Annotated in this window: 50 protein-coding genes, 2 tRNA genes and 1 riboswitch (2 of these 53 cut by a window edge); of the genes, 35 read left to right on the plus strand and 17 right to left on the minus strand. The window is 70.1% G+C overall.

The annotated features are described in order from the left end of the window. Positions 1–410 carry the final stretch of a 2-hydroxyacid dehydrogenase gene (locus BLV39_RS18770; RefSeq protein ID WP_090793923.1) on the plus strand. Its footprint begins 511 nt before the window's first position, so the window shows 410 of its 921 coding nt (coding positions 512–921); its start codon lies beyond the left edge, outside the window; it ends in the stop codon at positions 408–410. A gap of 16 nt (positions 411–426) precedes the next feature. Here BLV39_RS18770 and BLV39_RS18775 read toward each other — a convergent pair whose 3' ends face one another. Further along, positions 427–849, minus strand: a complete 423-nt coding sequence (locus tag BLV39_RS18775) for a PH domain-containing protein (RefSeq protein WP_239083849.1) — start codon at positions 847–849, stop codon at positions 427–429. A gap of 65 nt (positions 850–914) precedes the next feature. Here BLV39_RS18775 and BLV39_RS18780 point away from each other — a divergent pair, with 65 nt between their 5' ends. The 5 genes from BLV39_RS18780 (at position 915) to BLV39_RS18800 (ending at position 6582) form a co-directional block, all read left to right on the plus strand. Next, positions 915–1997 (plus strand): WD40/YVTN/BNR-like repeat-containing protein, encoded by a 1083-nt coding sequence (locus BLV39_RS18780; RefSeq protein ID WP_090793929.1) that lies wholly within the window; start codon positions 915–917, stop codon positions 1995–1997. Beyond that, on the plus strand, positions 1994–2278 hold the full coding sequence (locus BLV39_RS18785; protein ID WP_090793934.1) for a MoaD/ThiS family protein: 285 nt from the start codon (positions 1994–1996) through the stop codon (positions 2276–2278). Before BLV39_RS18780 ends, BLV39_RS18785 begins: the two co-directional genes overlap by 4 nt. A 1023-nt stretch (positions 2279–3301) precedes the next feature. Next, positions 3302–3694, plus strand: coding sequence for a VOC family protein (locus BLV39_RS18790; protein ID WP_090793937.1), 393 nt, complete (start codon positions 3302–3304; stop codon positions 3692–3694). A gap of 41 nt (positions 3695–3735) precedes the next feature. Then, entirely contained in the window at positions 3736–4965 is a 1230-nt protein-coding gene (locus BLV39_RS18795) for a PQQ-dependent sugar dehydrogenase (RefSeq protein ID WP_090793941.1), read from the plus strand. A 21-nt stretch (positions 4966–4986) separates the two neighbouring features. Beyond that, positions 4987–6582 carry a metallophosphoesterase family protein gene (locus BLV39_RS18800; RefSeq protein ID WP_373315393.1) on the plus strand — a complete coding sequence of 532 codons (1596 nt, stop codon included), beginning with the start codon at positions 4987–4989 and terminating at the stop codon, positions 6580–6582. Between the two features lie 149 nt (positions 6583–6731). On the opposite strand, the gene BLV39_RS18805 is transcribed toward BLV39_RS18800, so the two are convergent. After that, positions 6732–8000 carry a serine hydroxymethyltransferase gene (locus BLV39_RS18805; RefSeq protein ID WP_090793949.1) on the minus strand — a complete coding sequence of 423 codons (1269 nt, stop codon included), beginning with the start codon at positions 7998–8000 and terminating at the stop codon, positions 6732–6734. A 24-nt stretch (positions 8001–8024) separates the two neighbouring features. Further along, positions 8025–8113, minus strand: a riboswitch (ZMP/ZTP riboswitch). Positions 8114–8343: 230 nt separating this feature from the next. On the opposite strand from BLV39_RS18805, the gene BLV39_RS18810 reads away from it, so the two are divergent. The 5 genes from BLV39_RS18810 (at position 8344) to BLV39_RS18830 (ending at position 14566) form a co-directional block, all read left to right on the plus strand. Beyond that, positions 8344–10080: an ABC transporter substrate-binding protein gene (locus tag BLV39_RS18810; protein WP_090793953.1), complete on the plus strand. Its 1737-nt coding sequence runs from the start codon at positions 8344–8346 to the stop codon at positions 10078–10080. Continuing rightward, positions 10080–11072: an ABC transporter permease gene (locus BLV39_RS18815; protein ID WP_090793958.1), complete on the plus strand. Its 993-nt coding sequence runs from the start codon at positions 10080–10082 to the stop codon at positions 11070–11072. Before BLV39_RS18810 ends, BLV39_RS18815 begins: the two co-directional genes overlap by 1 nt. 399 nt (positions 11073–11471) lie before the next feature. Continuing rightward, positions 11472–12386: an ABC transporter permease gene (locus tag BLV39_RS18820; protein ID WP_090793961.1), complete on the plus strand. Its 915-nt coding sequence runs from the start codon at positions 11472–11474 to the stop codon at positions 12384–12386. Between the two features lie 2 nt (positions 12387–12388). Further along, entirely contained in the window at positions 12389–13342 is a 954-nt protein-coding gene (locus BLV39_RS18825) for an ABC transporter ATP-binding protein (protein WP_090797523.1), read from the plus strand. 429 nt (positions 13343–13771) lie between these two features. Beyond that, positions 13772–14566: an ABC transporter ATP-binding protein gene (locus BLV39_RS18830; RefSeq protein ID WP_090793964.1), complete on the plus strand. Its 795-nt coding sequence runs from the start codon at positions 13772–13774 to the stop codon at positions 14564–14566. Here the strand turns inward: BLV39_RS18830 and BLV39_RS18835 are convergent. Further along, positions 14559–15581 (minus strand): LacI family DNA-binding transcriptional regulator, encoded by a 1023-nt coding sequence (locus BLV39_RS18835; RefSeq protein ID WP_090793968.1) that lies wholly within the window; start codon positions 15579–15581, stop codon positions 14559–14561. The genes BLV39_RS18830 and BLV39_RS18835 overlap by 8 nt on opposite strands. 133 nt (positions 15582–15714) lie before the next feature. On the opposite strand from BLV39_RS18835, the gene BLV39_RS18840 reads away from it, so the two are divergent. Continuing rightward, a complete protein-coding gene (locus BLV39_RS18840; RefSeq protein ID WP_239083842.1) occupies positions 15715–18285 on the plus strand; it encodes a glycoside hydrolase family 2 protein in 2571 nt (856 codons plus the stop codon). Here BLV39_RS18840 and ilvD read toward each other — a convergent pair whose 3' ends face one another. Then, complete coding sequence (gene ilvD, locus BLV39_RS18845) at positions 18286–20133, minus strand: dihydroxy-acid dehydratase (protein ID WP_090793971.1); 1848 nt, start codon at positions 20131–20133, stop codon at positions 18286–18288. A 204-nt stretch (positions 20134–20337) separates the two neighbouring features. On the opposite strand from ilvD, the gene BLV39_RS18850 reads away from it, so the two are divergent. The 5 genes from BLV39_RS18850 to serA all read left to right on the plus strand — a co-directional run bounded on the left by BLV39_RS18850 (position 20338) and on the right by serA (position 28120). Next, positions 20338–22722, plus strand: a complete 2385-nt coding sequence (locus BLV39_RS18850; protein ID WP_373315397.1) for a putative bifunctional diguanylate cyclase/phosphodiesterase — start codon at positions 20338–20340, stop codon at positions 22720–22722. 187 nt (positions 22723–22909) lie between these two features. Further along, positions 22910–24808, plus strand: a complete 1899-nt coding sequence (locus BLV39_RS18855) for an acetolactate synthase large subunit (protein ID WP_090793974.1) — start codon at positions 22910–22912, stop codon at positions 24806–24808. Further along, positions 24808–25323, plus strand: a complete 516-nt coding sequence (ilvN, locus tag BLV39_RS18860) for an acetolactate synthase small subunit (protein ID WP_090793977.1) — start codon at positions 24808–24810, stop codon at positions 25321–25323. Before BLV39_RS18855 ends, ilvN begins: the two co-directional genes overlap by 1 nt. A 22-nt stretch (positions 25324–25345) precedes the next feature. Further along, on the plus strand, positions 25346–26359 hold the full coding sequence (gene ilvC, locus BLV39_RS18865; RefSeq protein ID WP_090793981.1) for a ketol-acid reductoisomerase: 1014 nt from the start codon (positions 25346–25348) through the stop codon (positions 26357–26359). Positions 26360–26521: 162 nt separating this feature from the next. Next, a complete protein-coding gene (gene serA / locus BLV39_RS18870; protein ID WP_090793984.1) occupies positions 26522–28120 on the plus strand; it encodes a phosphoglycerate dehydrogenase in 1599 nt (532 codons plus the stop codon). Positions 28121–28182: 62 nt separating this feature from the next. Here serA and BLV39_RS18875 read toward each other — a convergent pair whose 3' ends face one another. Together BLV39_RS18875 and BLV39_RS18880 are read right to left on the minus strand one after the other, a co-directional pair. Then, positions 28183–28533, minus strand: a complete 351-nt coding sequence (locus tag BLV39_RS18875; RefSeq protein ID WP_176984972.1) for a hypothetical protein — start codon at positions 28531–28533, stop codon at positions 28183–28185. Positions 28534–29079: 546 nt separating this feature from the next. Further along, positions 29080–29889, minus strand: a complete 810-nt coding sequence (locus BLV39_RS18880; RefSeq protein ID WP_090793990.1) for an FAD:protein FMN transferase — start codon at positions 29887–29889, stop codon at positions 29080–29082. A gap of 185 nt (positions 29890–30074) precedes the next feature. Here BLV39_RS18880 and BLV39_RS18885 point away from each other — a divergent pair, with 185 nt between their 5' ends. The 4 genes from BLV39_RS18885 (at position 30075) to BLV39_RS18895 (ending at position 34139) form a co-directional block, all read left to right on the plus strand. Further along, on the plus strand, positions 30075–31106 hold the full coding sequence (locus tag BLV39_RS18885) for a 3-isopropylmalate dehydrogenase (RefSeq protein WP_090793992.1): 1032 nt from the start codon (positions 30075–30077) through the stop codon (positions 31104–31106). Positions 31107–31266: 160 nt separating this feature from the next. Next, positions 31267–32361, plus strand: coding sequence for a branched-chain amino acid aminotransferase (locus tag BLV39_RS18890; RefSeq protein ID WP_090793997.1), 1095 nt, complete (start codon positions 31267–31269; stop codon positions 32359–32361). Between the two features lie 430 nt (positions 32362–32791). After that, complete coding sequence (locus BLV39_RS42380) at positions 32792–33025, plus strand: hypothetical protein (protein ID WP_143049806.1); 234 nt, start codon at positions 32792–32794, stop codon at positions 33023–33025. 607 nt (positions 33026–33632) lie between these two features. Continuing rightward, positions 33633–34139, plus strand: a complete 507-nt coding sequence (locus BLV39_RS18895) for an LppU/SCO3897 family protein (protein ID WP_143049807.1) — start codon at positions 33633–33635, stop codon at positions 34137–34139. A gap of 21 nt (positions 34140–34160) precedes the next feature. Here BLV39_RS18895 and BLV39_RS18900 read toward each other — a convergent pair whose 3' ends face one another. Then, positions 34161–34907: a tyrosine-protein phosphatase gene (locus tag BLV39_RS18900; protein WP_090794003.1), complete on the minus strand. Its 747-nt coding sequence runs from the start codon at positions 34905–34907 to the stop codon at positions 34161–34163. 90 nt (positions 34908–34997) lie between these two features. After that, a complete protein-coding gene (locus BLV39_RS18905; RefSeq protein ID WP_176984973.1) occupies positions 34998–35420 on the minus strand; it encodes a PRC-barrel domain-containing protein in 423 nt (140 codons plus the stop codon). 280 nt (positions 35421–35700) lie between these two features. On the opposite strand from BLV39_RS18905, the gene cimA reads away from it, so the two are divergent. Further along, positions 35701–37287, plus strand: a complete 1587-nt coding sequence (gene cimA, locus BLV39_RS18910) for a citramalate synthase (protein ID WP_090794007.1) — start codon at positions 35701–35703, stop codon at positions 37285–37287. A 14-nt stretch (positions 37288–37301) separates the two neighbouring features. Here the strand turns inward: cimA and BLV39_RS18915 are convergent, their stop codons facing one another. Continuing rightward, positions 37302–38237 (minus strand): endonuclease/exonuclease/phosphatase family protein, encoded by a 936-nt coding sequence (locus BLV39_RS18915; RefSeq protein ID WP_090797532.1) that lies wholly within the window; start codon positions 38235–38237, stop codon positions 37302–37304. Positions 38238–38382: 145 nt separating this feature from the next. Between BLV39_RS18915 and BLV39_RS18920 the strand changes: the two genes are divergently transcribed. The 5 genes from BLV39_RS18920 (at position 38383) to BLV39_RS18940 (ending at position 43326) form a co-directional block, all read left to right on the plus strand. Continuing rightward, positions 38383–39303 carry a phosphotransferase gene (locus BLV39_RS18920; protein WP_090794010.1) on the plus strand — a complete coding sequence of 307 codons (921 nt, stop codon included), beginning with the start codon at positions 38383–38385 and terminating at the stop codon, positions 39301–39303. A 73-nt stretch (positions 39304–39376) separates the two neighbouring features. Next, positions 39377–40468, plus strand: a complete 1092-nt coding sequence (locus BLV39_RS18925; RefSeq protein ID WP_090794015.1) for an AAA family ATPase — start codon at positions 39377–39379, stop codon at positions 40466–40468. Then, positions 40465–41439, plus strand: a complete 975-nt coding sequence (locus tag BLV39_RS18930) for a DUF58 domain-containing protein (RefSeq protein ID WP_090794018.1) — start codon at positions 40465–40467, stop codon at positions 41437–41439. The genes BLV39_RS18925 and BLV39_RS18930 overlap by 4 nt, the downstream gene beginning before the upstream one ends. Next, on the plus strand, positions 41436–42416 hold the full coding sequence (locus tag BLV39_RS18935) for a VWA domain-containing protein (protein WP_239083840.1): 981 nt from the start codon (positions 41436–41438) through the stop codon (positions 42414–42416). Before BLV39_RS18930 ends, BLV39_RS18935 begins: the two co-directional genes overlap by 4 nt. Positions 42417–42429: 13 nt before the next feature. Further along, complete coding sequence (locus BLV39_RS18940; RefSeq protein ID WP_090794021.1) at positions 42430–43326, plus strand: S1C family serine protease; 897 nt, start codon at positions 42430–42432, stop codon at positions 43324–43326. Here BLV39_RS18940 and BLV39_RS18945 read toward each other — a convergent pair. Beyond that, positions 43323–44129, minus strand: a complete 807-nt coding sequence (locus tag BLV39_RS18945; protein ID WP_090794024.1) for an alpha/beta hydrolase family protein — start codon at positions 44127–44129, stop codon at positions 43323–43325. The genes BLV39_RS18940 and BLV39_RS18945 overlap by 4 nt on opposite strands. A gap of 56 nt (positions 44130–44185) precedes the next feature. Here BLV39_RS18945 and BLV39_RS18950 point away from each other — a divergent pair, with 56 nt between their 5' ends. Next, positions 44186–44806 (plus strand): CGNR zinc finger domain-containing protein, encoded by a 621-nt coding sequence (locus tag BLV39_RS18950; protein ID WP_090794027.1) that lies wholly within the window; start codon positions 44186–44188, stop codon positions 44804–44806. On the opposite strand, the gene BLV39_RS18955 is transcribed toward BLV39_RS18950, so the two are convergent. The 3 genes from BLV39_RS18955 to BLV39_RS18965 form a co-directional block, all read right to left on the minus strand. Beyond that, complete coding sequence (locus BLV39_RS18955) at positions 44803–45654, minus strand: 3-methyladenine DNA glycosylase (protein WP_090794030.1); 852 nt, start codon at positions 45652–45654, stop codon at positions 44803–44805. The two genes, BLV39_RS18950 and BLV39_RS18955, sit on opposite strands and share 4 nt — an antisense overlap. A 68-nt stretch (positions 45655–45722) precedes the next feature. Further along, entirely contained in the window at positions 45723–46133 is a 411-nt protein-coding gene (locus tag BLV39_RS18960; protein WP_143049808.1) for a hypothetical protein, read from the minus strand. A gap of 52 nt (positions 46134–46185) precedes the next feature. Further along, complete coding sequence (locus tag BLV39_RS18965; protein ID WP_143049809.1) at positions 46186–46947, minus strand: SAM-dependent methyltransferase; 762 nt, start codon at positions 46945–46947, stop codon at positions 46186–46188. Positions 46948–47032: 85 nt separating this feature from the next. Here BLV39_RS18965 and BLV39_RS18970 point away from each other — a divergent pair, with 85 nt between their 5' ends. The 3 genes from BLV39_RS18970 to BLV39_RS18980 all read left to right on the plus strand — a co-directional run bounded on the left by BLV39_RS18970 (position 47033) and on the right by BLV39_RS18980 (position 48135). Then, the gene (locus BLV39_RS18970; protein ID WP_090794041.1) at positions 47033–47836 is read left to right on the plus strand and encodes a fumarylacetoacetate hydrolase family protein; all 804 of its coding nucleotides are present in this window, start codon (positions 47033–47035) and stop codon (positions 47834–47836) included. Positions 47837–47914: 78 nt separating this feature from the next. Beyond that, a tRNA-Gln gene (locus BLV39_RS18975) sits at positions 47915–47986 on the plus strand. 76 nt (positions 47987–48062) lie between these two features. Beyond that, positions 48063–48135: transfer RNA gene (locus BLV39_RS18980), tRNA-Glu, on the plus strand. A gap of 210 nt (positions 48136–48345) precedes the next feature. On the opposite strand, the gene BLV39_RS18985 is transcribed toward BLV39_RS18980, so the two are convergent. Next, positions 48346–49032, minus strand: a complete 687-nt coding sequence (locus BLV39_RS18985) for an IclR family transcriptional regulator (protein WP_089254997.1) — start codon at positions 49030–49032, stop codon at positions 48346–48348. Positions 49033–49081: 49 nt separating this feature from the next. Here BLV39_RS18985 and leuC point away from each other — a divergent pair, with 49 nt between their 5' ends. From leuC to BLV39_RS19005, 4 genes are all read left to right on the plus strand, one after another. Further along, complete coding sequence (gene leuC, locus BLV39_RS18990; RefSeq protein ID WP_090794044.1) at positions 49082–50536, plus strand: 3-isopropylmalate dehydratase large subunit; 1455 nt, start codon at positions 49082–49084, stop codon at positions 50534–50536. 29 nt (positions 50537–50565) lie between these two features. After that, positions 50566–51153: a 3-isopropylmalate dehydratase small subunit gene (gene leuD / locus BLV39_RS18995; protein WP_090794048.1), complete on the plus strand. Its 588-nt coding sequence runs from the start codon at positions 50566–50568 to the stop codon at positions 51151–51153. Positions 51154–51338: 185 nt separating this feature from the next. Next, positions 51339–51932: an HU family DNA-binding protein gene (locus BLV39_RS19000; protein ID WP_090794051.1), complete on the plus strand. Its 594-nt coding sequence runs from the start codon at positions 51339–51341 to the stop codon at positions 51930–51932. Between the two features lie 119 nt (positions 51933–52051). Then, positions 52052–53947 (plus strand): endonuclease/exonuclease/phosphatase family protein, encoded by a 1896-nt coding sequence (locus BLV39_RS19005; RefSeq protein ID WP_090794054.1) that lies wholly within the window; start codon positions 52052–52054, stop codon positions 53945–53947. Positions 53948–54016: 69 nt separating this feature from the next. On the opposite strand, the gene BLV39_RS19010 is transcribed toward BLV39_RS19005, so the two are convergent. The 3 genes in view from BLV39_RS19010 to BLV39_RS19020 are tightly spaced (at most 13 nt apart) and all read right to left on the minus strand, a layout consistent with a single transcriptional unit that may run on beyond the window. Beyond that, a complete protein-coding gene (locus BLV39_RS19010; protein ID WP_090797535.1) occupies positions 54017–54901 on the minus strand; it encodes an NUDIX domain-containing protein in 885 nt (294 codons plus the stop codon). Beyond that, positions 54889–56418, minus strand: a complete 1530-nt coding sequence (locus BLV39_RS19015) for a CYTH and CHAD domain-containing protein (RefSeq protein ID WP_090794057.1) — start codon at positions 56416–56418, stop codon at positions 54889–54891. Before BLV39_RS19015 ends, BLV39_RS19010 begins: the two co-directional genes overlap by 13 nt. 13 nt (positions 56419–56431) lie before the next feature. Then, positions 56432–57105: the end of an RNA degradosome polyphosphate kinase gene (locus BLV39_RS19020; protein WP_090794060.1), read on the minus strand. Its footprint extends 1639 nt past the window's final position; 674 of the gene's 2313 nt are visible here — the last part of the coding sequence; the start codon falls outside the window, past its right edge; it ends in the stop codon at positions 56432–56434.

The following is a 57105-nucleotide window of genomic DNA, read 5'->3' on the forward strand; positions in this document are numbered from 1 at the left end:
ACGGCGTACACCCGGTGTCCTCGCTGCCTTCTCTGTTGCCCGCCGCTGACGTGGTCGTGGTGATCGTGCCGCTCACGCCGGAGACCCGCGGCCTGGTCTCGACCGACTTCCTGGCCGCGATGAAGGACGGCGCGCTGCTCGTCAACGCGGCCCGCGGCCCGGTCGCGGACACGGATGCCCTGGTCGACGCGGTCTCGACCGGCCGGATCGGCGCGGCCGTCGACGTGACGGAGCCCGAGCCGCTGCCGGCTGGTCATCCGCTCTGGGACCTGCCGAACGTGCTGATCACCCCGCACGTGGCCGGCTCGGTCCGGGGGCTGCACCCGCGGGCGTACCGGCTGATCGGCGAACAGCTCCGCCGGTTCGTGGCCGGTGAGCCGTTGGTGAACGAGGTTGTCGGCGGCTACTGAGCCGTCCGCGGCCTGGCTACTTGGTGTTCTTCTGCCAGACGATGCCCTGGCCGCTGGCTTCGACGAGCCGGCTGACGTCGTCGCGGCGCACCGAGGCGAGGGTGACGGCGTAGCCGTCCCGGAGCAGGACCACCGCGCGCCCGCGGTCGTCGGTTGCCAGCTCGCGCACCTCTGACCAGGGAATCCGCTTGGTGCCCAAGAGTCCGCGAACGCGCATGCCGGACGAGTCGGCGTCGGTGCCGGAGCGGAGCACCCAGACAAAAACGGCGATCGGAACGATTAACAGGGGTACGAACAGCCACCGCACCGGCGAGCCGTCGTCCGTCGAGACGATGTCAGAGGGCAGATTCGGCCCGAACGCGATCGGGAGTATGCCGACGAACGCGATGAACGCGGCGATCAAGATCGATTGGTGCGGGCGGAAACGTACCTTGTTCATGTCGGCCATCTTCCCACCCTCGCTTCGGCCCGTTTCTGTCGGTGGTCGCGCGCATACTCTTGCCCATGACCGTCCTCCTGACCATCGGCACGAGCAAGGGCCTGTTCCTGGCGACCACCGAAAACCGGGTCGACTGGCAGGTCAGCGGGCCGCACTTCGCGATGACATCGATCTACGCGGTCGGCATCGACCGCCGCCGTGCGACGCCGCGACTACTGGCCGGCGTCGACAGCTCCCATTTCGGCCCGAGCGTCGCGACCAGCGACGACCTGGGCAAGACCTGGTCCGAGCCCGACGAGGCCCCGGTCGCCTTCCCGGCCGACACCGACACCTCGCTGGTCCGCGTCTGGCAGCTAGCGCCCGGACCGGCGGGGGAGCCCGACGTGGTCTACGCGGGCACCCAGCCGTCGGCACTCTTCCGCTCCGAAGACGGCGGCCGCACGTTCACCCTGGTCAGAGCGCTGTGGGACCACCCGCACAGACCCGAGTGGGGTGCCGGCTTCGGCGGCCAGGCGATCCACACGATCCTGCCGCACCCCGAGGACCCGGCCCGGGTCCTGGTCGCCATGTCGACGGGCGGCGTCTACCGCACGAGTGACGGCGGATCGACCTGGTCGCCCGGCAACGCGGGCATCAAAGCCGGCTTCTTCCCGGACCCCTACCCGGAGTTCGGCCAGTGCGTGCACAAGGTGGCCCGCGACGCCGGCGACCCGACCCGCCTCTACGCGCAGAACCACGGCGGTGTCTACCGCTCCGACGACGAGGGCGCCACCTGGTCGTCGATCGCCGAAGGCCTGCCGAGCGACTTCGGCTTCCCGATCGTCACCCATCCGGGCCGCCCGGCCACCCTCTGGACCTTCCCGCTAGCGGCCGACAGCGAGCGCTTCCCACCCGACCACCGCTGCCGCGTCTTCCGCTCCACCGACGCCGGAACCTCCTGGGATGCCCTGTCGGCAGGCCTACCGACGGACCCCTTCTACCCGACGGTCCTGCGCGACGCGATGTGCGCCGACAACGCCACCCCCGCCGGCGTCTATTTCGGCACGCGCTCAGGCGAGGTCTGGTCCAGCCGCGACGAGGGCGAGTCGTGGGTCCAGGTAGCGGCCCACCTACCCGACGTGCTGTCGGTGAAAGCGGCGGAGCTATGACCGCAGCCGTCACGATCCTGCTGCCCGGCGTGCTCCGAGCGGAGGCCGCCGACCAAAGCCGCTTGACCGTCGACACCACCGGCTCCCTACGCACGGTCCTCGACGCCGTAGCGGAGGCCTGGCCACGCCTCGACCGCCGCCTCCGCGACGAACAAGGCGCCCTACGCCGCTACGTCAACATCTACGTCGACGGAAACGACTGCCGCCGCTCCGGCGGCCTCGACACCCCAGTCCCACCCGGCGCCGAGATCCAGGTCCTCCCATCGGTAGCCGGCGGCTAGAACGACCAAGGCCCGCCTGACCGGGCAGGCGGCTAGGGCGAGCGCGGCGCGGTTCGGGCAGGCGGTGGGTCACTGGCTAGGGCGAGCACGGCCCGCCGGCCCGTGCAGGCGGCTAGGGCGAGCGCGGCGCGGTTCGGCCAGGCGGCGGGCCGCTGGCTAGGGCGAGTGGGGCCTGCCGGTCGGCTAGGCAGCAGGCCACCGGCAGGTAGTGCGCGGTCCTGCCGGTCCGGGCGGGCGGCAAGCTGCCGCTGGAAGAGCGTGGCCCCTGGTCTTGGCACGCGGCAGGCCAAGGGCCGGGAGTGCGCGGTCTTGCCGGTCCGGGCGGGCGGCAAACTGCCGCTGGAAGAGCGTGGCCCCTGGTCTTGGCACGCGGCAGGCCAAGGGCCGGGAGTGCGCGGTCTTGCCGGTCCGGGCGGGCGGCAAACTGCCGCTGGAAGAGCGTGGCCCCTGGTCTTGGCACGCGGCAGGCCAAGGGCCGGGAGTGCGCGGTCTTGCCGGTCCGGGCGGGCGGCAAACTGCCGCTGGAAGAGCGTGGCCCCTGGTCCTGGCACGCAGTAGGCCACCGGCAGGGAGTGCGTGGCCCGCCGGTCATGGCAGGCCGCAGGCTAATGAGAGCGAAGCCTGTCGGCCCAGCCATGCGGCTGGACGCCGGCTCGCTGGCCGACGGCCAGCCCGCTCGAAGTCCCCCGGTCGCGGCGGGCTCTGCGCTCGCCGGGCGCAGGCCCGAGGAGCGGGGGACAACGACGCCGTCGGCCACCGTCGGCGTGGAGGTCAAGAAACGCGGCCAATCGCCACGTCTCGGCAGATCTAGGAATTTCGTTGCTGCTCCGGCAGCAATCCTTTAACTAGATCTCCATCGCGCGACCCACCGCGGACCTGGCAGCGCAGCGAAGCGGAGCGGTCCCCGGCGGGAGCGACGGTCGCGCCCCGCCGCGGACCCGGGAACACCGATTTGCCCGGCTTATCCGTCGGACCATGCGATTCGTCCCAGCCGTGACCGACAGACAGGGTGACGATGGGCAGATGGAACTCGTGACCGAAGTGATCCCACGCCTTGTCGTAGCGGACGGAGCCGGCGCCGTGGCGTTCTACCAGCGGGCGCTCGGCGCCGCCGAGGGCAAGCGCTATACCGACGACGACGGGCGGATCGTCCACACCGAACTCACCATCGGCAGCTCACGGCTCCACCTCAAGGACGAGGACGGCGGCGACCGGGCCCCGACCTCCCTCGGCGGCACCCCCGTGATCATGCATCTCGGCGTCACCGACGCCGACGCGGCCGCGAAGTCGCTGCTCGAGGCCGGTGCCACCACCGTCTTCCCGGTCGCAGACCACGGCTACGGCATGAAAGACGGACGGTTCGCCGACCCTTACGGCCACCTCTGGATCGTGTCCGAACCGCTCGTCGAGGCCTGACCTCGGGGAACCACGGACCCGCCGCACGGCTCCGTTGATGCATGCGCACCGACTTGTCAGACAGCCCCGCTAGGCTGTGCCGGGTGACCGGCCATCCCTCGTTCCGACGACGCCTACGCCGCGGGTTTGCCGGCGGGGTTGTGGCTGCGCTGCTGTTCGCAGCCGGCGGTTGTGCGTTCGGGCCGCCCGAGCCTGACGCCGCGGGCAAGCCGCCCAACCTCCCCAAGCCCTCGGCCGATCCGTCGAAGACCAGCGGCGGGCTCGACCAGTCGGTCGCGGTCTCGGTCGTCGCAAAGGGGCTCGAGGTGCCCTGGGGCATCGCGTTCCTGCCCGACGGTGGTGCGCTCGTCACCGAGCGCGACACCGCGCGGATTCGCAAGGTCGGTCCCGAGTCCGACACCAACGGGCTCAAGGTGACCACCGTCCAGACGCTCGACGGGGTCGACGCGCAGGGTGAGGGCGGGCTGCTCGGCATCGCGGTGTCCCCGAAGTACGCCAGCGACAAGACGATCTTCGTCTACTACTCGACCGCCCAGGACAACCGCGTCGCCAAGATGACGTTGGGTGGGCAGCCGCAGCCGATCGTCACCGGGATTCCGCTGTCCGGCATCCACAACGGCGGTCGGGTCGAGTTCGGGCCTGACGGCTTTCTCTACGTGACCACCGGCGACGCCTCGGAGCGCGGGCTCGCGCAGGACAAGGCCAGTCTCGGCGGCAAGATCCTGCGGATGACGCCCGACGGCAAGCCGGCGCCCGGCAACCCGTTCCCCAACTCGCTGGTCTGGTCGTTGGGGCACCGCAACGTGCAGGGCATCGCCTGGGACGCGGGCAAGCGGCTCTGGGCCACCGAGTTCGGGCAGAGCACCTGGGACGAGATCAACCAGATCCGGCCGGGCAAGAACTACGGCTGGCCGACGGTCGAGGGCAAGGCCGAGGGTGCCAACCAGGGCAAGTTCGTCGATCCGCTGGTCACCTGGCCGACCAGCGAGTCGTCCTGCTCGGGCGCGGCGATCATCGACCGGCTGCTGATCGCGGCCTGCCTGCGCGGCGAGCGGCTGTGGGCGATGGAGCTCACCGACTCCGGCACGATCCTGGGCGCTCCGCGGGCGCTGTTGCAGGGCGAATACGGCCGCCTGCGGGCCGCGGTGGCCGCACCCGACGGCTCGCTCTGGATCAGCACCTCCAACAAAGACGGCCGGGGCGACCCGGAGCCCGACGACGACCGCATCCTGCGTCTCGTGTTCTCCGACGGCGGCGCGGGAAAGAGTTGACCGCGCGCGCAGCGGGTAATGATGGATCACGTGACCCCTCAGGAGGATGAGCCGAAGCCGCAGCGGCGGCGCGCCCGGATGTGGTCGGCCGTGCGCCGCGCCGCGGTGTCCCGGTTCACCCGGCGCACCGGCGTGCTCTTCGCGATCCTCGGCGTCTCCCTCGTCGGCCTGGTCGTCGGCGTGCTCCTCGGCGCCCGCGCGCAGACGGACATCGGCCCTTTCCAGGCCGAGATGTCGGTACGCCCCGCGACCAGCGGCGAGACCGAGGTGGTCGTACCGCCGCTGGGCGCGCTGCACATCAACAGCCACGACGGCCCGCTGCGGCTGACGGTCCGGCTCGGCGCCCTCGACCAGGGCCGCACCCAGGCGCTGATCAGCGACCCGTCCGGGATCACCCGGGCCAGCCAGACGGTGGTCGACGACCTCCAGACGGGCATCCTGCGGCTCGGCTTCCGTACCGTCTCGGTCTCGGTCCTCGGCGCTGTCGTGATCGGCCTGCTGGTTTTCCGCAGCACCCGGCGCGCGGCCTGGTGCGGCGGCGTCGCCCTGCTGGTCACCACGAGCACCTTCGGGCTCGCGGTCGGCACGCTGCGGCCGAATTCGATCGAGCAGCCACGGTACGAGGGCCTGCTGGTCAACGCCCCCGCGATCGTCGGTGACGCACGGCGGATCGCGCAGGACTACGGCAAGTACGCCGAGCAGCTCAAGGCCATCGTCGCCAACGTCAGCCGGATCTACACGACCGTCAACAAGCTGCCGAACTACGAGCAGAGCGACGGTGGCATCCGCATCCTGCACGTCTCCGACCTGCACCTGAACCCGTCGGCCTGGCCCACGATCCGCACCGTGGTCGAGCAGTTCGACATCGACGCGGTGATCGACACCGGCGACATCACCGACTGGGGCTCCGAGCCGGAGGCCACCTACGTCGGCTCGATCTCCCTGCTCGGCGTCCCGTACGTCTACATCCGCGGCAATCACGACTCCGCCGTCACCGCGGCCGCGGTCGGCCGCCAGCGCGGCGCGATCGTCCTCGAGAACCAGGTCGTCGACGTGGCCGGTCTACGCATCGCCGGCATCGGTGACCCGCGCTTCACCCCCGACAAGGAGACGTCACCGACCGGCGCGGGGCGTTCACGACAGGTCATCGAGCAGGTGTACGACGCAGGCTCCCGCCTGGCCGCGACGATCAAGGCGAGCGGCAAGCCGGCCGACATCTGCCTGGTGCACGACCCGGAGTCGGCGCCGGCCCTCAACGGCGTCTGCCCGACCATCCTCGCCGGCCACCTGCACCACCGCGAGGTGCGCATGCTCCCGAAGCTGCCGAACGTCCCGAACCCGGCCCGCGTCCTGGTCGAGGGTTCGACGGGCGGTGCGGGCCTACGCGGCCTGGAGGGCGAGCAGCCGACGCCGCTGCAGATGTCGGTGCTCTACTTCGACGACGCCAAGACCTTGCAGGCATACGACGACATCCAACTCGGGGGTACGGGCCAGGCCCAGGTCACCCTCAACCGCACAGTGGTCGAACGCCCGCGCCCGGCCAACTCGGGCACGCCGACCCCGACCCCCACGGCGACCGCGACCCCGACCACTCCGGCAACGCCCGCGGGCGACTGACGATCAGGGGCGCTCGGCCGACGCGCTGGGTGCGGCGTCGGCCGACCGCTCGGTAACGCGGGCTTGGCTGCGGCTTGATGCTGCCCAGCCCACGGCTGCTCATGCGGCGGGCCGGCACGTCGGTGCCGGCCCGCCCACACGGTTGCTGATCAGGCGGCGCGGTACCCCGGCATCGGGAAGGCGGCGAGCAGGTCGCGGACCTCACCGGCGATGCGGTCGATGGTCGCCTCGTCGTCCTTGAGCGCGGCCGCGACCGTCTCGTCCATCCACGCGGCCACCTGCGGCATGTGCTCCTCGGTCAGGCCGCGGGTGGTCAGGGCCGCCGTACCGAGCCGGATGCCGGACGGGTCGAACGGCTTGCGGGTGTCGTAGGGCACTGTGTTGTAGTTGAGCTCGATGCCCGCCCGGTCGAGTGCCTGGGCGGCCGGCTTGCCGGCGATGTCCTTGCTGGTCAGGTCGGCCAGGATCAGGTGGTTGTCGGTGCCGCCGGAGCTGAGCGTGAAACCGTGCTCGGTCAGCGCGGTCGCGAGCGCCGCCGCGTTGGCGACGACATGGTGCGCGTACCGGCGGAAGTCCTGCGTCCCCGCCTCCCGCAACGCCACCGCGATGGCGGCGGTCGTGTGGTTGTGCGGGCCGCCCTGGAGGCCGGGGAAGACTGCCTTGTCGATCGCCGTCGCGTGCTCGGCGGTCGCCATGATCATGGCGCCGCGCGGGCCGCGGAGGGTCTTGTGCGTGGTCGTGGTGATCACGTCGGCGTGGCCGACCGGCGACGGGTGCGCGCCGCCCGCGATCAGGCCGGCGATGTGGGCGATGTCGGCCACCAGGACGGCGCCGACCTCGCGGGCGATCGCGGCGAAACCCGGGAAGTCGATGGTCCGGGGTACGGCGGTGCCGCCGCAGAAGATCACCTTGGGGCGCTCGGCGAGGGCAAGGTCGCGTACCTCGTCGAGGTCGATCCGGCCGGTTTCCCGGTTCACCGCGTAGCGGACCGGGTTGAACCACTTGCCCGTCGCGGAGACCGACCAGCCGTGCGTGAGGTGGCCGCCCATCGGCAGCGCCATGCCCATCACGGTGTCGCCCGGCTGCAGGAACGCCAGGTAGACGGCGAGGTTGGCGGGCGACCCCGAGTACGGCTGGACGTTGGCGTGATCGACACCGAACAGGCTCTTCGCCCGGTCGATCGCCAGCGTCTCGATCGGGTCGATGAGCTGCTGGCCCTCGTAGTAGCGCTTGCCGGCGTAGCCCTCGCTGTATTTGTTGGTCAGCACGGTGGAACTCGCCTCGAGCACCGCCTCGGAGACGTAGTTCTCGGACGCGATCATCCGCAGCTTGTCGTGCTGCCGGGTGGCCTCGGCTTCGATCAACGTGGCGAGCTGCGGGTCTTCGGCGGTCAGGTGGGGGATCGGTGGCACGTGCACGGCGTCTCCTGAGGCATCTGACGAACACCACACCCAGGCGCGCGGTGCGGCGTTGCCTGCGGTCGCTCCCCGGTGGTCAGTTCCACCTCGCTGCGCCAGTCGCGAGTACCCCGAAATGCTAGCCGAGTCGGCGGTACGCGACGGCGACGGCGCCAAGGCATCGAAGCCTGCTAAAGCAACCGGTTAAGTGGGTGCGCTCCCATCGGTGCCTCCGTCGATGGCCCAGAGAGGATGGGAGCGCTCTTGACGACAGGGGAAACGCATGTTTCAGTGTCTCTACTTACCCGGTTAAGTGATCTCCGTTACATCGCACGTCGGGAGCTCCCAGTTGAGGAGGACGGCAATGCGCAGGCGGTCAAGGTGGCTGGTGGCGGGCGCGCTCGCGCTCACCATGGGAATGGCCGGGTGCACCGGCGACGACGGCGCGGCCACGTCGGGTGCGGGCGGACTGCCCGGCCCCGCTGGAGGCGGCGGCGCTTATCCGCGCAACGAGACGCTCTACACGAGCGGCACCCAGTGGGGGCCGCCGAACAGTTGGAACCCGATCATCCCGGGCTACGCGATGGGCACCGTCGGGCTGGCGTACGAGACGCTGTTCCTCTTCGACCCGCAGAAGACGGAGATCACCCCGTGGCTGGCGGAGAAGGGCGAGTGGGCCGACAAGACCTACACGCTGACCCTGCGCGAGGGCATCACCTGGAGCGACGGCAAGCCGCTGACCGCGGACGACGTCAAGTACACGGCCGAGCTCGGGAAGATCAAAGCCGTCCCGTACAGCAATCTTTGGACCTGGTTGTCGGCGGTTGACGTGGTCGACCCGCGCACCGTGAAGTTCACCTTCTCCGACCCACGGATCCAGGAGTGGGAGAACTGGCTCTACGAGAACGCGATCGTGCCCAAGCACGTCTGGGAGTCGCGCTCCGAGGCCGACATCACGACGACCGCCAACGAGAAGCCGGTCGGCACCGGGCCGTACGAGTACCTGACCCACGACCAGGACCGCATGGTGTGGAAGAAGAAGGCCGGCTGGTGGGCAACTAAAGCGCTTAACCTCGACGTCAAGCCGAACTACATCGTCGACATCGTCAACTCCAGCAACGAGGTCGCGCTCGGGCTGTTGCTGCAGGGCAACATGGACCTGTCGAACAACTTCCTGCCGGGCATCGCCAACCTGGTCAAGGGCGAATTCAAGATCAAGACGTACTACGCCGAGCCGCCCTACATGCTGTCCGCCAACACCGCGATGCTGATCCCCAACACCACCAAGGCGCCGATGAACGACGTCGCGTTCCGGCGGGCGTTGGCCAGCTCGATCGAGACGAAGAAGATCGTCGAGGGGGTGTACGGCAACATCGTCCGCGCGGCCAACCCCACGGGGCTGCTGCCGGTCTGGGACCAGTTCGTCGACCAGAGTGTGGTGAGCCAGAACGGCTTCAGCTTCGACACCGCCAAGGCGAAGAAGACCCTCGCGGACGCGGGCTACAAGGACACCAACCGCGACGGCTTCATCGAGGGCAAGGACGGTAAACCGGTCAAGCTGTCGCTGATCGTGCCGGCCGGCTGGACCGACTGGATGGAAGCGGCCCGGGTGATCAGCGCCGGCGCGCAGGCCGCCGGGATCAACGTCGTGCCCGAGTTCCCCGACGCCGGTGCGCTCGACGACGCCCGCACCGCCGGCACGTTCGACCTGGTGCTCAACAACTGGGCCGGCCTGTCCAACACGCCGTGGAACTTCTACAACTACGTCTTCCAGTTGCCCGTCCAGAAGCAGCAGTTCGCTGCCAACTTCGCGCGCTACGAGAACAAGACGGCGTGGGACCTGGTGCAGAAGCTGGCGCGTACCGCGAAGGATGCTCCCGAGTTCAAGACCACCATGAGCGAGCTGGAGCGGATCCACCTCACCGAGCTACCGATGATCCCGCTCTGGTACAACGGTCTTTGGGCGCAGTTCAACACAGCACATTGGACCAACTGGCCGTCGTCGGCCGGTGACGCGCCCAAGGATCTGCCGACCACGTGGAACAACCTGTGGGAGATGGGCAGCATCAAGATGCTGACCCAGCTGAAGCCGGTTGCCTGATGAGGCGGTACTTCGGACGCAAGCTCGCGATCTATGCGCTGACCTTCGTCGTCGCGGTGACGATCAACTGGATCATCCCCCGGTTCATGCCGGGGGACCCGGTCCTGCGGATGCTGACCCGCACGTCGGTCTCGAACCCCGAGGCGGTCGCGCCGATGCGGGCGTACTACGAGAACGTGTTCGGGCTCGACGTTCCATTGTGGAACCAGTACGTCAACTACTGGGTAGAGCTGTTTCAGGGCAACCTGGGTGTCAGCGTCTGGCTGTTCCCCGCACCGGTGGCAGACGTCATCCTCAACGCGGTGCCGTACACGCTGGCGCTCCTGCTGCCCTCGATCCTCCTGAGTTGGTGGGCCGGCAACAAGGTGGGCGCGCTGGCGGCCCGCAGCACGTGGCTGGACAACACCGCGCTGCCGGTCTCGTACGCGCTGACCGCCACGCCGTACATGTGGCTCGGCATCCTGCTGGCCTGGGGCCTGGGCATCGTGGCGGGAGTGTTCCCGGTGGCCGGCGGCTACAGCTTCGAACTGCGCCCGGACTGGTCGTGGGTCTTCGTCGGAAGCCTTGCCCGGCACTGGTTCCTACCGTTCCTCTCGCTGTTCCTGGTGGCCTTCGGCGGCTGGGCGATCGGCATGCGCAACCTGATCATCTACGAGCTGGAGGCCGACTACGCGAACTATCTCGCGGCGCTCGGCGCACCACGCCGACTGATCCGCCGGTACGCCTTCCGCAACGCGCTCCTGCCGCAGATCACCGGGTTAGCCCTACAGCTCGGCGTCCTGGTGTCCGGCGCGTTGGTGACCGAGATCGTGTTCGCCTACCCGGGCCTCGGCCACCTGATCCTGCAAGCGATCCAGAACCAGGACTTCTTCCTACTGCAAGGCGCCTTCCTGTTCATCGTGATCGGCGTGCTGGCAGCCAACTTCGTGATCGACATCGTCTACGTCCTGGTGGACCCACGCACCCGATCAGGCATGCAGGGGGCGACGTGAGTGAGCGAGGTTGGCTCGGTCGTCGTGGGTCTTGCTCCGCGGACCGGAGGGAGGGGGCGGCGTGACTGAGCGAAGCGTGCGGGGTTGGAGCCGCGAGGTCCAGACCGCAGGGTCGGCCGGGTCGTGGGCGGCGGTGTCGTCGAGCACCCGCTCCGCCTCGGTCGTCGTGGGTCTTGCTCCTGCGCCAGCATCACCGCGGTCCACGCCTCGTCGGGCCGGCCGCCGGTGTGGACCGGAGGGAGGGTGTGGCGTGAGTGAGCGAATCCTGCGGGGTTGGGTCGGTCGTCGTGGGTCTTGCTCCCGTGGATCGGAGGGAGGGTGTGGCGTGAGTGAGCGAAGCGAGCGCGGTTGGCTCAGCCGACGTCGGTCTTGCTCCGCCTGCCGAAGGGAGGGGGCGGCATGACCGACACCGATCACTTGGCGGCGCCTGGCGTACCCGTGCTCGCTGAACCGGTTGTCCCACCGGCCGGCCGGAGCCGCGAGACGCTGCATTTCGCGCTGCGCAACAAGAAAGTCGTCGGCGCGGTGGTGGTGATCCTGGGCTTCCTCGTGCTCGGCCTGGTCGCACCGCTGTTCACGAACCACGGACCCAACGAGTACGTGGGCCCGCCGGCGGCGCCACCCTCGACCGAGTACTGGTTCGGCACGACCACGTTCGGGCAGGACGTGTTTCTTCAGTTCGCCAACGGCATCCGGTCGACGTTCGTGGTCGGCCTGCTCGGCGGCGGCCTGGCCGCGCTGATCGGGATGACGGTCGGCTTCGTCGCCGGCTACCGGGGCGGTCTGGTCGACGAGCTGCTCAACATGCTGACCAACATCGTCCTCGTGCTTCCGGCGCTGGCAGTCCTGATCATCCTGCACGCGTACGTAGGCGTCACCTCGGTGCCGATGCAGGCGCTGTTCATCGGCCTGTTCTCCTGGCCGTGGGTGGCCCGGGCGGTGCGGGCGCAGACGTTCTCGCTGAGGTCACGGGAGTTCGTCGACCTGGCCCGGTTAAGTGGTATGCGCCCGCTCGCGGTCATCCGCCGGGAGATCGCGCCGAACATGAGCTCCTACCTGTTCATGACGTTCATCCTGCTGTTCGGCGGCTCCGTGCTGATGGCCGCCACGCTCGACTTCATCGGCCTGGGCCCGACCGACGCGATCTCGCTCGGGTTGATGATGAACAGCGCGGTCCACTGGAGCGCCCTCCATCTAGGACTGTGGTGGTGGTTCGTACCACCCGGCGCGGCGATCACAGCGATCGTCGGCGCGCTCTACGTGATGAACGTCGGCCTCGACGAGGTCTTCAACCCCAAGCTGCGGGAGATGTGACCGTGAGCCTCCAGGTCGACGACCTCCGGGTCTACTACCGGACGCTCAGAGGCGACGTCCGGGCCCTCGACGGCGTCTCGTTCACGGTGGACGACGGCGAGATCATGGGCGTCGTCGGCGAGTCCGGTTGTGGCAAGTCCACATTGGGCAAGTCGCTGGTCCGCCTGGACAACCGAATGAGACACGTGGGCGGCACGGTGACCGTCGACGGCCAGCCCCTGCCGATCGGCGACGACCGCGCGATGAACCGGTTCCGCTTCAAGTCCGTGTCGATCATCCCGCAGTACGCGATGAGCGCCCTCAACCCGACCCGTCGTATCGGCCGCCTGGTTGCCGACCTGCTGGGCGCGCACGGAATGTCGTACGCCACCATGCGCCCGGAACTGATCCGTCGCCTGACCTTGGTCGGCCTACCGGAGACGGTCCTCGACAACTACCCGATCGAGCTGTCCGGAGGCATGAAGCAGCGCGTGGTGCTCGTCCTGTCCACCCTCTGTGACCCCGCCCTGCTCGTGGCCGACGAGGTCACGTCGGCGTTGGACGTGTCGACCCAGCGGGCGGTCGCCCAAACCCTGGTCGAGTTCCGGGACCGGGGCTACGTGCGCGGCATGCTGGTGGTCACCCACGACATCTCGCTGGTCTACCAGATCGCCGACACGATCATGGTGATGTACGCGGGGCGCCTGGCCGAGAAGGCGCCCTCCGATGTGGTCGTAACGGAACCGCTTCATCCCTACACGCAGCTACTGATCGGTGCCCTACCCGAAGTCGGCGCCCGATTCAGCGAACGGAAGTTAACCGGCATACCCGGCCGCCCGCCGGGCCTGCGCAACCCGCCGAAGGGCTGCCGGTTCCGCGCGCGCTGCCCGCTCGCCTTCGACAAGTGCGCGGAGCAGCCACCCTTCGTGGAAGTCGCCAAGAACCACCAGGTGGCCTGCTGGAAGGCAGGCTCATGACCACACCACCCACGCGGCCGCCGCGCGCCAGTGCCGGGCCGCACAGCCGAGAAGGCGAGGCTTGGGTCGAGCGTCACAGCGCGGCGGCCAGGCTGGGAAGCCGAGGCGGCGAGGTTCGGGTCGGGTGCGACCGCGCTGTGGTCCGGCGGGGGAGCCGAGGCGGCGAGGTTCGGGTCGGGCGCCACGGCGCTGTGGTCCGGTTGCGGAGCCAAAGCGGCCAGGCTTGGAGCGAGCGCGACCGTGCCGCGGTAAGGCCGCAGGGCCGAGGCGGCCAGGCTTGGGTCGGGCCCAACCGCGCCGGGGCCTGGCTGGAGAGCCGAAGCGACCAGGCTTGGGCCGCGCCACACCGCGCAGCGGCCCGGCCCGGGTGCCGAAGCAATCAGGCGACGGCCGAGCGCCATCCACGGCACGGCGGAGAGCGGGGTCAGCATGCTGCGGCTTGACCAGGTGTCGAAGACCTTTCGGCTCGGTGCGTTCGGCAGTCGCGAGCTGACGGCGGTCAAGGACGTGTCGTTGACGGTCGAGCCGGGCGAGGTGGTCTCGCTCATCGGGGAGAGCGGCAGCGGCAAGACCACGATCGGCCGCATGGTGCTTGGTCTCGCCTCGCCCAACAAGGGCCGGGTCACCTTCGACGGTGTCCAGGTTTCGGGGCTGCGCGGGCGGGCGCTGCACGGTTACCACCGCCAGGTGCAGGGCGTGTTTCAAGACCCGTTCAGCACGTTCAACCCCGTGTTCAAGGCGGACCGCGTCTTCGCACTGGTACGTGACGGCTTCTTCAGATCGGTGCCCGCGGCCCAATGGCGGCAGCGGGTCGAGACGGCTCTGCACGGGGTGCGGCTGGAGCCCGCGGACGTGCTGGACAAGTACCCCCACCAGCTCAGCGGCGGTCAGCTTCAGCGGATGCTGATCGCCCGGGCGCTGTTGCTCGACATCCGGCTACTGGTCGCCGACGAGATCATCAGCATGCTCGACGCCTCGACTCGGATCGACGTGCTGAATCTGCTCGGTGAGCTCAAGTCTTCCGGGCTCGGCGTTCTCTTCGTCACCCACGACCTGGCCCTGGGCACGTACATCAGCGATCGCACCGTCATTCTCCGCGCCGGGGAGGTGGTCGAGGCCGGCCCTACGGAAACGGTATTCACCAACCCAAGCCACGAATACACCCGCAATCTGCTCGCGGCTGTTCCGCATTTGCACCGGCGTTGGGATGAACCGGTTAAGTAGACGTTGTCGGGCGGGCGGTGCTGGCCCGGGGCACCAGCTTGGCCGTCGCGTCCTGTACCGAGCCGACGGGCTGGCCCGCGATGGCCGCCAGTAGGTGGCGTGCCGCCAGGGCACCGTACGCGGGGATGTCGCGCGTCAGTGCCGTCAGCGCCGGATGCACCAGCCGGCACAGCGGCGAGTCGTCGAAGGCCACTATGGACAGGTCGCCGGGGACCGTCAGGCCCATCTCCTGGGCTACGCCCAGGCCGGCGATCGCCATCACGTCGTTGTCGTAGATCACCGCAGTCGGTCGCGTCTCGCCGCTGAGTAGGCGTCTGGTCGCCCGCGCACCTTCCTCGCCCGAGTAGTCCGTCCCCACCGTCAGCGCGGCCGTGACGCCGAGGCGCTCGCACGCGCCCCTGAACGCGGACGCCCGGACGTGGGTGTGCCACAGGTCCGGCAGACCCGCCACCCGCGCGATCCGGCGGTGGCCGAGTGCCGCCAGGTACTCGACGGTCTCGATCAGCGCCATGGCGTCGTCGTTCCAGACGTTCGGCACGTCGCCGACGCCCTCCGGGCCGCCCACCACCACCGCGGGCAGGTGCAGGTCGGTCACCACCGGGATGCGGGGATCACCGACCCGCAGGTCGCAGACGAGCACTCCGTCGACGCGGCGTTCGCCCCACCACCGTCGGTATACGCCGATCTCGGCGTCGGCGTCGGCCACGATCTGCAGCATCAACGCCTGGCCGCGGGCCGACAGCTCCGCCTCGACGCCGCTGATCAGCTCCATGTAGAACGGTTCGAAGCCGAGCACCCGGGCGGGCCGGCGCAACGCCAGGCCGATGGTGTCGGCCGCCGCGCCGGACAGGGCGCGGGCCGCGCTGTGCGGGTTGAAGCCGATCTCCTCGGCGATGGCGAGGATCCGGCGTCGCGTCGTCTCCGAGACGCCGCGTTGGCCGTTGAGGGCGTAGGAGACCGCGCCCTTGGACACGCCCGCTCGGGCGGCGATGTCGGCAATCGTCGGCCGCTTCACCCAATGCCTCCCGCACCCGCAGGACCATGACAAGGGCAAGCTATCACCGCCGTTGACAGCATTCCCGCGCCCATCGTACCGTCAATTCTACTTATCCGGTTCAGCAGCTCGGATCGGCGAAGGGTCGACGCCCATGCGGAAACCGCTCAATTCCGGCTGGACCCTGATGCCCGCGTCGGGCGCTGAGGTGCCGCCCGAAGTCGTCGCCGTCGGTCCGATTCCCGCGACGGTGCCGGGCTGCGTGCACACCGACCTGCTCGCCGCCGGCCTGATCCCGGATCCGTTCCACGACCGCAACGAGACCGCGTTGCACTGGATCGGTGAGACGACCTGGCACTACGCCACGACCTTCGCCTGGCACGGGCCTGGCGGCCACGACCGGGTCGACCTGGTCTGCGCGGGCCTCGACACCGTCGCCGAGATCGAGCTCAACGGCGTCCCGCTGGGCAGCACCGCCAACATGCACCGGTCCTATCGCTTCGACGTGCGCGACGGTCTGCGTCCCGGAAGCAACGAGCTGAGGATCGTCTTTCGGCCGGCCCGCGAGTACGCCCGGCATTGGCAGCGGGAACTCGGCGACCGGCCGAACGCCTATCCTGAACCGTTCAACTTCATCCGCAAGATGGCCTGCAACTTCGGCTGGGACTGGGGTCCGACGCTGGTCACCGCCGGCATCTGGCAACCGATCGAGCTCGACCTGTGGCACACCGCCCGGCTGCAGCGGGTCCGTCCACTGGTGACCGTCGACGCCAACTCCGGCCGGGTGGACGTGCACGCCGACATCGAGCGCGCCGCAGACGGCCCGCTCACCCTCACCGCCACGATCGCCACCCACACACCCAGCCACGCCGCCGAAAACAACACAGCCACCCACACAGCCAGCCAAACAACCGCCAGCCACGCGACCAGCGACAGACCCGGCCACACAGCCAGCCAAACAACCGCCGGCCACGGAGCCAGCCACACGACCAGCGACAGAGCCAGCCACGCGACCAGCCACACCGCCAGCACCACCGTCGACAACAGCACCGCCACGGCCACCGTCCACGTGCCGAACCCGCGGCTCTGGTGGCCACGGGGCTACGGCGAGCAGCCCCGCTACGACCTCGAGGTCACCCTGACCGACAGCGCCGGCACAAAGCTCGACACCTGGCACCGGAAGATCGGCTTCCGCGACGTCCGCCTGGACACCGCACCGGACGAGCACGGCACCCCCTTCACGGTCACCGTCAACGACCAACCGATCTTCGTCCGCGGCGTCAACTGGATCCCGGACGACGTCTTCCCGACCCGGATCACCCGGGACCGACTCGAGCAAAGATTCCGCCAGGCACAGGACGCCAACGTCAACCTGCTCCGCGTCTGGGGCGGCGGCCGCTACGAGTCCGACGACTTCTACGACCTCGCCGACGAGTACGGCCTGATGGTCACCCAGGACTTCCTGTTCGCGTGCGCGGCGTACCCGGAGGAAGAGCCGTTCGCCTCCGAGGTCGCGGCCGAGGCCGCCGAGCAGGTGGTCCGCCTCGCCAGCCACCCGAGCCTGCTCTGGTGGTGCGGCAACAACGAGAACCTCTGGGGCCACGAAGACTGGGGCTGGCGCGCGGAGCTCGGGGAGCGCACGTGGGGCGCCGGCTACTACCACCGCGTGCTGCCCGAGATCGTCGAAAGACTCGACCCGACCCGCCCCTACTGGCCAGGCAGCCCGTGGTCAGGCACAAAAGACCGCCACCCGAACGACCCCGCCCACGGCACCATGCACATCTGGGACGTCTGGAACAGGCTCGACTACGCCCACTACCGCGATCACCGTCCACGCTTCGTCGCGGAGTTCGGCTACCAGGCACCCCCCGCCTGGGCCACCATCGAAGCGTCGATCACAGACGACCCACTGACCCCGACCTCCCCGGGGATGAGCCACCACCAGAGGGCGGCCGACGGTGACCAGAAGCTCCAACGTGGACTTGACGCCCACTTCAAAGAGCCCCGCGACACAGCCGACTGGCACTACCTGACCCAGGTCAACCAGGCCCGCGCCATCACCACCGCCGTCGAGCACTTCCGCGCGCTACGGCCGTACTGCATGGGCACGATCGTCTGGCAACTCAACGACTGCTGGCCGGTCACGTCCTGGAGCGCGGTGGACGGCCAAGGCAGGCGCAAGCCCATGTGGCACGCCCTGCGCCGCGCGTACGCGGACCGGCTCCTCACCCTCGACCAGACCAGGGCCGTGCTGGTCAACGAGACCGCGACGCCCTGGCATACCGAGCTCACCGTGCAAAGGTCCACCTTGGACGGCAAGAGCCAGGAAGAAAGGAAGCTAAAGGTCACCGTCGCGCCATACGGCAAGGAAGAGCTGGCACACGACGTGAGCCGACCGGACGACCTGCGCGCGGAAGTGCTCTGGGCCGAGGCAGACGGAGCCGACCGCGCCTGGCACTTCTACGCGGAAGACAAGGACATCGCGTACCCACAGGCCGCCTACGACGTCGCGCTGAAAGGACGGAACAAGCTGACCGTCACGGCCCGCACGTTCCTGCGGGACCTCACCGTCTATCCGGACCGGCTGGACCCGGCCGCGGAGGCCGACGACGCCCTGAGAAACCTGTTCCCGGGCGAGGCGGTCACCTTCACCATCGTGACCGCCGCCGCCCTGGACGAACGGAAGCTGACGAGCAAGCCCGTGCTCCGCTGCGTCAACGACTAGCTACTCCGGCACCTTCCGGTAAGCGCCGTCGCTGGCCGAGGTCGCCATCGACGCGTACGCCCGCAGTGCCGCCGACACGGCCCGTACCCGGTTGATCGGCGTGTAGGGCTTGTCGCGCTTCTCCTGTGCGATCCGCCGAGCTTCCAGAACGTCGTCCGACACGTTGAGTGTCAGCGCACGAGAAGGGATGTCGATGACGATCTCGTCGCCCTCTTCGATCAGGGCGATCAGACCGCCGCCGGCCGCCTCGGGCGAGACGTGCCCGATGGACAGGCCCGACGTACCCCCGGAGAACCGCCCGTCGGTGATCAGCGCGCATGCCTTGCCGAGCCCGCGTCCCTTGAGGAACGAGGTCGGGTAGAGCATCTCCTGCATGCCCGGCCCACCCCGCGGCCCCTCGTAGCGGATGACCACCACGTCGCCCGGCTGGATCTCCTTGGCCAGGATCGCGTCGACCGCGTCCTCCTGCGACTCGAACACCTTGGCCGGCCCGCGGAAATTCCACAGCTCCTCGTCGACACCGGCGGTCTTCACCACCGAGCCTTCCGGCGCCAGGTTCCCGTGCAGGATGGCCAGACCACCATCGGCCGTGTACGCGTGCGCGAAGTCCCGGATGCACCCGTCGGCGGCGTCGGTGTCCAACGTGGACCACCGGTTGGACGTCGAGAACGGCTCGGTGGTCCGCACCCCGCCCGGCGCCGCGTGGAACAGCTCGACCGCCTCAGGCGAAGTGGAACCGCTGCGGATGTCCCACTCGTCGAGCCAGGAGGACAGCGAGGACGAGTGCACCGAGTGCACCGAGGTGTCCAGCGCCCCGCCCCGGGCCAGCTCGCCCAGGATGGCCGGGATGCCGCCGGCGCGGTGCACGTCTTCCATGTGGTATTTCTGCGTGTTCGGCGCCACCTTGGCCAGGCACGGCACCCGGCGCGAGATCGCGTCGATGTCGGTGACACCGAAGTCGAGCTCGGCCTCGCGCGCCGCGGCCAGCAGGTGCAGCACGGTGTTGGTGGAACCGCCCATGGCCACGTCGAGCGCGACCGCGTTCTCGAACGCCGGCCGGGTCGCGATGTTGCGCGGCAGCACCGACTCGTCGTCGCCGTCGTAGTAGCGCTTGGCCAGGTCGACGACCGTGCGCCCCGCGTCGAGGAAGAGCCGGCGCCGGGCCGAGTGCGTGGCCAGCGTCGAGCCGTTGCCGGGCAGCGCCAGGCCGATCGCCTCGGTCAGGCAGTTCATCGAGTTGGCGGTGAACATGCCGGAGCAGGACCCGCAGGTGGGACAGGCGGACTTCTCGATCTCGCTCAACTCGGCGTCGGACACCGAGTCGTTGGAGGAGGCGATCATCGCGTCGATCAGGTCGAGCTTGTTGCCCACGACGCCGTCGACGGCGATCGTCTTGCCGGCCTCCATCGGCCCACCGGAGACGAACACGGTGGGGATGTTGAGCCGGAGCGCGGCGATCAGCATGCCCGGCGTGATCTTGTCGCAGTTCGAGATGCAGACCAGAGCGTCGGCGCAGTGCGCGTTCACCATGTACTCGACCGCGTCCGCGATCAGCTCGCGGCTCGGCAGCGAGTAGAGCATGCCGCCGTGGCCCATCGCGATGCCGTCGTCGACGGCGATCGTGTTGAACTCGCGGCCGACGCCGCCGGCCTCCGTCACCGCCTCGGACACCAGCGAGCCCATGTTGCGAAGGTGCACATGCCCGGGTACGAACTGCGTGAAGCTGTTGGCGATCGCCACGATCGGCTTACCGAAGTCGTCGTCGGTCATCCCGGTGGCCCGCCAGAGGGCCCGGGCTCCCGCCATCGTCCGCCCGTGGGTGGAAGTTCTGGAACGCAGTTCAGGCATGTTGTCAAGTCTCGCACCACGAAACCGGATGAGCGCTCGTGAGGTACGCCAAACGTCCACCAGGCGAGACAACAGCGGGCGTGATTTGCGCCATATGCCGGAATGTGCGCAACGAGCCAGTACCTCACACGTCGCACAGAGAGTCCCCCATGCACGGTTTCGATCCTGCACAGTTGATGCGTGCACTTCGGGACTGGTGCTGCGTTGGCGGCCGCCGCAGGCACCTTGGCGGCCGCGGTCGTCACGGTCCTGTTGGTCTCATCGGCGCGCGCCCGAGTGGGCGCCGCCCGGCAGGCCCACCTCATGCTCGCGATCGGCAGCGCCCTCGCCGCGCTGACCACCGCGATCGCCCTCGTCGGTGTCCTCACGTTCGCCGAGCAATGGGGCCACCACCAGGCGGCCCGCACCAACTTCGCGATCGGCATCGGCATCGGCACGGCGATCAGCTCCACGGTGATGTGCGCCGGTCTGCTCCGGCTGCCGTGGGCGGCCGGCACCCGGCGGATCGCCGGCCGGCACCTGCTCGACGCGTTGGTGATCGCGTTCGCGCTGTGGTTCGTCGGCTGGGTGCTGGTCTCCCCACCGGCCCAGATCTTCGGCTCGGCGACCCCGCGGCCGTGCGTCGGCATCTTCATCGCCGCCGGAGCCGCGGCGCTCGCGGTCGGCATCGTCGTGATCGTCACCATGCGCGGCGCCGGCTCCCGGTTGCGCCTGCTGCTGATGGGCTGCGGTGCGATCTCGGTGGCCGCCTGCGGCGTCGGGCTCACCGCCGGGCTCTGCCAGGGCGGCCCCGGTCTGGCCACGCTCAGCGGCGTGGTGATGCCGATCGCGCTGATGGTCGTCGCGTTCGCCGGTCGCGGCCAGGACACCGAGGCGATCGCCGAGCTCGACGTCATCCGGCGCGGTGCGTCCTACGCGTTCGTCCCGATGATGGCGATGGCGATCTCCGGCATGGTGCACGTGATGGCCGGCGGGCAGATCACCATGATGGGCATCGCGCTCGGCAGCCTGGAGGGTTTCGCCCTTGCCGTCCGGCAGTTCGTGGCGCTCCGCGACGTGCGCAACTACGCGATCCGGATGCAGGACCGCGAGGCACACTTCAAGGAGCTCGCGCACACCGACCCGCTCACCGGGCTGGCCAACCGGCGCGGTCTGCTCCGCGCGCTGGCCGAAGAGGTCGAGCCCGACAAGCCGTGCGTGCTGCTCGGCCTCGATCTCGACGGCTTCAAGAACGTCAACGACATGCGCGGCCACGACGTCGGCGACGACGTGCTGGTCGAGGTCGGCCAGCGGCTGCGGATGAACCTGCGCCCCGGCGACGTGGCGGCCCGGCTCGGCGGCGACGAGTTCGCGGTGCTGATGTGGGCCAAGCCGCACGAGGCGCTGGGTGCCGCCGAGCGCCTGCTCGGGGTGCTCAACAAGCCCTACGAGCAGCAGTCCGGCCGGGTCTTCCTGAGCGTCAGCATCGGCGTCGCCGGCGCCGAGACGGCGGCCGACGACACCACGCTGCTCCAGCACGCCGACCTCGCGCTGCGCTATGCCAAGCAGCGCGGCAAGAACCGGGTCGAGCGCTACCACGCCTCCTACGACCAGCTCCTGCGCCGGCGCACCACGATCGAGCACGAGCTGCGCGGCGCGATCGACCGGGGCGAGGTGCATCTCGCGTTCCAGCCCGTGGTGATCATGCCGTCGATCCGCCCGGTCGGTGCCGAGGCGCTGATCCGTTGGCACCACCCGGTTCTCGGCGCCGTGCGGCCCGACGAGTTCATCCCGATCGCCGAAGAGTGCGGCATGATCGCCAAGATCGGCGCCTGGGTCCTCCATCAGGCATGCCACCAGCTCTCACGGTGGTTGGCCGACGGGCACGACGTCTGGGTCAGCGTCAACGTCTCGCCGCGCGAGCTGCACGCGGCCGAATATGTCGACCAGGTCGCCGACGCCCTGCGCGCACACCGCGTCCCGCCGCAACGGCTGGTGCTGGAGGTGACCGAGCAGGCGGTCGCCATCGACCTCGACGAGCTGATCAAGCGGTTGCGGGCGCTGCGCGCGATCGGCGTACGCATCGCGCTCGACGATTTCGGCAGTGGGTTCTCCTCGCTCGGCCAGCTCCGCCGCCTGCCGATCGACATCCTCAAGATCGACCACAGCCTGGTCGCCGAGACCGAGCCGAGCGTCGACCACGGGCTCGCACCGCTGGTCACGCTGGCTGGCGGGATCGAGCCCTCCGGCAAGGGAAAAACCCAGGGCGGCCCGCTCGTGGACATCGTGGTCCGGCTAGGCCACCGGCTCGGCCTCGAAGTGATCGCCGAGGGTGTCACCAACCAGCGCGAACAGGCCGCGGTCCAGGGCGCCGGGTGCCGCTTCGGCCAGGGCCAGCTCTTCGGCTGGGGTGTGCCGGCGGAGCACTTCGAGGCGTTGCTCGACGCGTCCACATCCCCGGGCGCCCGACCCGAAAAGATCAAGACCGACAAGATCGCTGATCGCCCTGCGTGTGGGGAGCTCGCGCCGCCCGCCCAGCGGCTCGCCCCGACACCCCCCGTCCAAGATGTGGGATCAGTTGACTCATCCCGCGAGATACGTCAGAGTTAGCCCCATGTCGCCACGCTGGTCGTCTCGAGTACTTACCTGAGCGCACTCTCGTTCTTAGAGAGTGCGCCGGCCCCGTGCATCTGCACGAGGGCCATTTTTGTGCCCGGACACACGTGACCCCGATCACCGAAGGTCACCAAAGAACACCAACACCACACGAGCGCAGAACCGAGCGAAGGCACCCGCCATGACGAGACCCACTCCCGAGACCATCGCCCATCGGATCCACGCCACTCCCGCGACGGTCGCCGCCCAGGCGGCGCACGGCAACCACGCCGAGCGCCAGCAGCCGACGGAGCGGCACCAGGCCGAGCGCCCGGTGCCGGCCGCCCCGCCCGCCCCGGCCAAGATCACCGGCGCGCAGTCGCTCGTCAAGTCGCTCGAGTCGCTCGGCGTCGAGGTCGCGTTCGGGATCCCGGGTGGAGCGATCCTCCCCTTGTACGACCCGATCTACGACTCGTCGGTCCGCCACATCCTCGTCCGCCACGAGCAGGGCGCGGGTCACGCGGCCACCGGCTACGCCCAGGCCACCGGCAAGGTCGGCGTCTGCATCGCCACCTCCGGGCCGGGCGCGACCAACCTGGTCACGCCGATCGCCGACGCGTACATGGACTCGGTCCCGATCGTCGCGATCACCGGTCAGGTGCCGCGCCCGTCGATCGGCACGGATGCCTTCCAGGAAGCCGACATCCAGGGCATCACACTGCCCATCACGAAGCACAACTTCCTCGTGCAGAACGCCGAGGAGATCCCGCAGATCCTGGCCGAGGCGTTCCACCTGGCCAGCACCGGCCGGCCCGGCCCGGTCCTGGTCGACGTGCCCAAGGATGTGCTGACGGCGCAGACCACGTTCTCCTGGCCGCCGACGCTCGACCTGCCCGGCTACCGGCCGACGCTGCACCCGCACGGCAAGCAGATCCGCGAGGCCGCGCGGCTGATGAGCAGTGCCAAGCGCCCCGTCCTGTACGTCGGCGGCGGCGTGCTCAAGGCCGGCGCCACCGAGGGGCTGCGCAAGCTCGCCGAGCTGACCGGCATCCCGGTGGTCACCACGCTGATGGCCCGCGGCGCCTTCCCCGACTCGCACCAGCAGCACCTCGGCATGCCCGGCATGCACGGCACGGTCGCCGCTGTCTACGCGTTGCAGAAGTCCGACGTGCTGGTCTGCCTCGGCGCGCGCTTCGACGACCGGGTGACCGGCAAGCTCGACTCGTTCGCGCCGGACGCGGCGATCGTCCACGCCGACATCGACCCCGCCGAGATCGGCAAGAACCGCGCTGCGGACGTCCCGATCGTGGGTGACGCCCGCTTCGTGATCGACGAGCTGATCGGCGCTATCACCGCCGAGCAGGCCGCCGGTCGCACCGGCGACCGCACCGCGTGGTGGGGCCAGCTCGACGACCTGCGTCAGCGCTACCCCCTCGGCTACGACGAGCCCTCCGACGGCACGCTCGCGCCGCAGTACGTGATCGAGCGGATCGGCAAGATCGCCGGACCGGACGCGATCTACTGCGCCGGCGTCGGCCAGCACCAGATGTGGGCCTCGCAGTTCATCAGCTACGAGAAGCCGCACTCCTGGCTCAACTCCGGCGGCGCCGGCACGATGGGCTACGCGGTGCCAGCGGCGATGGGTGCGAAGGTCGGCATGCCGGGCACGACGGTGTGGGCGATCGACGGCGACGGCTGCTTCCAGATGACCAACCAGGAGCTGGCGACCTGCGCGCTGGAGGGCATCCCGATCAAGGTCGCTGTGATCAACAACGGCAACCTCGGCATGGTCCGGCAGTGGCAGACGCTGTTCTACGGCGAGCGCTACTCGAACACCGACCTGGGCACGCACAAGCACCGCATCCCCGACTTCGTGAAGCTGGCCGAGGCGCTCGGCTGCATCGGGCTGCGCTGCGAGACGAAGGAAGACGTCGACAAGACGATCGAGGCCGCGATGGCGATCAACGACGCCCCGGTGGTCATCGACTTCGTGGTCGGCAAAGACGCCATGGTGTGGCCGATGGTGGCCGCCGGCACCAGCAACGACGAGATCATGTTCGCCCGCGGCGTCCGCCCGGCCTTCGACGAGGATGAGCTGTAATGACCAAGCACACGCTGTCGGTGCTCGTGGAAAACAAGCCCGGTGTCCTGGCCCGGGTGTCGGGGCTGTTCTCCCGGCGGAGCTTCAACATCGACTCGCTGGCGGTCGGTGAGACCGAGCACGCCGAGATCTCCCGCATCACGATCGTCGTCAACGCCGACGAGTCGCCGCTGGAGCAGGTCACCAAGCAGCTCAACAAACTGGTCAACGTTCTCAAGATCGTCGAGCTCGACCCGGTGCAGTCCGTGCAGCGCGAGCTCGTCCTGGTCAAGGTCCGCGCCGACCGCGCGATCCGCTCTCAGGTGCTCGAGACGGTTGACCTGTTCCGCGCCCGCGTCATCGACGTGGCCGCTGACACGTTGACTATCGAAGCGACCGGCACCTCGGACAAGCTGGACGCGCTGCTGCGCGACCTCGAACCGTACGGGATCAAAGAGATGGTCCAGTCGGGGATGGTCGCGATCGGGCGTGGCTCCCGTTCCATCACGACCGGGCCGGCGCTTCGCGCCGCCTAACGAAACACGCGAGAGGGAAGCAATGACCGCAGAGGTTTTCTACGACGACAACGCCGATCTGTCGATCATCCAGGGCAAGAAGGTCGCCGTCCTGGGCTACGGCAGCCAGGGGCACGCGCACGCGCTGTCGCTGCGTGACTCCGGCGTCGACGTCGTGATCGGCCTGCCGGAGGGCTCGAAGAGCCGGGAGAAGGCACAGGAGCAGGGGCTGCGCGTGGAGACGCCGGCCGCCGCCTCCGCCTGGGCCGACGTCATCATGGTGCTCGCGCCGGACACCGCCCAGCGCAAGCTCTACGCCGAGGCGATCGAGCCGAACCTGACCGCGGGCAAGGCGCTGTTCTTCGGCCACGGCCTGAACATCCGCTACGGCTTCATCACCCCACCGGCCAACGTGGACGTCGCGATGGTGGCTCCCAAGGGCCCGGGTCACCTGGTCCGCCGCCAGTACGTCGACGGCAAGGGCGTGCCGGTGCTCGTCGCCGTCGACCAGGACGCGACGGGCAGCGCGTTCGCGCTCACCCTCTCGTACGCGAAGGCGATCGGCGGCCTCCGGGCCGGCGGCATCAAGACCACCTTCAAGGAGGAGACCGAGACCGACCTGTTCGGTGAGCAGGCCGTCCTCTGTGGAGGCGCGTCGGCGTTGGTGCAGACCGGTTTCGAGGTGCTCACCGAGGCGGGCTACGCCCCGGAGATCGCCTACTTCGAGTGCCTGCACGAGCTCAAGCTCATCGTCGACCTGATGTACGAGGGCGGCATCGCCCGGATGCGTTACAGCGTCTCGGACACCGCCGAGTACGGCGACTACTCTCGTGGCCCGCGCGTCATCGACGCCCGCGTCAAGGAAGAGATGAAGCGCATTCTCTCCGAGGTGCAGTCCGGTGAGTTCGCTCGTGAGTGGATCGCCGAGGACGACAACGGCCGTCCGAACTTCACCAAGTGGCGTCAGGAAGGCGCGGCTCACCCGATTGAGGAGACCGGTCGCAAGCTGCGCGGCATGATGAGCTGGGTGGACCGTCCGATCACCGAGACCGCGTGACGACCAACACGTTCGGGCTCTGAGTGCAGGTCCCGACGGGGCGAAAGCTCCCGTTGTGAGGGCAAACACGCCACAGGGAGAACATGGGGCGCCGGCCGGCCGCCTACCATTTCAGTGGTAGGCAGCCGCTGCCGGCGCCCTTTCCCTAATTTACGAGGACCTATGACTCCCGTAGTTCTTATCGCCGAAGAATTGGCCCCCGCCGCCATCGATGTGCTCGCGCACGACTTCGACGTCCGCCACGTCGACGGCTCCGACCGCGAGGCATTGCTGCCGGCGCTGGCCGAAGCCGACGCGGTGATCGTCCGCAGCGCCACCCAGATCGACGCCGCCGCGATCGCGGCCGCGCCGCGACTCAAGGTCGTGGCCCGCGCGGGTGTCGGGCTCGACAACGTCGAGGTGCCCGCCGCCACCGCGCGTGGCGTCATGGTGGTCAACGCGCCGACGTCCAACATCGTGTCCGCTGCGGAGCAGGCGGTCGCGCTGCTGCTCGCCGTCGCGCGCAACACGGCGAGCGCGAGCTCCGCGCTCAAGGCAGGGGAGTGGAAGCGGTCCAAGTACACCGGTGTCGAGGTCCAGGGGAAGACCGTCGGCGTGGTGGGTCTTGGTCGCATCGGCGTGCTGTTCGCCCAGCGGATCGCGGCGTTCGGCACCCGGCTGATCGCCTACGACCCCTACGTGCAGCCGGCCCGGGCCGCGCAGCTCGGCGTGCGCCTGGTGGGTCTGGAGGAGTTGCTGCGGGAGAGCGACTTCATCTCCATCCACCTGCCGAAGACGCCGGAGACCGTCGGCCTGATCGGTGAGAAGGAACTGGCGCTGGTCAAGCCCGGCGTCCGGATCGTCAACGCCGCACGCGGTGGGCTGATCGACGAGCAGGCGCTCGCCGACGCGATCGCCGAGGGCCGGGTCGGCGGTGCCGGCATCGACGTGTACTCCAAGGAGCCGTGCACCTCGTCGCCGCTGTTCGCATTCGACAACGTGGTCGCCACGCCGCACCTGGGCGCGTCCACCGCCGAGGCGCAGGACAAGGCCGGCCTCGCCGTGGCCCGCTCGGTCAAGCTGGCGCTCCAGGGTGAGTTCGTGCCCGACGCGGTCAACGTCCAGGCCGGCGGCGTCGTCGCCGAAGACGTCCGCCCGCTGCTGCCGCTCGCCGAGAAGCTCGGCCGCGCGTTCACCGCGGTCGCCGGCGGGGTCGCCGCCAGCGTGACCGTCGAGGTCAGCGGCGAGATCCTGGCCAACGAGGTGTCGGTGCTCAAGCTCGCCGCCACCAAGGGCCTGTTCGCGTCCGTCGTCGAGGAGCAGGTCACCTACGTCAACGCCCCGCACATCGCGGCGGACCGTGGCGTCGAGGTCGACCTGGTCACCCTGACCGACACCAGCGAGCAGCCGACGCTGGTCACGGTCCGCGGCGCGCTGCCGGACGGCCGTTCGGTGAGCGTCTCGGGCACCGTCACCATCTCGGGCAGCCGCGAGGTCGCCAAGCTGACCGAAGTGGACGGTTTCGCGCTCGAGCTGGCCGCCGACGGCATCCTGCTCTTCTTCCGCTACGCCGACCGGCCCGGTGTGGTCGGTGCGATCGGTTCGATCCTCGGTGAGGCGGGCGTCAACATCGCCGCCATGCAGGTGGCCCGGCGCGAGGCCGGCGGTGAGGCGCTGATGACGCTGACCGTCGACAACTCGGTCGACGCGGAACTGCTCGCGGCCGCCCAGGCCAAGATCGGCGCCGGTTCGGCCAGCGCGGTGGACCTGCGTACCGAATAGGGTTTCGAAAGCACGAAAACGGGACGGGTGGCCATTTGCCGCCCGTCCCGTTATTCATGTTGTCAGGAGGTCATCGCCCCTGGCGGGTAGACCGTGCCGTCCTGCGGATCGAACAACAGCAACCCGTGCTTGCCGGCGAGCTCCTCGACGGCCAACAGCACCTCGTCGGGGCAGTCCTCGTCGAGCTTCATCTCCACGTGGTCAGCGGCCACGTGAAGAGGCGTGACCGCCCACGGCGAAGCGTTCGTGTTCCGGTCGGGGTACGCCGACGTCATCGCGGCATAGAAGTCGGCGATCTTCCGGTGCGGGGCACCGTCAACGTGCTCGCCCTGTCGACACAGCTCAAAGGCCGCGCCCACATCCTCTGCCGAGGCGTCCGGCTCCATCGCCCAGACCACCAGATCGAAACTCACGGGCCATACTGTGCCATATGGCTTGGGGGCTTCGTGGCGCCGAGGAGGTCGTGTTCTGCGGCGCCCTCTGTCCATTGCTTCGCTCGGACAGAGAGCGCCGCAGAACACGACCGCGCCACTACGCCCCCAAGCGTGTGCCGCCACCGTTCTGGTCGCGGTAGTCGCCACGGTTTGCGGTGGACACCTTCTCGCCTTTCGTCGGGCAAGAACCTGTCGACTCGCGCGCCGTTTTGGGTGCGGGTTTTCTGTGGTTTCGCAGGGGTCGCATCTTCGTCGGACGTGACAAAACCCTTCGGGTACGTCAAACGTCGCTGACTCCGTGGACGCGCTTAAGCCTCTGTCACGCCAAAAAAATCAGCTCCCCCGCCGCCTCGGCAATGGCGATGGGGGAGCTGATCTACGTTCGCGTGCACTGGTTGCGCACTGCGGAGGGTGGCTCACAGCAACGACGCTTTAGCGGTCACCCGAAGACCGTGTCGGCGCCGAACAACCTCACTGCGTAACCGCGTGACCACGCTATCGATTCTCTGGCGGGAGACGCAAGGGTCAGACAGCGCCGCGTGTCGCGTACTCCTCCTGCAACAAGCTCGCCGTATAGCCCTCTGCGGTAGGGAACCACGCCAGTCCCGCGTCTCCGGCCGCGTAGAGAGCTGTCGCATATGCGTCAGCTACGGCCAGGTCAGGGCCCATGACCGTCGCGGCGCGGATCTCGTCCACCGGGGTCGCGCGGTGCGGGTCGACCACATGGCCTCGGCGGCCGGTCACGCCGGAGGTGCCGATGGCGCCGGACGTGAGCTCGAGCTGCACCGGTTTGCGGCGCGCGTCGTACGGGTGGTGCACCGCGACTATCCATGGGCCGCCGTGGGGGGCGTTTCCGCGTACCGTCAGGTCGCCTCCACTGGCCACCGCGTAGTCGGTGATGCCGGCGGCCCGGACGCGGGCGGCGGCGCGTTCCATGGCCCAGCCTTTGACCAGCGCACTCGGGTCGAAGCCGCCGGGTGCGGACCAGGCGTCGAACCAGCCGTCGGTGGCGGCGCGCATGGCGTCGCAGCGGGCCACGAGATCGGCCAGGGGCGCGTAGGCGTCGGGCGCGACCTCACCGCGGCGGAGGCGGGCGACCAGACTGGCCTCGCGCAGCGGGCTGTACGCGAAGTCGATCGCGCGCAGTTCCGCGACCGCGTCGGCGATGGCGGCCGCGAGCTCCTTGCGGCTCATCGCGGCGGGGCTGACCAGAGTCAGCGTGAAACCCGCGGTCGAGGTCTGCACGTTGTGGTGCGCGACCAAGCCACCGTTGGCGGCGGCGGGGTGGGCGAGCGTCGTGGCCGAGCCGCTGCCTAGGCGTAGGTCTGGGCGCATTGGGCCCCCTTCCGGCTGTGACTGCGTTAAACCTAGGATTTGCGGGTGACGGGGGCATGAGCACCGGCTGAGAGTTTGCTGGGTAAGTCTGCCCGATTCCGCATAGTGGGAGTCACATACCGCTTTGCGGGACGATGACTTAACGTTTGTTAGACGTTTCGTTACGAAGGAGCTTTGACGTGTCTGTGGCGCGGATCGCGGTGGTGGCCGGAGACGGCATCGGACCCGAGGTGATCGACCAGGCGCGCAAGGTGCTCGACGCGGTCCTTCCGGGCGTCGAGGCGACCGAATACGACCTCGGCGCCGCGCGCTACCACCGCACCGGCGAGGTGCTGCCCGACTCGGTGCTCGACGAGCTGCGGGGGCACGACGCGATCCTGCTCGGCGCCGTCGGCGACCCGACCGTGCCGCCGGGCGTGCTCGAGCGTGGCCTGCTGCTCAAGCTCCGCTTCGCCTTCGACCAATACGTCAACCTGCGCCCCTCGCGGCTCTTCCCGGGCGTGGTCAGCCCGCTGGCCGGGGTCAAGCCCGGCGAGATCGACATGATCGTGGTGCGCGAGGGCACCGAGGGTCTCTACGCCGGCGCTGGCGGCGGCCTCCACCGGGGCACGCCCGCCGAGATCGCGACCGAGGAGAGCCTCAACACGCGGCACGGTGTCGAGCGGGTCATCCGCGACGCCTTCGCGCGGGCCTCGCGGCGCCCCCGCCGCAAGGTCACCCTCGTCCACAAGACCAACGTGCTCACCCACGCCGGCTCGTTGTGGGCGCGCACGTTCGACGCGGTCGCCGCCGAGCACCCCGACGTGGCCACCGAATACCAGCACGTCGACGCCGCCGCGATGTTCCTCGTGACCCAGCCGCAGCGCTACGACGTGATCGTCACCGACAACCTCTTCGGTGACATCCTCACTGACATCGCCGCCGCCGTGACCGGTGGCATCGGCATGGCCGCCAGCGGTTGCATCAACCCCGAGCGGGTCCACCCGTCGATGTTCGAGCCGGTGCACGGCTCGGCGCCCGACATCGCCGGCAAGGGCGTGGCCGACCCGGCCGCGGCCGTGCTCTCGGTGTCGCTGCTGCTCGACCACCTCGGGCACGCCGACGCCGCACACCGAGTAGCCGAGGCGGTCGCGGCCGAGCTGGCCGGACGCACGTCCGGCACGCAGTTGCGCACCGCCGAGGTCGGCGACCGGCTCGCTGCCGGCGCCGTCGGCTGAACGTTTCGCACCACTAGGCGTCGGAAGAATCAGGACCCTTCGGGCGAACCGCTTCGCTCGACGCCCTCTCGCCCTTGAACGACCGTTCGGGGTAAGTTTCTTGCGCAGCCTTTACTGAGCGTTGCCGGCAGCCGCCGGCTTACCTGGAGGTCCAACGCCGATGAGCGGTGGTGACAAGCTCGACTTCGAGATTCGCCCGAATCCCCAGCCGGTAACCGCCGCCGAGCGCGCCGCGCTGATGGTCGACCCAGGGTTCGGCCGAGTCTTCACCGACCACATGGTGACCGCACGTTACGCCGACGGAAAGGGCTGGTACGAGGCCCGCGTCGAGGCCCGCGCCCCGATCCCGATGGATCCGGCCAGCGCGGTGCTGCACTACGCACAAGAGATCTTCGAGGGCCTGAAGGCATATCGGAACGCCGACGGCACGGTGACCATGTTCCGCCCGGAGGCCAACGCCGCGCGGTTCACCACCTCGGCCACCCGGCTGGCGATGCCCCACCTGCCCGAGGGCGCGTTCGTCGACTCACTGCGCCGGCTGATCAGCGTCGACCGCGAGTGGATCCCGAACGACGAGGAAGGCAGCCTCTACCTGCGCCCGTTCATGTTCGCCAGCGAGGTCTTCCTGGGCGTCCGCCCGGCGATGGAATACCTCTACGTGGTGATCGCGTCGCCGGTCGGCTCCTACTTCAAGCACGGCGTCAAGCCGGTCAACGTCTGGGTCAGCCCGAACTACACGCGGGCGGCCCCGGGCGGCACAGGCGCGGCAAAGTTCGGCGGCAACTACGCGGCGTCGCTGCTGCCCCAACAGGAGGCGGCGGCCAACGGCTGCGACCAGGTCGTCTTCCTCGACGCGGTCGAGCAGCGCTGGATCGACGAGCTAGGCGGCATGAACATCTTCTTCGTGTACGACGACGGCACGCTGGTCACGCCGCCGCTCGGCACGATCCTGCCGGGCATCACCCGCGAGGCCATCATGCGCCTGGCCAACGACGACGGCCGAGCGGTGATCGAGCGGCCGGTGGCCTTCGACGAATGGCACGCCGACGCCGACCGCGGCCGCATCCGCGAGGCCTTCGCCTGCGGCACGGCAGCGGTAATCACCCCGATCGGCGAGGTCCGCTTCGAAGGAGGCTCGTTCAAAATGGGCGACGGCACCTCGGGCGACGTGACGATGGGCATCCGCAAGCGCCTGGTCGACATCCAACGAGGCCGCTCAGCGGACCCCTACGGCTGGGTGCACAAGGTCCTCTGACCGTTTTCTCTCAAGGGCGCACCGGGTCTGGTCCCGGTGCGCCCTTTGCTTGCTCCATTCGATGTCCCGGGCTCGTCGTGGGCACGACCGTCGCTCCCGCCGGAATCCGGCGTCCGCCGCTGGTCGCCCTCAACGCTTCCTATTTGGATCACTGACCGTCTGATGTAGACGCTGTTGTCTGCGGGCCTTTCACGGATTGGTTCCTCTGCTGGCGGCCAGGGCCTGGCAGCGACCATGGATCCACTGGAGTCATTTGGCCGAACCAATCCCGCTCGCCAAACCATCGGCCGTTGCTGCATCCGGGAACCCCCAGATGCGGCCGGCCAATTGGTTGCCTACCAGGGGACCGCACGACCAGCGCGCCGCGATGCGTCGAGCTCCGCTGGCGACGGGGCAGCGCGGCCCGCAGCGACCACGCGGATTGTGGCTCGTGCCGGCTGTGTTGGCCGCGTGGGATTGCGACTCGTACTGGACCGCGGTGACCGCGCGGGATCACGGCTCGCGGCGGGCCGTGGTGGCTGCGCCCGGATTGCGGCTCGTGCCGGCCGTGTTGGCCGCGTGGGGTCGCGCTAGACCGCGCCGGATCGCGCTGACCGCGCTGATCGCGCCGGTCCGTGGTGACGGCGCTGGCCCCGCTGACTGCGCCGCGCCGGCCCGCGCCTGACGGCGTTGGCCGTGCCGTGCTGGCCCGCGCCAGACGGCGTTGGCTGCGCCGTGACGTGTTCACTAAGTTGGCCCGCGCCTGACAGCACTGATCGCCTCGCGGAGCGCTGCCCCGACCACGTTTGGGCTGTGCCAGATCGCGCCTGACCGCTTTGGGAATGCCGCGCCAGCCCCGCATGCCGCGGTTGGGGCCGCACCACCGCGTTTGGCTTGCTTTGAGCCGTGCTCATCGCGTTTGGTTGCGCGGATCGCGTTGATGCGTCGGGCTCGGATGGGCCGCGTTACGTCGGCATCGAGTTGTGCCGAGTCGCATCGCGTCACCCGACCGGCCTCCGCTGGTCCTGTGCGGCTGCGGACGTAGGCGGTCCCGTCGACGGCGCCGCACGCGGTGGTGCGGTCTGGTGCCTGGTGTGGCGTTGGGTCCGCGTTGGGTGGCGTTGGTGGGTGCTGGCTGCCGAAACGGAACCGGAGAGCAGGCGCGAAGTGGCGGGTTGGGGTCGTCGTTCGGGGGTACATGCCGGCCGAACGGATGATCATCTTGGGGCGACGGGCGGCGAATTGATGATCTAGCGTCTCCGCTCGGAGTTTGATCTTCGAGAGGAACATCCGTGTCCGAGCAGTCCACGACCCCGCAGCCCGCTTCGCAGCCTTCGGCTGGGGCGCCCACCCCGCCGCCCGCCAACAATCCCTTGCCGCCCTTCACGCCTCCGCCGGCCAGTGACTTTCCGGCGGGCGGGCCGCAGATGATCGACCCGACCAAGATGAGCAACAAGTCGATCGTTATCCGCAAGATTGCGGGCGCGGTGATCGGCCTCGTGCTCGTGCTCGTCGTCGGTTACGTGTGGAAGGTTGTCACCGGCGACCCCGAGGTCGCTTCGGCCGGTGACTGCCTGATCGGCCAGACCGCCGAAGACATGAAGATCGTGGGTTGCGACGACGCGACCGCGGAGTGGACGGTTGTCGGCAAGGTCGACAGCATCCGCCAGAAGGACTTCATGGCCGCCGGCGAGAACGACCCCACCTGCGACCCGTGGAAGACCACGACCGTGTCGTACTGGACGGGCGAGAAGAACGGTACGGGCCACGTGCTCTGCCTGGAGCCCATCAAGAAGTGATGCCGCGGAGGGGGAGCGCGCCTATGCGGGGCGCTCTCCCTGCGCGTCGTCGGCGGTGAGCAGATGCGCGTGCAACGTCGCCAACTCGTCAGTGGTCAGGCCGGCGTGTTTGGCGTAGCCCTCGATCGAGCCGTGCCGTTCCCGCAGCTCGGTCAGGAACAACAGCATCGCCGCCGCGGGTGACGCCATGAACGGCGTCGGCGGCACCTCGGCGTCCGGGAGTGCCTGGCGCAACCACGCCGAGAATCGCTCCGACGCCGCAGTGCTCAGCGCGTAGTCCGCCGCCACGTCGTCGTCCGCGACCCCCAACAGGGACAGCGTCAGCGCGCACACCACGCCCGTGCGGTCCTTGCCCGCCACGCAGTGCACGACCACCGGTCCGGCGGCCGGGTCCGCGATGACCTTCAGTGCGGAGCCGATGCCGACCGTGCCCAGGTCGGCGAGCTCCCGGTAGCGGTCGGCGATGAACCGGTCAACCGCTTCGTCCGGGCCGGCCGTGGCCCACTCCGGGTGCTCCGGGTGGATGTGCCGGTAGGTCAGCCCGGGATAGTCGAGAACCCGGCCGTCGCGCGCGACCTCGCGTGGGCGGCGCAGGTCGATGACCGTCCGCACGCCCAGCGCCGGCAGCGCGGCCGGCTCGACGCGGTGCACCGAGTCGGACCGGAACACCTGGCGCCACCGCACGGTGCGCCCGTCGTGTCCGGCATAGCCGCCGATGTCGCGGAAGTTGAAGACGCCGTCAAGCGAGAACGACCGGTTGGGCTCCATGCCCAAGACCTTAACCGATCAACCAGAATCCACTATGGACAAGCAGCGGCGCCCACCGCGAGGGTGGGCGCCGCCGAAGGAACGACCGAACTACAAGCGCGGCCCGGCGGAGTCGTACATACCGCCGTAGTAACCGCCGAGCTTGTCCCGGTAGGCCGGATCGGTGTGGCTGTCCGTGTCGTACTCCGGAGCCGCCTTGATCTGGTCCTTGTTCCGGTCGACGTAGACCTTCTGCTCGTCGTGGTCGACGCGGTTGACGACACCGGCAGGGAGCATGACCTTCTTGCCGAAGATCCATACGCCGGTGTCCACCACCAGGTAGCTCGCGGCGACGTCGTGGCTGTGCGCATCAATCTTGCCGATGCTGCCGTCGGTCGCCTCGACCTTGTAGCCGACCAGGTCCGAGCCGGTCACGCCGGCCTCGTCACGGAACGACCACGGATCGAACGCACCGGTGGGCACGCCGCCGTGGGCACCAGAGGGCGGCGTCGGCTGAGGGTTGAGCTGGTCCATGAGAACCTTCACTCCTCGTATCGACTGTCGTACTCGGTCGACAACTTCCTACCCGGCGCAAGGCGGACGAAACCCACCAACGGGTGTTCCCGACATGTGGTCAGGTGCTTGGTGTCACGGCACGACCGTGGCAAAGTACGGAGCGTGACACCGCTCGCCCTCATTATTGGCAACTAGCGCGCCGGCAACCCACACCGCCGAGCGCGCAGACCTCCCGCATTTCGCGGGGGGTCTTTTTGTTGCGGCGATGCCCCACCGCCTCCGAAAGGACGACAGGATCATGCCCTACCAGGTGTACGACACCACGCTGCGCGACGGGGCACAGCGCGAGGGGATCAGCTATTCGGTGGTCGACAAGCTTGCCGTCGCCCGCCTGCTCGACGAGTTCGGTGTCGGCTTCATCGAGGGCGGCTGGCCAGGCGCCATGCCCAAGGACACCGAGTTCTTCCAACGCGCCCGCAAGGAGCTCGACCTACGCCACGCGCAGCTCGTGGCGTTCGGCGCGACCCGCAAGGCCGGCCTCGGGGTCAACGAGGACCCGCAGGTGCGCGCGCTGCTCGACGCCGAGACGCCGGCCGTCTGCCTGGTCGCGAAGTCCGACATCCGGCACGTGGAGCGGGCCCTGCGCACGACCGGCGACGAGAACCTCGCGATGGTGCGGGAGACCGTGGCCCACTTCGTGAAGAACGACCGCCGCGTCTTCCTCGACTGCGAGCACTTCTTCGACGGCTTCCGCCACGATTCCGCGTACACGACCGCAGTGGTGCAAGCGGCGTTCGAGGGCGGTGCGGAACGTGTGGTGATGTGCGACACCAACGGCGGCATGCTCCCGTCGCGGATCACCGCCGCGATCCAGGAGCTCACCAGCCGGCTCAGCATCAGCGCCGACCTACTCGGCATCCACTGCCAGAACGACACCTCGTGCGCCGTGGCCAACACGGTCGCCGCGGTCGAGGCCGGCGTCGAGCACTTCCAGTGCACCGCCAACGGCTACGGCGAGCGACCCGGCAACGCCGACCTGTTCGCCGTCGTCGCGAACCTCCAACTCAAGCTGGGTCTGCCGGTCCTACCGGACGGCTGCCTGGAACAGGCGATGCGGGTCTCCCACTCGATCGCCGAGATCGCCAACATCGCACCCGACACCCACCAGGCGTACGTGGGAGCTGCGGCGTTCGCCCACAAGGCGGGCCTGCACGCGAGCGCGATCAAAGTGGATCCCCTGCTCTACAACCACGTCGAGCCCTCGGTTGTCGGCAACGACATGCGGATCCTGGTAACCGAGATGGCCGGCCGGGCCAGCATCGAGCTCAAGAGTCGTGAGCTCGGTATCGACCTGGCCGGCCATCCGACCGAGCTGTCCCGCGTCACCCAGCGGGTCAAGGACCTCGAGGCGGGCGGCTGGTCGTTCGAGGCCGCCGACGCCAGCTTCGAGCTGCTGGTGCGGGGCGAGTTCGGCGAGGTGCCGCGCCCGTTCGCGCTGGAGTCCTACCGGGTGCTGGTCGAGCACCGCGAGGACGGTGCCGTGGTCTCCGAGGCGACCGTCAAGGTCCGCGTGCGAGGCGAGCGCGTCATCGCCACGGCAGAGGGCAACGGCCCGGTCAACGCCCTCGACGAGGCGCTCCGGGTGGCTTTGTCGAAGCACTACCCCGAGCTGACGAGCTTCGTGCTCGCCGACTACAAGGTCCGCATCCTGGAGGGCTCGCACGGCTCCGGCGCGGTGACCCGGGTGCTGGTCGAGACCAACGACGGTCACGGACGCGACTGGACCACGGTCGGCGTGCACGAGAACGTCGTGGAGGCGAGCTGGCACGCCCTGGTCGACGCCCTGACCTTCGGCCTCAAGAGCGCACCAGCCACCAGAAGCTAGACGGCCATCAGAAGCTAGACGGGCGGCAGGGAAACCTCCGCGAAGACGGCGCTGTGGTCGCTGCCTGGCAGCGGCCACACCGCGTACTCGCGGATCGCCAGCCGTGGGTCGATCAGGATGTGGTCGATCGCGATGGGTGGCAACGAGAAGCCGTGGTCGATCGGCCGCCACGTGCCCGCCAGACCGTGCCCCATGTTGGCCGCCGCGTCCTCGTATCCCGTCGCCAGCAGGGCCCGCATCGGCCCATGGTCCAATGTGGCGTTGAAGTCACCCATCAACAGCCGGACCGGACCGTCCGATGTGGCCGCTCGTTGACCCCGCAGGCCGGCGAACCAGCACGGCACGTCGGCCAGGCTGAGCGGGGCGCAGGAGTGAACGGACTCGATCACCAGCGGCGCGCCGCCGGGCAGGGTGACCGTCGCGTACGCCTGCGTGAAGCCGGACTCGTGTTGGTGAATGCCGGGATCCGTCAGCGGCACCCGCGAGTACAGCCCGCCGTTGACGTAGATCGCGGGGTCGTCGACGATCCGGTGCGGCAGTTCCGCGCCGATGCCTGCGGCGTCGAAGGCCGCAATGAAGCCGGCGTTGAGCTCCTGCACCGCGAGCACGTCGATCTTGTGCTCCCGGACCAGCTCGACCAGCGCCGCCGGGTCGGCCTCGCCGTGCTTGATGTTGGCCGTCAGCACCCGCAGCCGCGGGCCGCCCACGTCGGCCGCCACGCCGGGCAGGGCCCGGGGCAGCACCACGCTGGTCAGCGCGGCCAGCGACAGGGCCGCGACCGCCGCCGCCTTCCAGCGCCGCAGGCCGAGCGCACCCAACAGCGGCAGGACGCTCAGGCCGGCGGCGTACGGGGTGTAGGCCACCAGGTGCACCAGCGGGCCGCGTTCCCACCCGCCGAGGCGCACCGCGGCCAGCGCCGCGCCCGGTGTGACGGCCAGCCAGCAGGCCACCGCCGCCGCGACCGACCGCCCCCGCTGGTCGGGGGCGGCGGCAATGACCTGCTGGAGGGCCGTCTTCACATAAAGCACGCTAACCATCCGGTGTGAAGGATTGGTGCGCTTCCGACGGAGATCCACCCGCCGGTATCGTCGGCCGATGCCGGTCACCGCGGAAGCCGTGTGTGCGACCTTCGGGCTGCCGGAGCGCGGCTCGACGATCACCGAGAACACCCACGTGACCTGGCGGTTGACGACAAAAAGCGACCGTTTCCTGGTCAAGCGGGTCCCGGAGGCATGGGCGACCGAGATCGGCGCCGCGATGGCCGTCGAGCGTGCCGCGATCGCCGCCGGCATCCCAGCGCCCCGCCCGGTCGAGCCGCCGCGTCCCGTCGTCGGGTGTGCCGCCCGGCTGCCGGACGGCACGCTGATCCGCGTCTCGGAGTGGGTGGACGGCCGCCCGGTCAAAGAGGACCTCGCCGACTGGCTCGGCGCCACCGTGGCCCGGCTCCACACGCTGCGCCCGCTAGCCACCGCCGAGCCGGTCGTCTACGGCATCCACCCGCCGGAGCGCTGGGCCGGCTGGCTGGCCGAGGGGGAACGCCAGGGCCGACCGTGGGCGCCCGTGCTGGCCCGCAGGCGAGCCGACCTGGCCGAGGCGACCGACTGGGTCGCCGGTGCGTTCGCGAGGGCCGGCGACTACGTGGCGACCCACCGGGACCTGGAGCCGTGGAACGTGCTGGTGACGCCCGCCGGTCCGGTGATCGTCGACTGGGACGGCGCCGGCGAGGACAGCGCCGGCCTCGTCGCCGCGCACGCCGCGTACGCCTTCGGTGGTGGCCGTGGTCCGCGTACCGACCGCGCGTTGGCCGCCTACGTGGCCCACGGCGGGCGGCTGCCGCCCCCGGCGGATCGCTTCGCCCGGCGCGCCGGGTTGATGCTCAGCCGGCTCGGCGAGCGGATCATGTGGACCCTGGGCGAGGGCGAGCCAGGTCCGTTTCCGATCGAGGATCTGGATCGCACGGCGGCCGACCGGCTGCGGGATCTGCCGGCCTTCATCGCTGACCTGCGGGAACCTTGATGATCTAGAGAATAGTCACCCCAAATTGGGCTAAAAGGCTCCCAATCGCGTGCCCAACCGGGAGTCTCGACACATGACGCCCAGCTTGCCGCCGCCGTCCGAGTTCGACTTCGCGGAGGAGACGCCCGACGAGGCGTACGCGGCCGGCTCCGACCCCGCCGCCGCGCGGGAGACCAGTGCGGTCCTGGAAGAAGTGCTCTTCGAGGTCAAGCGCGTGATCGTGGGGCAGGACCGGCTGATCGAGCGGCTGGTCGTGGCGCTGCTCGCCAACGGCCACTGCCTGCTGGAAGGCGTGCCCGGTGTGGCCAAGACGCTGGCCGCGCAGACCCTGGCCGAGACGGTCGGCGGCACCTTCTCGCGGATCCAGTTCACGCCTGACCTGGTGCCGTCCGACATCGTGGGTACGCGGATCTACCGCTCGTCGACGGAGTCGTTCGACGTGGAGCTTGGCCCGGTGATGGCGAATCTGTTGCTGGCCGACGAGATCAACCGGGCGCCGGCCAAGGTGCAGTCGGCCCTGTTGGAGGCGATGGCCGAGCGGCAGGTGTCGATCGGTGGCAAGTCGTGGCCGGTGCCCGAGCCGTTCCTCGTGCTGGCGACCCAGAACCCGATCGAGTCCGAGGGCGTCTACCACCTGCCCGAGGCGCAGCGGGACCGGTTCCTGATGCGGGTGGTGGTGGGTTACCCGACCGACCAGGAGGAGCTGGGCATCCTCTACCGGATGAGTGGCGAACGGCCGCAGGTCCGCCGGGTGCTCGACCCGGCCCGCCTGCGCGAGCTGCAGGAGCTCAACCGCAAGGTCTTCGTGCACCACGCCATCGCCGAGTACGTCGTCCGCCTGGTGCTGGCGACCCGCGAGCCGGCCCGGTTCGGCCTGATCGAGGTGGCCAAGCACCTGGCGTACGGCGCGAGCCCGCGGGCCACGCTTGGTCTGGTCGCCGCCGCCCGGGGCCTGGCCCTGCTGCGCGGCCGCGACTACGTGGTCCCCGACGACGTCCGCGAGCTCGCGGCCGAAGTGATCGCGCACCGGCTGGTGCTCTCGTTCGACGCGATCGCCGACGGGGTGACCGCGGAGTCCTTGGTGGAAAAGCTCGTCGAAGTCGTCCCGCCGCCCCATCTGGCGCCGGAGACCGACGCCGAGCTTCGGGGACTGGCGGCGGCATGACCCGCGGCGCGGCCGAGACGACCGTGCGGCAGCTCGCACCGGAGGAGCGGCTGCGCAGGCTCGAGCTGATGGTCACCCGGCGCCTGGACGGCATGCTCCAGGGCCAGTACCTCGGCCTGCTGCCGGGCCCGGGATCCGAGTTCGCCGGCTCGCGCGAGTACCGGCCGGGTGAGGACGAGGTGCGCTGGATGGACTGGGCGGTCACCGCCCGCACGAACGTGCCGCACGTCCGGGAGGTGGACGCGGACCGGGAGCTGACCACCTGGGTGCTCGTGGACGGGTCGGCCAGCATGGACTTCGGCACCGCCGAGGTGGAGAAGCGTGAGCTGGCGGTGGCCGCGGTCGCCGCGGTCGGCTTCCTCACCGCCGGTGCCGGCAACCGGCTCGGCGCGCACGTGCTGCGCCGCGACGGGATCCGCCGGGTGCCGGCGCGCACCGGTCGGGTGCACCTCCAGGCGTTGCTGCACGAGCTGCTGGGCGCGCGGCGCGAGGAGGCCGGTGCCGACGGTGCCGATCTCGCCACCGCCATCGAAGGTTTGCAACGCGCGGCGATCCACAGGGGACTCGCGGTGGTGGTGTCGGACTTCCTCGACGACGCGCCCGACGGCGAGTTCGCGTGGGAGCGTCCGCTCAAGCGGCTGGCCGCCCGGCACCAGGTGCTCGCCGTCGAGGTGACCGACCCGCGCGAGCTCGAACTGCCCGACGTCGGCCTGATCACGTTCGTCGACCCGGAGACCGGCCGGCGGCGTGAGGTCTCGACCGGCAACCGCCAGCTCCGCGAGCGGTACGCCGCCGCGGCGCTGGAGCAGCGCGCGGCGGTGGCCGCCGCCCTGCGCCGCATCGGGGTCAGCCACCTTCCACTGCGGACGGATCGGGACTGGGTGGCCGACATCGTCCACCACGTGTTGAACCAACGCCGCCGCGCGGCCGCCGCTCCGGCCCGGCCTCGACCCACCGGAGGTGTCCGGTGAACGGGACCCCGGACGTCGCTTTCCTCAACCCTGGCCGGCTCTGGCTGTTGCTGGGCGTCGCGCTGGTGGCCGTCGGCTACGTGCTGATGCAACGGCGACGCAGCCGGTACGCCGTGCGGTTCACCAACCTGCGCCTGCTCGACAAGGTCGCGCCGTCCCGCCCGGCCTGGCGTCGACACGTACCCGCCGCGCTCTTCATCGCCATGCTCGCGCTGCTGGTGGTCGGCTTCGCCCGGCCGACCGACGAGGTGCGGGTGCCCAAGGAGCGCGCCACCGTGATGATCGCGGTCGACGTGTCGGCCTCGATGCTCGCCACCGACGTGCCACCGGACCGGCTGCGTGCGGCCAAGGAAGCCGCCCGGGACTTCGCCGACCAGCTTCCCCGCCACTTCAACGTCGGCCTGGTCGCGTTCGCCGGCAACGCCACCGTCGTGGTGCCGCCGAGTCCCGACCGGGACGTGTTCAAGGCCGGCGTCGACCGCCTCTCCGAGACCACCGCCGGGCTGGGCGGCACCGCGATCGGCGAGGCGATCACGACGTCGCTGGACGCCATCCGCAGCATCGACGCGCAGGCGGACAAGGATCCGCCGCCGGCCCGGATCGTGCTGCTCTCCGACGGTGCCAACACGTCCGGGCGGGACCCCGACGAGGCGGCCGCCGAGTCCGACACGGCCGGCATCCCGGTCGACACGATCTCCTTCGGCACCACCGCGGGCGAGATCGCGCGGCGCGGTGGGGTCGCGATGTCGGTGCCCGTCGACGGCGAGACGCTGCGCGGAGTGGCCGAGAAGACCAACGGCAGCTACCACGAGGCGGATTCCAAAGAGGAGCTGCGCGCGGTGTACGCCGACATCGGCACCTCGGTCGGCTACGTCAACGAGCGCGCGGACGTCTCGGCGCGCTTCATCGGCCTGGCACTCATCCTGGCGATGGTGACCGCGCTCGCGTCGATGTTCTGGTTCTCCAGGATCCCGTGAGAAGGGACAGGCGATGACGACCACACCGACGAGCCCACCCGGTCTCGGTGAGCCGCGTGGCCCCGAGTACGTCTCGCCCGACCTCGAATTCATCGGCGGCGGCGACGGGCCGCCGGGTGGGCCAGGCCGGCGGCGATCCTTCTCGACGGCCGGCTGGCGTCGCGCGGCCCTCGTCGGTGCCGCGGTGGTCGTGGTCTCGGCCGCCTCCGGCGGGCTCGCGGGCGGCCTGGTGGCGCGCCAGGAGACCTCGGGCGCGCAGCCCTCGCCCACCCCGAGCGCGGTGGCCGGCGGACTGTCTGGCGACATGATCAACGCGGCCAAGAGCACGCTGGACGGCGTCGTCTCCGTCGAGGTGCGCGCCGCGGACGGCAGCGTGTCCGGTGGCTCGGGGTTCGCGCTCGACGGCAACCAGAACATCGTCACCAACGACCACACGCTCGGCACGGGAGAACCGAAGGCGGTGTTCGTGGAGACGCCCTCAGGGCGGCGGATACAGGCCACAGTGGTCGGTCGGGATCCGGACCGGGACATCGCGGTGCTGAAGGTGCCGCCGAGCACCGGCCTGCGCCCGCTTCCGTTGGCCAAGACCGGCACCACGCAGGTCGGTGAGCCCGTGATCGCGGTCGGGTCGCCGCTCGGTCTCTCCGGGACCGTCACCGCCGGCATCGTCAGCGCGCTCGACCGCGAGGTGAAGCTGCCGAAGGGCCGGCGCCAGACGGCGATCCAGACCGACGCGTCGATAAACCCCGGCAACTCCGGCGGACCGTTGGTCAACGGGCGCGGCGAGGTCGTCGGCGTCAACACCGCGATCGCGTCGCTGGAGGGCGGCGGCTCGATCGGGATCGGGTTCGCCATCCCGATCGAGCAGGCGTCCCAGGCGGCCGACCGGATCATCGCCGGCGGCGGTTAGCCCTTCAATCGCTCGGTGAGCCACCCCTCCCGGTCGGCACGGGCGGCCGCGTCGAGCTCGTGCCCGGCGCCGGGGTAGAGGCGGTAGTCCTTGGGCCGCCGCGCCAGTGACACGAGCGTGCGGCGGGTCGAGTCGGGCACGAAGAAGTCGGGCTCGGCGAACTGGAAGAGCAGCGGGACGCCGCCGCGGTCGGCCACGTACCGGATCGGGTCGACCGGCTCGAACAGCTCCTCGTAGGCGATCGTGGCGTCGCCGGACAGGCCGAGGAAGAAGGTCGCGAACCAGTTGCCGAAGGTGGCGTCCACGTTCATCGCCACCACGGCGTGGATCCGGTCCCGGTCGACGGAGGCGAGCAGCAGCCCGTACATGCCGCCGTAGTCGTGCCCGACGACCGCGACCCGCGACCGGTCCACGTCCGGGCGGGCGGTCAGCAGGTCGAGCCCGCGGCGCAGCCGGACGGTCTGTGCCACCACGTTGGCGACGTCTCGGCGGTCGCCGACCGGGTCGACCGACCACGGGAAGGTCAGGTCCGGGAGCAGCGCGACAGCGCCCTGGCGGGCCCGGGCCACCGCCTCGTCGAGGAACTCCAGGCGGCTGCTGGTCGGGTTGGGCGGCTCGAACCAGTGCAGGTAGAGGACGGCCGGATAACGGCCCGTGCGGGCCGGCTCGACCAGATAGGCGCGCACGGGCTCGGCCTCGAGCCCGGCGTAGGTGATGTCGCGGACCAGCACGCCGTCGCGGTCTTCCACGCCGTGCTGGGTGACGGAGACCGGATCTCCTAACGAGCTTAACGCCCAATGCATGTTAGGGAAGGTACGGCGGTCGGGTTTAACGGGTCAAGGCCCTTAGACTCGTTAGGGTGTTGAGCGTCGAACTGCGACCGGCCCGCCCGATCGCCCATGCCCTGGGCGGCCGGCTGTCGCTGGCTCTGGTCAACAGCGTGCTGTGGCGGCGGTCGGCCGAGCCGATCGAACGCATCACCGACTACCCCGGGCTGGCCGGCTACCTGCGCGACGCGGGCGGGCTCGACGACGCCGCGCTGACCGACCTGGAGGCCGGCGCCGCCGCCGACCCGGCCGGAGCCTCGGCGGCCCTGGACCGGGCGCTGGCGCTGCGCGAGGCGCTGTTCCGGCTCTTCTCCGCCGTCGCGGCCGGCGCCGAGCCCGACGGGGCCGACATCGCCGTGCTGGACCGGGTCTTCCGGGCCGGCATGCGGCAGATCCGGGTGGGAGTCGGCGACGGTCGCGGCTACCGGCCGGGCTGGACGGGCCTGGACGTGCCGTCCTGGGAAGCGGCCGCGGACGCGGTGGCGGTGCTCGGCTCACCAGACGCCCCACCGATCAAGCAGTGCCCGGGCGAGACCTGTGGCTGGCTGTTCGTCGACGAGAGCCGAAACCACAGTAGACAGTGGTGCGACAGCCGGATGTGCGGCAACCGGGCCAGGGCCCGCCGCCACTACCAGAAGCAGCGCGCCGGCTAATTCCCGTCGATCGCGGCGACGAGCCGGGCGCGCAGGGGTGCGGCCCGGTCGGCGAAGGCGCGCTGGGCGGCGGCGTACTCGGCACGGCCCGTGGCGGTCTCGATCCGCACCGGCGGGTAGCCCAGGTCGGCGAGGTCGTAGGGGCTGGCCCGCATGTCGAGGGTGCGGATGTCGTGCGCCAGCGCGAAACAGTCGGTCACCAGCTCGCTGGGCACCAGCGGCGAGAGCTTGTAGGCCCACTTGTAGAGATCCATGTTGGCGTGCAGGCAGCCCGGCTGCTCGAGCTCGTGCTGCCGCTCCCGGGTCGGCGTCAGCACGTTGAGCGGGCGGGCCGGGGCCGTGAAGAACCGGAACGCGTCGAAGTGGCTGCAGCGCACCCCGCGCTCCTCGACGACAGTGGCGGTCTCGGCGGGGGAGAGCCGCAACGGCCAGGCGTCGTGCCGGACCTCCTGCTGGCTCTGCCGGTAGACCATCGCCCACTCGTGCATGCCGAAACAGCCAAGCTGAGCCGGGCGGGCGGCGGTGCTGGTGAGCAGGGTGCGGATCCAGGCGATCGAGTCAGCCCGGCGGTCGCGTACGGCGGCGGAGTCGACGGTGACCCCGGCGGGCCGGGCGACGTAGTCGCGACCCAGGTCCTCGACGGTGGCGTCGGCCAGGAACACCCCGGCGCCGGGGTGCCAGCGGCGTAGCTGGGCGGGCCGGTGCGAGTAGTAGGTGAACAGGAAGTCCTCGACGGGATGGCGTCGGCCGGCCTTCCGCCGGCTCAGGTGCGGCCCGACCCACCCGTCGACCCGCTGCTCGTGCGCGTGCCGGCGGGCAACCCAGTCCGGGCGCTCCAGAACCGTCATGAGGCCCAGCGTAGCCAGCGGTGGCGCCGCGTCCTCCGTGCCCGCGGCGCCACCGTCGGCCGCGCGGGTCAGCCGCCCAGGGCGGACTTGATCTTGTTGATGGTCATCATCTCGTTGTCGCTGACGCCACCCTGCGCCTTCGCGACCTGGTCGCAGGCATTCATGATGGTGTTGCGGAAGTTCTGCTGATCCTGGGGCGACTTCGACAGGATCTGCATCGACTGCTGCAGCCCCGACATGATGTTGCTCTCCATGTCGCCCTGCGAACCCTTGGGCATCTTCGGCATGCCGCCGCTGCCCTTGAAGATTTCCTGCATCTCAGGAGACGCGCCGCGGAGCGCCTTGGAGCCCGCGATCATCTCCTTGATCGTGCCCATGATCCCCGGGTCGGACTTCGAGACGAGCATCATCGCGCCCATCGCCGAGTTGCGCAGGGTGTCGCGCTCCTGGTCGGTGTAACGCATGGTTTTGTCAGTCATGCCCAGATCCTGGCGCGGCGGGATGCCCCCGGGTGCGGAAACCCAGCAAGGTCTATAGGCCGGCTTTCCGGCCCAGTCCGCCGTACCATCCGGCCGGCACGGCGGGCGGCGACGGCGTCGCCGGGTGCCACCGGTCGGCGGCCACCAGACCCGGCCCGACCAGGCCGAAGCGATCGAAGATCGTGGTGATCTCGGACCGGCTGCGGGGGCGCAGCGTCAACCCGTTGGCCGCGTAGAGATCGGTCACCCGGGCCGCCCGCTCCGGTGCCTGGTCGGCGCTGCCGTGGCTGATCGCGAGATAGCTGCCCGGCGCGACATGGTCGTAGATCGCGGCCGTGCCGGCCGCCGGCTCCTCGGCGTCGGGCACCAGGTGGTAGACGGCCAGGGCCAGCACCGCGACCGGGCGCTCGAAGTCGATGTAGTGGCGGACGTCGCGGTGCCGCAGCACGAGTTCCGGATCGCGCACGTCCGCCTGCACGACGGTGACGTCGGGGTTGCCGACGACGCTGATCCTGTTGTGCAGCACGGCCAGCGGGTCGATGTCGACGTAGACCACGCGGCTGCCACCGGCCATCTCATGGGTGTTGCGATCGGTCGGCAGGCCGGCACCGAGGTCGAGGAACTGCCGCACGCCGAGGTCGACGAGATGGCGCACCACCCGCCCCAGAAACGCCCTGCTGGCGCGGGCGGCCCGCGGGACCTCAGGACAGGCGGCCGTGACCGCGTCGGCCAACCGCCGGTCGGCCGCTCCGGCCCGGTCACCACCGAGGTGGTAGTCCCACATGCGGGCCACATTGGGTTGCTCGTCGCGCACCGCGGACCTCCCCGTCCCCGGCACTTAGCATGCCAACCGAAGCGCCCGGGGTGGGGACAGCGTGTGCGACGGCTAAGTTTGGTGCGTGCGTATCGCTTTGTTCGCCCACTCCAACGGGCAGTCTTTCGGTGTCGTCGAGGGTGAGACCGGCGCGGGACTCGACGCGCTGACCGTCGCCGAGATCGAGGGCCTGCCGTTCGGAGAGATCAAGTTCACCAACCGGCGCTGGGCGCTGGCCGACGTGCGGCTGTTGCCGCCGATGCTGCCCCGCAAAATCATCGCGGTCGGCCGCAACTACGTCGAGCACGCCTCCGAACTGGGCAACGAGGTGCCCAAGGAACCGCTGCTCTTCCTCAAGCCGCCGTCGTCGGTGATCGGGCCCGGCGACGCGATCGAGCTGCCGATCCAGTCCAAGCAGGTGGAGCACGAGGCCGAGTTGGCCGTCGTGATCGGCCTGCAGGGCGCCCGCCGGGTCGACCGGGCCGGCGCCGAACGGGCCATCTTCGGCTACACCGCCGCCAACGACGTGACCGCGCGCGACCTCCAGCGCAGTGACGGGCAGTGGACCCGGGCCAAGGGCTTCGACACGTTCTGCCCGATCGGCCCGTGGATCGTCACGGACCTCGACGTCAGCGCCCTCGAGGTGCGCTGTGAGGTCGGCCGCCCGCCGGAGGAGCTCGAGGTGCGGCAGCTCGGCAACACCCGGGACATGGTCTTCGACATCCCGACGATCGTGTCCTACGTCTCGCACGTGATGACGCTCGGCCCGGGCGACGTGATCCTGACGGGCACGCCCGCGGGGGTCAGCCCGATCCTGGCCGGCGAGACCGTTTCCGTGCGGATCGAGGGCATCGGCGAGCTGACCAACCCGGTCACCGCCATCGACTGATATCGAAGCGGGGGTGGCGGATTTGGTCGTCGCCACCCCCCTCCGGTAAAGTTCTCACTCGGCGCTTCCAAGCGCCAATGGGGTATGGGGTAATTGGCAGCCCAACTGATTCTGGTTCAGTTAGTCTAGGTTCGAGTCCTGGTACCCCAGCAACGATGCCGACATGGCACCGGCGCTGGACTCTGGTAGAGTTCCGCTCCGTCGCCACAGCGACATCGGAAGTCCTGGCCCCGTCGTCTAGCGGCCTAGGACGCCGCCCTCTCAAGGCGGTAGCGTGGGTTCGAATCCCATCGGGGCTACACAGAGCAACCCCTCGAGAAATCGGGGGGTTTCTTCTTGCCCAAAATCAAGAGCCGGCTTTCCCGGGTCCGCGGTCGTGCGGACCGTTGCTCCCGCCGGGGATCACTCCGCTGCGCTCCGTTTGCCAGCTCCGCCGTGGGCAGCGTTAGCAAGGGACCCTTACGCATCGGAAAGCGTTAACAAGGGGCCCTTGCTTCGTCCACTGTGGTTCAGAGGCCGGACAACCGCTGGCCCGCTCGGACCACGGCCATGGCGTGGCGGTCGCCGGGGCGGCGGCCCAGGCGCTCTATGGGGCCCGAGACGCTGATCGAGGCGATCACGCGGCCCGTGCGGTCGCGGATCGGGGCTGAGACGCTGGCCACGCCCGGCTCGCGCTCGGCGACGCTCTGGGCCCAGCCGCGACGCCGGACCTCGGCCAGCGTGCGGCCGGTAAACTTGCACCGTGGCAGCAGGGGCATGACCGCCTCCGGCGGCTCCCAGGCGAGCAGGATCTGGGCGGCCGAGCCGGCCGTCATCGGCAGCACCGAACCGACCGGCACCGTGTCGCGCAGGCCACTGGCGCGTTCCGCGGCGGCGACGCAGATCCGTTCGTCCGCGCGGCGCAGATAAAGCTGCGCGCTCTCGCCGGTCGCGTCCCGCAATGCGGACAACAGCGGCTCGGCGGCGGTGAGCAACACATCTGGCGCCGCGTTGGCCAACTCGCCCAGGCGCGGGCCGGGACGCCAACGCCCCTGCGTGTCCCGCACGAGCATGCGATGGATCTCCAACGCCTGCGCCAAACGGTGTGCGGTGGCCCTCGGCAACCGGGTCCGCTCCACCAGTTCGGCCAGGCTGGCGCCGTCGACACAGGCCGCGAGGATCACCACCGCCTTGTCGAGGACGCCGACACCGCTCATACTGTGTCCCACAAGCCGAAACATACCTCCCAGAATTTAGGATGTCCAGATGGTGGGAGTCACTCCGAAGCCAACGTCGCCGAGGACCCTGGCCGAGAAGGTCTGGGACGCTCACGTGGTGCGATCCGCCGAGGGTGAGCCGGATCTGCTCTTCATCGACCTGCACCTGCTGCACGAGGTGACCAGCCCGCAAGCGTTCGACGGGCTGCGCGTCGCCGGGCGCCCGGTGCGGCGCACGGATCTCACTCTCGCGACCGAAGACCACAACACACCCACGGGTTACACCAACCCGGCTTTCAATCTTCGACGCGGTGACCCGCTGACGATCGCGGACCCGACGTCGCGCACCCAGATCGAGACCCTGCGCCGCAACTGCGCCGAGTTCGGCATCAAGCTGCACTCGCTGGGCGACGACAACCAGGGCATCGTGCACGTGATCGGCCCGCAGCTCGGTGTCACACAGCCCGGGCTGACCATCGTGTGCGGCGACTCACACACGGCCACACACGGCGCTTTCGGCGCTCTGGCCTTCGGCATCGGCACCAGCGAGGTGGAGCACGTCCTGGCCACCCAGACGCTGCCGCAGTCGCGCCCGAAGACCATGGCCGTCAACGTGGTCGGCGACCTCGCGCCCGGCGTCACCGCCAAAGACCTTGTGCTGGCCCTGATCGCACAGGTCGGCACCGGCGGTGGCCGCGGCCACATCGTCGAATACCGCGGCCAGGCGATCCGCGACCTCTCCATGGAGGGGCGGATGACGATCGCCAACATGTCGATCGAGTGGGGCGCCAAGGCCGGCATGATCGCGCCGGACGAGACCACCTACGCCTACCTCAAGGGCCGGCCGTACGCGCCGCAGGGCGACGCCTGGGACGCCGCTCTGGACTACTGGCGCAGCCTGCCGACCGACGACGGTGCGGTGTTCGACACCGAGGTGACGCTCGACGCCACGCGGATCAGCCCGTTCGTCACGTGGGGCACCAACCCGGGCCAGGGCGTGCCGTTGGACGCTTCCGTGCCCGCACCGGAGGACTTCGCCCTCGAGGGCGAGCGGACCGCGGCGACCCGGGCACTGGAATACATGGCGCTGACGCCCGGCACCCCGATGCGCGACCTCGCCGTCGACGTGGTCTTCGTCGGCTCCTGCACCAACGGGCGACTGGAAGACCTGCGCGCCGCAGCCGAGGTGATCCGCGGCCACCGGGTCGCCGACGGCGTGCGGATGCTCGTCGTGCCCGGTTCCGCGGCGGTCCGCGAGGCGGCCGAGTTGGAGGGTCTCGACAAGGTCTTCGCCGACGCGGGCGCCGAGTGGCGGTTCGCCGGCTGCTCCATGTGCCTGGGCATGAACCCCGACACGCTCTCGCCGGGCCAGCGCTGCGCGTCCACCTCCAACCGCAACTTCGAAGGCCGCCAGGGTCGCGGCGGCCGCACCCACCTCGTTTCGCCACCCGTCGCCGCTGCCACCGCCGTGCGCGGCCGGCTGGCGTCGCCGGCGGACCTGTGACGTCGGCGACAGCAGGGAGAGAAGAGAAGATGGATAAGTTCACCGTTCATTCAGGCACCGCGGTCCCGCTGCGGCGGTCCAACGTGGATACCGACCAGATCATCCCGGCGGTGTACCTCAAGAGGGTGACGCGCACCGGCTTCGCGGACGGTCTGTTCTCCGCCTGGCGGGAAGACCCGTCGTTCGTGCTCAACGACGAGACCTACGCCGGCGGCTCCGTGCTGGTCGCCGGCCCGGAGTTCGGCACCGGGTCATCGCGCGAGCACGCCGTGTGGGCCTTGCGCGACTTTGGTTTCCGCGCCGTGGTCTCGCCGCGGTTCGGCGACATCTTCCGTGGCAACGCTCTCAAGGAGGGCCTGCTGCCGGTCGAGCTCGAACTCCCGGCTGTGGAAGAGCTGTGGGCGTTGGTCGAGGCCGAACCCACCACACAGGTGACGGTCGACCTCGAGAAGCGTGAACTCCGTGCGGGTGACCACGTTTGGGCGTTCCCCCTCGACGACTTCAGCCGTTGGCGGCTACTCGAAGGGCTTGACGACATCGGCCTGACCTTGCGGCATGAGGCGGAAATCACGCAGTATGAGCAGCACCGACCGGCGTTCCTGCCGGCTATCGGTTAGCTGTTTATTGGCCTTACGGCCGACCCCAGCCCCGAATTCGCCCCCTCCGGACTCCTCCGGAGGGGGCGAATCCGTTACGACACAACGCCTTTTTTCGGCGAGATGTTTGTGTACGGACGACAATGGGCATACGGTGCGCGCAGAATGGCTCGCGTTGAGGCCATGCAAAACATCGGAGGGAAGTTGTGAACAAAGCCGAGCTCATCGAGGCGCTGGCCGCTCGCCTGGGGGACCGGAAGACGGCGACGGCGGCGCTCGACGCGGTCCTCACCGAGGTCCAGCAGGCAGTCACCAAGGGAGACCGAGTGGCCATCACTGGCTTCGGTGTCTTCGAAAAGCGCGTGCGTGGTGCCCGAACAGCCCGTAACCCGCGCACCGGCGAAGCCGTGAAGGTCAAGAAGACGTCCGTCCCGGCATTCCGCGCCGGTGCGGGCTTCAAGGAGATGGTCGCTGCCGGCCGCGTGCCGAAGGCCGCCGCCGCCAAGAAGACCACCGCCAAGGCGACGACCGCCAAGGCGACCGCCGCCAAGTCGACCGCGGCCAAGGCCACCACCGCCACGAAGGCGGCGGCCGCCAAGAAGACCGCCACCGCGACGAAGAAGGCCGCTCCCGCCAAGACGGCAGCCAAGTCGACCGCGGCGAAGACCACCACCGCCCGCAAGGCGGCCACCGCCAAGAAGACCAGCAGCGCGGTCGCCAAGAAGACCACCACGGCACGCACCACCGCCGCGGCGAAGAAGGCCCCGGCCCGGAAGGCGCCGGCCAAGAAGGCCCGCTGACCAGACGAGACGACGAAGGCGCCCACCGGAGGACGGTGGGCGTCTTGGTCTGTCCGGGCCGGTCCGCTGTGGACCGGTAGTAGTCAGCCCATAGACGCGGGTGGGGTGCGCTGGCGAGAATGTCTCGGGTGCGCCGCCCCTTTCTGAATGCCGCCGGGATCGCCCTAGGTGTGATCCTGCTGACGGACGTGCTGCGCGTCTGGCTTCCGTCGATCATCACCATCTTCGGCCAGGCCGCGTCGACGCCGGCCGAGCTCATGGGTGGCTTCGCCCTGCTGTGGTTCGCCGGCGCGTTCGCGGTCGTACCCTTGCTGCGCCCATTGGGTCCGCGCGGTGTGGCGTTCGTCGCAGGGCTGGCGCTCGCCGGCTGCCGGATCGGTCTGCTCGCCACCGATGGCGGGCAGCCACAGCTCTACCTCGCCAGCGCCGGTCTGTTGGCGGGTCTCGTCTGGCTCGCCGCGATCGCGGTCAGCGGCGCGCAACCGGTGCCAGGGCTCGTTCTCGGGCTCGCTGCGGGCACCGCATTGCACGCGGCGGTCGGCACGTTCGACCTGACGTGGCGCGGCGGATCGCTCGGATGGTCGGTGACGGCCCTGCTGTGCCTGGCATTCGGCGCTCTGTTGCCGGCATTGACCAATCACACCAGCGGATCCGTGCCAGGCCCGGCGGCCTGGTTCGTCGTCGGGCCCGTCCTGCTGTTGTGGACGATGGTCGCGGGCTCGCCCGCGCTGGCCGGCACCGCCCTCTCGTACGTGCTCGGCGAGGAGTCAGGGATCGCGGGCCCCGGCCCGGGTTCCGCCGTCACGGTCGCGACACTGGCGGCGTTGTCGGTCGGTCTGCTGGCGGCGGGCGCGTTGCTGCCGCGGCCGTCACTGGCGGTCGCGGTCGCGGGAGTGGTCACGCTCGGAGTCGGCACAGCCACGTTCGGGCTGTCCTGGGGATCGGGTCTGCTCGTGGCGATCCCGGTTACCGCACTGGGCCTCGGCCTGCTGTTGTGCGCCACCGGTTGTCGTGCCGACGACCCGGATCCGGCGACCGGTGCCCGCCGGCGCGGCTTCGCTGCGGTCGGTGGCCTGACCGTGTTCGCCGTCGCAGCGGTGCTCTACTACGCCTCATATGACATCGGCTACCCCAACGAGTGGGTGCCGCCCGCGGTCGCGGCCGTCGTCGCGGTTGTCGCCGGACGGCCGCCGTACCCCCGCACGGTCGTCGACCGTTCCTGGCCCTGGACCGTTGTTCCGGTGGCCGTGGTGGCCACCCTGTTGGCCGCACTGGCGATGCCTGGCGGCGCGGGACGGCCGAGCGGCCCGGCGACGCCCGGCGCGATCCGGGTGGTGGCCTACAACATCCGGATGGGCTTCGGCCTCGACGGCCGGTTCGACCTGGCCGGGCTGACCGCCGCGATCGACACGCAACGCCCGGACGTGGTGTTGCTCAGCGAGGTCGACCGGGCCTGGCTGCTCAACGGCGGCCACGACACGCTCGCGCTGCTCGCCGATCGGCTGGACCTGCCGTTCCGTTTCGCGCCCGCGGCCGACGCGGTCTGGGGCGACGCGGTGCTGACCCGGCTTCCGGTGGTCTACACGGCGACCAGCCGGCTGCGACCGGTGGGCGCGCCGACCGGCGCACAGGCCCTCGGTGTCGTGCTCGACGTGGGTGGCACGGAGGTGGCCGTCGTCTCCACCCACCTGCAACCGCCGCCGGACGGTGGACCGCTGAGCCAGGCGCGCGAGGTGGCCGCGTTCGCGCGCGGCTTCGCCGCCGGCCGCCCGCTGGTCGTCGGCGGTGACCTCAACACCCAGCCGGGCGACCCGGCGTTCGCCGCGTTCACCGACGCCGGGCTGGTCGACGGGTTCGCCGGCCAGCGCCCGCTGCTCACCTCACCGGCCGACGCGCCCCGGGAGCAGATCGACCACCTGCTGGTGTCACCGGGAATCAGCGTGACCGAGGTCGTCGCACCCCGGACCGAGGCGTCCGACCACCTCCCGGTGGCGGCCACCCTCACGCTTCCCTGAGACACCCGTCGCGCCCGCTGAGATCCACCAGATCGCGATCCGCGGCCGCGACGGTGGTCCAGGCAAGCATCAAAGGCGGTCGGCGGCGAGAGCGCCTTCGGCGGTGAAGGCGACGAGCCAGCCGCCGCCCTTCGGGGTGTGGTGGTTGTCGGACGAGCCCGTGCCCAGCAACTGGGACAGCGCGCCCGGCAGCACCTTGCCCTGGCTGCAGGCGACGAAGTCGGTGCCCTCCGAAGCCAGCTCGGCCAGCCGGCCGGCGGTGGAGAGCGCCTTCTCCTGCGGGTCCTGGCCCGGTTTGGGCTCGTCGAGCGCGGAGTCCGCGACGACCGGCAGGTCGAGCAGCCCGGCCAGTGGCTCGAGGGTCTGCACGCAGCGCAGCGGCGTCGCCGACGTCAGGCGGGCCGGGCGCACCAGGGCCAGCAGGGGTGCGAGCTCGGCGGCCCGATCCCGGCCGGGTCGGTCCAGCGGCCGGGCGGAATCCGGGCCGGACCAGGTGCTCCGCTTGCCGGCGTGGGCGTGCCGGACCAGACCGCACACGGTGGTGACCGGCGGCAGGACGGCGAAGTCCCGCACCACTCCGGTGTCGTGGGAGTACGTGAGCAGCGCCAGCGCGTCGTCGACCGACAGCCAACGGGTCTCGTTGACCTCGTCCGAGTCTTCGACCAGCGCGGGTTCTTCGGTGGCGTAGCGCATCGACCAGTAGTCGACAGTCTTCGGGAAGCCCTCCCGCACCGTGTAGCGGACGCCCGGAAGGCGCACCTGTGGCACGGCGTGCACGCCCGTCTCCTCGGCCACCTCGCGCACCGCGGCGGCCAGCGGATGCTCGCCGGCCTCCAGCTTGCCCTTGGGCAGCGACCAGTCGTCGTACCGCTCGCGATGCACGAGACAGATCTCCACGCCGCGCCCCGCCGGCCGCCACACCACGCCGCCGGCGGCGCGGATCAGGGCAACCATCGCGTCCTTGTCGGCTCCGCCGCGACCGCCCACGCCTCGGGGAAGGCGGCCCGGACAGCCCGGATCGACGCGCGCTCGCGCTCGTAGAGCCGGCCGGCGACGACCGCGAGCTCGGTGTCCCCGGGTGACTCTGCGGCCAGCGAGACCCAGGTGTCGGCGGCGACCGCGGCGTCCTGGTGCTCGCCCAGCAGGTTCTGCACCTTGCCCAGCGCCTTGGCCAGCTTGGCGGCCGGCCCACCGATCACGGAGGCGACAGCGTCGACGGCGTACCGGGCCCGCTTGCCGTTGATCCGCACGGCGTGCCAACGCTCGTCGGCGGCCAGCGGGTCGAGGTCGGCGGCGCCGTCGACGCCCTTGGCTCCGTAGGCCAACCGCCGCCAGGGCTTGGCCACCATGCGGGGAAGCAGCCGCAGTGCCGGCTGGGCCGCGGTGGGCGCCACCCGTGGCTCGCGGGCCGCGTCGACGAGCAGGTCGAGCAGCGCGTGGTAGCGCGGCCCGCGCAGAGCCTTGTCGACGTTGGCCAGCGCCTGCTGCTGCCGGGCGTCGAGCGCCTCGTCGAGCCGGGCCACGGCGGCCGGGTCGACGGGGCAGAGCGGGTCGGCGTTCGCGGTGTGCTGGAGGCGTTCGCGGAGCACCTCGGCGTCGCGCGCCTCGCCGAGCACGCCGGCGATCCAGCGCAGCTCGTCGCGGATCCGGCCGACCCACTCGCGATCCAGCAGCGCCGCGAAGGTACGCAGGTCACTGCGCAGCCGGCGGCAGCCGACGCGCATCTGGTGCACCGCGGTGTCGCCGTCCTCGAGCGGCTGGCCCAGCCGGACCAGCGGGTCGTGCGCCAGGATCCGGCCGACACCGGAGCGCACCGCGGCGACCACCACGTCGGCCGCCGAAGGCTGCTCGGGCAGGTCGCCCGGCGGCGTCAGGTCCGGCGGCGACGCGGCCGCGGCGCCCAGCGCCCGCACGTGCTTGGGGGTGAACTCGCCCTCCGTCGCGCCGGCCTCGACCAGCACGGCGGCGACGGCGGCGAGCAGCGCGCGGTCGCCTGCCTTGCGCTCCACCTCGATCTCGCGGAACGCCATCCGCACGGCCTTGCCGTCGAACACGGTGACCGCGTCGTCGGCCACCTCGGCCAGCACGGTGCCCTCGGCGTCGGTCAGGTCGTACGCGTGCCGCACTGTCTGGATCTTCGCCGCCGGAGCCAGCGCCTCGCCCCGGGACCAGGCCGTGACCAGCGCGAGCAGGTCAGCCGGTGGATTGCCGGCCCGGCCCTTGCGGGACACCTCGTGGCGCAGCCCCGGCACCGCCGCCGGCAGCTTGACGGTCCAGGGCGCGCTGTCGCCCTTGCGGTGGCGCAGTGACACCCCCGCGCGGGCCAGCCGCAGATCGGGGGTGTCGTAATAGGTCGCGGTGAGCGTGGCCGGTGGAGCCGCGACCACGGTGCCGCCGGTCGGGAGTCGGTCGGTCAGATCGGGCAGATGGAAGGCGTCGTCGGCGCCGAACTTGCGCTCCTCTTCGATCATCGACCTAGCCTAATCAGCTTGCCGTGCCGACGATACGGCGCAGCAACCGGTTCTGCACGTGCTCCAGGGGCTTGTCCAAAGTGGAAGTGCGCCGGGTCCAGCTCCCGTCGCCGTGCAACACGAACGTGTCGGTGTCGTCGCTCATCGAGGCCGTCAGCACGCTGTCGAGCTCGGCCCGCGCGACGTGGTCGGTGACCAGCACCAGCGCTTCGACCCGGCGGTCGAGGTTGCGGTGCATCATGTCGGCCGAGCCGATCCAGAACTCGGTCTCCGGGTCGTTGCCGTCGACGCCGAACCGGAAGACCCGGGAGTGCTCGAGGAACCGGCCCAGGATCGAGTGCACCCGGATGTTCTCGGAGAGCCCGGGCACGCCCGGCCGCAGCGTGCACATGCCCCGAATGATCAGGTCGATGCGCACGCCGGCCTGGGACGCCCGGTAGAGCGCGTCCACGATCTCCTCGTCGACCAGGCCGTTGGCCTTCATCTGGACGAGGCCCTGGCCGCCGAGGCGGACCTTGTCGACCTCGCGGTCGATCCGCTCGATCAGCCCGCTGCGGATGCCGTGCGGAGCCACCAGCAACCGGCGGTACGCGGTCTGCCGGCTGTAGCCGGTCAGCACGTTGAACAGGTCCGTCAGGTCGGCGCCGACCTCAGGGTCGGCCGTCAGCATGCCGAAGTCCTCGTACA

Source organism: Asanoa ishikariensis, assembly GCF_900107455.1.
In the GTDB taxonomy this organism is placed as follows: domain Bacteria; phylum Actinomycetota; class Actinomycetes; order Mycobacteriales; family Micromonosporaceae; genus Asanoa; species Asanoa ishikariensis.

What these genes read in the sequence shown, in the direction of transcription:
- ilvD (WP_090793971.1), bottom strand. Translation starts at nt 20,133, where the DNA reads ATGCCTGAACTGCGTTCCAGAACTTCCACCCACGGGCGGACGATGGCG.
- BLV39_RS18930 (WP_090794018.1), top strand. Translation starts at nt 40,465, where the DNA reads ATGACCCGCGGCGCGGCCGAGACGACCGTGCGGCAGCTCGCACCGGAG.
- ilvN (WP_090793977.1), top strand. Translation starts at nt 24,808, where the DNA reads ATGACCAAGCACACGCTGTCGGTGCTCGTGGAAAACAAGCCCGGTGTC.
- BLV39_RS19015 (WP_090794057.1), bottom strand. Translation starts at nt 56,418, where the DNA reads ATGATCGAAGAGGAGCGCAAGTTCGGCGCCGACGACGCCTTCCATCTG.
- BLV39_RS18960 (WP_143049808.1), bottom strand. Translation starts at nt 46,133, where the DNA reads ATGACTGACAAAACCATGCGTTACACCGACCAGGAGCGCGACACCCTG.
- BLV39_RS18855 (WP_090793974.1), top strand. Translation starts at nt 22,910, where the DNA reads ATGACGAGACCCACTCCCGAGACCATCGCCCATCGGATCCACGCCACT.
- BLV39_RS18880 (WP_090793990.1), bottom strand. Translation starts at nt 29,889, where the DNA reads ATGCGCCCAGACCTACGCCTAGGCAGCGGCTCGGCCACGACGCTCGCC.
- BLV39_RS19010 (WP_090797535.1), bottom strand. Translation starts at nt 54,901, where the DNA reads ATGGTTGCCCTGATCCGCGCCGCCGGCGGCGTGGTGTGGCGGCCGGCG.
- BLV39_RS18840 (WP_239083842.1), top strand. Translation starts at nt 15,715, where the DNA reads ATGCGGAAACCGCTCAATTCCGGCTGGACCCTGATGCCCGCGTCGGGC.
- BLV39_RS18820 (WP_090793961.1), top strand. Translation starts at nt 11,472, where the DNA reads ATGACCGACACCGATCACTTGGCGGCGCCTGGCGTACCCGTGCTCGCT.
- BLV39_RS18905 (WP_176984973.1), bottom strand. Translation starts at nt 35,420, where the DNA reads ATGGACCAGCTCAACCCTCAGCCGACGCCGCCCTCTGGTGCCCACGGC.
- BLV39_RS18800 (WP_373315393.1), top strand. Translation starts at nt 4,987, where the DNA reads ATGGATCACGTGACCCCTCAGGAGGATGAGCCGAAGCCGCAGCGGCGG.
- leuD (WP_090794048.1), top strand. Translation starts at nt 50,566, where the DNA reads ATGGATAAGTTCACCGTTCATTCAGGCACCGCGGTCCCGCTGCGGCGG.
- BLV39_RS18775 (WP_239083849.1), bottom strand. Translation starts at nt 849, where the DNA reads ATGAACAAGGTACGTTTCCGCCCGCACCAATCGATCTTGATCGCCGCG.
- BLV39_RS18785 (WP_090793934.1), top strand. Translation starts at nt 1,994, where the DNA reads ATGACCGCAGCCGTCACGATCCTGCTGCCCGGCGTGCTCCGAGCGGAG.
- BLV39_RS18890 (WP_090793997.1), top strand. Translation starts at nt 31,267, where the DNA reads ATGAGCGGTGGTGACAAGCTCGACTTCGAGATTCGCCCGAATCCCCAG.
- cimA (WP_090794007.1), top strand. Translation starts at nt 35,701, where the DNA reads ATGCCCTACCAGGTGTACGACACCACGCTGCGCGACGGGGCACAGCGC.
- BLV39_RS18810 (WP_090793953.1), top strand. Translation starts at nt 8,344, where the DNA reads ATGCGCAGGCGGTCAAGGTGGCTGGTGGCGGGCGCGCTCGCGCTCACC.
- ilvC (WP_090793981.1), top strand. Translation starts at nt 25,346, where the DNA reads ATGACCGCAGAGGTTTTCTACGACGACAACGCCGATCTGTCGATCATC.
- BLV39_RS18985 (WP_089254997.1), bottom strand. Translation starts at nt 49,032, where the DNA reads ATGAGCGGTGTCGGCGTCCTCGACAAGGCGGTGGTGATCCTCGCGGCC.
- BLV39_RS18955 (WP_090794030.1), bottom strand. Translation starts at nt 45,654, where the DNA reads ATGACGGTTCTGGAGCGCCCGGACTGGGTTGCCCGCCGGCACGCGCAC.
- BLV39_RS18940 (WP_090794021.1), top strand. Translation starts at nt 42,430, where the DNA reads ATGACGACCACACCGACGAGCCCACCCGGTCTCGGTGAGCCGCGTGGC.
- BLV39_RS18780 (WP_090793929.1), top strand. Translation starts at nt 915, where the DNA reads ATGACCGTCCTCCTGACCATCGGCACGAGCAAGGGCCTGTTCCTGGCG.
- BLV39_RS19005 (WP_090794054.1), top strand. Translation starts at nt 52,052, where the DNA reads ATGTCTCGGGTGCGCCGCCCCTTTCTGAATGCCGCCGGGATCGCCCTA.
- BLV39_RS18830 (WP_090793964.1), top strand. Translation starts at nt 13,772, where the DNA reads ATGCTGCGGCTTGACCAGGTGTCGAAGACCTTTCGGCTCGGTGCGTTC.
- BLV39_RS18815 (WP_090793958.1), top strand. Translation starts at nt 10,080, where the DNA reads ATGAGGCGGTACTTCGGACGCAAGCTCGCGATCTATGCGCTGACCTTC.
- BLV39_RS18925 (WP_090794015.1), top strand. Translation starts at nt 39,377, where the DNA reads ATGACGCCCAGCTTGCCGCCGCCGTCCGAGTTCGACTTCGCGGAGGAG.
- leuC (WP_090794044.1), top strand. Translation starts at nt 49,082, where the DNA reads ATGGTGGGAGTCACTCCGAAGCCAACGTCGCCGAGGACCCTGGCCGAG.
- BLV39_RS18900 (WP_090794003.1), bottom strand. Translation starts at nt 34,907, where the DNA reads ATGGAGCCCAACCGGTCGTTCTCGCTTGACGGCGTCTTCAACTTCCGC.
- BLV39_RS18795 (WP_090793941.1), top strand. Translation starts at nt 3,736, where the DNA reads ATGCGCACCGACTTGTCAGACAGCCCCGCTAGGCTGTGCCGGGTGACC.
- BLV39_RS18920 (WP_090794010.1), top strand. Translation starts at nt 38,383, where the DNA reads ATGCCGGTCACCGCGGAAGCCGTGTGTGCGACCTTCGGGCTGCCGGAG.
- serA (WP_090793984.1), top strand. Translation starts at nt 26,522, where the DNA reads ATGACTCCCGTAGTTCTTATCGCCGAAGAATTGGCCCCCGCCGCCATC.
- BLV39_RS18790 (WP_090793937.1), top strand. Translation starts at nt 3,302, where the DNA reads ATGGAACTCGTGACCGAAGTGATCCCACGCCTTGTCGTAGCGGACGGA.
- BLV39_RS18945 (WP_090794024.1), bottom strand. Translation starts at nt 44,129, where the DNA reads ATGCATTGGGCGTTAAGCTCGTTAGGAGATCCGGTCTCCGTCACCCAG.